Here is a 54,760-nt window from a genome sequence, read left to right on the forward strand (position 1 = left end):
TTTTATCCCAAGATGCGCAGGCTCCGCCTGCTGCGCCTTGCCACTCCCCATCCGGTAAACGCCGCAGGCCAGCCGCGCGGCGGGTTTTGCGCTGGCTAAATCCCGTCGGCTCCGGCCGGTCCGCCTGTCCGGACTTCCGTCCGGCAGCTCCTGTCAAATACCGCAATATTATTTACGGCTTCATTCTTGCTAGGGTGGAGGGAACCGTGTTCGGTCTGCCCGCCGACGCCATGAATTCCTCCGGGACGCAAGAGACGCAGGTGAAGTCGAGACTGTTGCCCCTTTTCGTGATCATCGGCGGTGCGCTGGGGCTTCTGATCGGCAGCTACAGCCCCGGCACAGCCCAGATCCTCAAGCCGTTCGGCGCGATTTACGTGCGGCTGATGGAAGTCGTCGTCCTGCCCTATCTGGTGTCGTCGCTGATCCTCGGTCTCGGACGCCTGTCGCCGGCCGAGGCGCTGACCCTGTTTCGCAAGAGCTGGCCGGTCTACCTGTTGCTCTGGGGCACGGCATTTGTGTGCCTCGGGATTGCCGCCGCCACCGTGCCGCTGGTCAGCAAGTCGACGCTGGTCGATTTTTCGCCGCAACTGCCCAGTGCCACGGGCGATGCCGAGGCCTTGATCGAGCTGCTCGTGCCCGACAACCTGTTTCAGGCGCTCAGCCAGGACTACATTCCCTCCGTGGTGCTCATGGGGGTCATTTTCGGCATCGCAATCCAGCACACGACCAAACCCACCACCCTGCTTGACGTGATGGCGACGATCCGCAATGCCTGTATTCGGGTCTGGGGCTGGATCGTGCTGCTTGCCCCGATCGGGGTCTGCGCGCTGTTTGCGCAAACGGTCGCGAGCTTCAGCCTGTCCGGCCTCGCCCCGTTCATGCTCTATGTCGCCGTTTTCGAGCCTCAGCGCGCTGGTGCTGACCTTCTGGACCCTTCCGATGCTGTTGACCGCCTTCGTGCCGCTCAGTTACCGGGAGATCCTGGCCGGTTTCCGCGAGGCCCTGGTGATTGCGGTCGTCACCTCCCTGTCGGTCGCGGCCCTGCCGCTGATCCAGGACGCGGTTCAGAAATTCACGGGCCGGATAAAGGCCGGGGAAACCGACTCACGGCAAACAACGGAAATCATCGAAACGTCCCTGTCGGTCAGCTACCCGCTCGCCCAGATCGGCAATTTCTTTATCCTCGTGTTCCTGTTTTATGCGGCCTATTACTATTACATCCCGCTCGACAGGCTGCAGATCCTCGAGATCCCGTTTGTCACCCTCCTGTCCGGTGTCGGCTCGCCAACCTCGTCGATCGGCGCGGTGACCTTCATGGCCGACTGGCTCGGCCTGCCCGGACGCACGACCGACCTCTATGTGGAAACCATGTCGATCACCCGCTATGCCCAGGTGATCACGTCCGTGGCCGCTTTCGGGTTCGTGACCACCATCGTTGTTTTCATGTTCTACGGGAAAGTCCGGTTCAATCCGCGAGCATTTGTCCTGACCCTTGCGGTGACGGCCGCCGCCTTTTCCGGCATATGGATGTTTGGCCGCTGGGGCGGCGATCACGTCGCGCTGCATTCGGCACCCACCTACATGACAGCCAGCCTGCCCCAGGCCGTTCAATCCTACAGCGACGCAAATCTTGCCTCCCCGCCACCGGTCGGAAATGACACGAAAAAGCACCCGGGCCAGACGGATCCGGACCCCGGTCCGAGGGGCTTGAAGTCGATCCAGCGCATCGAAACCACCGGCGTCTTGCGGGTGGGCGTAAACCCGAATGTCATGCCATTTTCCTACGAAAACGCCCGTGGCGAACTCATCGGGTTTGACCTCGAGATGATATACCGGTTCGCGCAAAGCATGGATGTCAAGCTCGTCTTCCGGACCTATGACTGGAAAACCCTTGTCGACGATCTCAAAGCAGGCAAGTTCGATATCGCAATCGGCGGGCTTTACATCACCGATGACCGCCTGGAAGATCTCGACGTCAGCCGGCCATATTTCGAGAGCCCGCTGGCATTGATTGTCAGAACCTCCCGGTTGCAGGACTTCCGGTCCCGAAGGTCAATCTCGAAACTCGACAACCCGACAATCGCCGTTTTCGATGACCCGGTCTTGATAAATCTCACCAGGCGCGAGTTTCCCAATGCGTCCTTGAAGATCGTGCAGAATTACGATCAACTTGAAAATTGGAGGGATGCCGATGCCGCAATCTGGACCTGGGAGCAGGCGCGGGCCCTGGCGATCTCCATGAAAGGCTATTCGGCCGTCGTCCCCTATTCGGTGGTTGTCCCGAGCGACAATGCCAACCGTTTTCTGTTCGCATATCTCATGCCGCCGGATTCGCCGGGGCTTTTGACATATTTCAACTATTGGCTGGACTTGTTGAAAGACAGCGGGGTTCTGGAGGACATGACCCGCCGCTGGATCAATCCCGCCTCGACCGGCCCGGCGGACTAGAGCGGATCCCGGCCATCCGGACCCGATTGATCGAGGCGCGCAGCCGCAAGAATTCCGGCAAGAATTCCGGCCTGCCGGAACCGCAGTGCCTATTCCTCGGGTTCGACGGTGAACTGCAACGGGTAGCCCAGACGCTGGGCTGCATCAATGGCCCGGGTGGCCTTGGTTTCGGCGGTGTCGCGCGGATAGATCGAAACGACACAGGCACCCTTTTGATGCGCGGTCATCATCACCTTTTCCGCCCCGGCGTTGTCGAGCCGGAACTCGCCCTTCAGCACCATCACCACAAAGTCCCGTGGTGTGAAGTCGTCATTCAACAGGATCACGCGGTAGAGCTTGGGCTTTTCCACCCGCGTCCGCAACCGCGGTTTAAGGTCTGTCTGGCTCATGGCTCTGTCCAATTCCAAACTCCGATGCACCGGCCGCACGCCGGATCTATCGGTCGATTTTTTTCACAAACGGCACCAAAACAGCCGCAAGGGCACTTCGGCGATTACTCGGGCCAGTACAATAACACACAAGACCACATGGGTCCCTCAGCAGCTCGCCCCGGGCCCCCTGGCAGTATTATTGCACTGCAAAAACCAAAAATCCAGAAGTCCGGCGCCGTAATATGGAACACCGATTCTCCTGGGTAGGCCGGTCTTGCCGCCAAACCGGCAAAAACGCAAGCCCGCTGCGGGGGCTTACCGTTCCCCGCAGCGGGCTTTTTGTCAGTACCGGCCATTTCATGCGCCGTGCCGGACAGGCTGGCAGGCACCCGAACTCAGTGAGCAGCCACCTGCCGCAAAAAACCGTCGATGCGATCGGCAAGCTCGCGGGTGGTATCGGCCACTTCCGACGAAGTCCGCGACACATCCGCCGCCGACCCCGAGGTGGCGTCGACGGCCCCCTTGACACTTGTCATGTTCTCGGTGATCTCGCGGGTTCCGGTGGCGACTTCCTGGATCGAACCGCTGATTTCCGCCGTTGCACTGCCTTGCTGGTCGAGGGCCTCGGTCATCGACGCAATGAAGGTGTTCACCCGCGTCATGATTTCCGCGATTTCCTCGATTGCCACCACGCTGTCGCTGGACGCCCCCTGGATAGCGGTGATCTGGGCGGAAATCTCTTCCGTCGCCTTGGAGGTCTGGTTGGCAAGCTCCTTGACTTCGGCAGCCACCACGGCAAATCCCCGGCCGGCCTCTCCGGCACGGGCCGCCTCGATGGTGGCGTTCAGCGCCAGCAAGTTGGTCTGTTCGGCCACATCCTGGATCAACTGAAGCACAGCTCCGATCTTCTGCGCGGACGCCGCAAGACTTGCGACCTGCTCGTTGGCCGAGGTCGCCTTGATGTTGGCTGACGCGACCACTTCGCTGGTTTCCGTCACCTGACGCGAGATTTCCGAGATCGAGGCCGAGAGCTGTTCGGAGGCAGAAGCGACTGTCTGAACATTCGCATAGGCCTCTTCCGTTGCAGCCGCGACCGACCCGGTCCGTTCCGTGGCATCCGCAAACAGATCCATCAGTCCGGAGGAGATCCGGGCCATGTCTTCATTGGACCGCTCCACGGGTTGCAGCAGCCGGCGCGTGTCATCACGGAAGGAATCGAGCAAACGCTCCAGACCAACCTGACGCTCGTGATCCTCGGCCATGCGCTCCTGCTGGTCGGCCTCCAGTTGTCGGTGCCGCTTGCAGGACTCGCGAAAGGTCTCGACATGGCGCGCCATCCGGCCAAGCACATCCGCCCTATCGGTGAAGGGAACCTCTGTTTCGCCCGTACCGGAGACAACGGCCGCCATGGCCGCTTCGAGCTTCGCGATGCGGCGGTTGCGGGGCATATTTGCGAAAACCGCAGCCAACCAGACAAGGACGGCTGCCCCGAGCGCAAGCGCCAGAGTTACGCCGCCAAATGCTGGCACGCGGTATGCAAATGCCAAAAAAGTGATCGCTGCAATCGCCAGAACCGGTCCGGTCCGCCTGAAGTCAACGGATTGCCAAAACGTCATCAGGGCCCCCTGTCAATTATTCCAGTTCAGTAATCACAGAGCATGCGAAAAAACTCTTAACTCCCAAGGGCAAATTCAGGGACAAATTGACATTTCCTGCAGTGAACCAGCGGGGCACGCCAGACGGCGGCCGGTCCACCCTCCTTGGCACCCCCGGACCAAATGAGCGTGCGGCCGCTTGCCGCCGTGCAGAAACAGCGATCTGACACGTGCAGTCTGGCGTATGGGGCAAACCAGACCAAAAAGCTGCGATCACAGGAGACATAAGAATGCCCTCTGCAATAGCCGCCCCCTTCACCCAAAGGAGTCTGGAGTTCTTCGCCGCCCTGTTTTTGAGCCTCATGGCGTTTTTTACTTCCGGTTCTGCTCTGGCTGATCTGAGAACCGCCTCCCGGTATGTCCCTTCAGCTGAACTCGTTGGCGAGGGCCGGATGACATTTCTCGGTTTCCGGGTGTTCGATGCCCGGTTGTTTGCGCCGGACGGAAGCTACAGCACCTCACGACCGTTTGCCTTGACGCTGACATATCTTCGCAATTTCAAGGGCGAGGCAATTGCCGAGGAATCTGCCAAGCAAATGCGCAAGCAGGGCATGCCGACGGGCGCGAAACTCGATGGCTGGACCCGGCAGATGCGCGCGATCTTCCCGGATGTGCGCCGCGGGCAGTCGATCACAGGCATCCGGACATCGCAAGGAACCACGAAATTCTACATCGACAGCCGCGGTATCGGATCGATCAAGGACCCCGAGTTCACGCGGCGCTTCTTTGCGATCTGGCTGGGACAGAACACCTTGAACCCGCGCTTGCGCGCCAAACTTGTCGGCGCAGGATCTTGAAGAGTACCGCATGAGCAATGCCGCAGACGGTGCACAATCTGCACCTGGACATTGTCCGGGGACACCCGTACATGAGCCCGGTCTCCTGAAAAACACGCAGCTTGCGCAATATGGCTTTATAGCGTTGCCGCTCGCCTTTGCAGGATTGCCGGTCTATCTCAACGCCCCGACATTCTACGCCACAAGTCTCGGTGTCTCTCTGACATCCCTCGGCATTGTCTTGCTGGCACTTCGCATCATCGATGCCGTTCAGGATCCGTTTATCGGTTCAATCAGCGACCATTATAGCGGAAAGCGAGCCTGGATCATTGTCATCGGCCTGTTGCTGCTCGGCGGCGGCTTCTGGATGATTTTCAATCCGGTTGCGACCGCGCCATTGGCCTGGCTCGCGGCCTCCGTCTTCATTTGCACGACCGGGTTCTCGGTTGTCACGATCAATCTGCAAGCGCTTGGCGGCATCTGGGCAACGACCACCCATGACAGGACCCGGATCACGACCTGGCGCGAAGGCTACGGGCTGATCGGGTTGCTTTTCGCAGCCATTGCCCCAACGCTTCTTGGCGCCAACGCGGCGCCCGAACATGCCTTCAAGCTGCTCAGTGTCTTCTATCTGCCCCTGCTTGCCATCGGCGGCGCGGCCCTGCTCTTATGGTTACGCACCGCACAGATCGCCCGCACGGCTGCGGGTCATTCCGGGGCGGGATGGCGGGACGTTCTCAGCAGTCCCTGGCGGCGGCAGTTCTTCGCGATTTCGCTCCTGAACACGTTTGCGAGCTCGATTCCTGCCGTTCTGGTGTTGTTTTTCATCCGGGACCGGCTGGACGCCGGGCATCTCACCGGCCTGTTCCTGCTGCTCTACTTCCTGTCCGGCGCAATCTCGATGGCGATCTGGCAAGTGCTGGCGCGCCACCTTGGCAAGGTCAGGGCATGGGCGCTTTCCATGGCGGTTGCGGTCGTGACCTTCATCTGGGCGGCTCTGCTCGGGCCCGGGGACATTGTCGCATATGCCGTGGTCTGCGTCCTGTCCGGCCTCGCTCTGGGCGCGGACCTGGCCGTCCCTCCCTCCATTCTGGCAGACCATATTGCGCAAACGCGGCGGCAGCCGGAAGCCTCACGCATGTTCGCCGTCATGACCCTGATTTCCAAGGCGGCCTTTGCGCTCGCAACCGGGCTTGCACTTCCCGCCCTCGGGCTGGTTGGTTATCATCCGGGTGAACCCATGACCCCGGCCCTCGGGATCTCCTTGAGCATTGTTTACGCCGTGGTTCCCTGCGTTCTGAAAGCGTTGACATTGGTCTGGGTGCTTGCGAAGGAAAGCGAACTCTCGCTCGACCGGGCGCAGCCACCGTTGCTTGAAAAACTGTAAGGCATTTGGGCATACGGAACCTGTTCGGAGCGCTTGATCCATGCACTTTCGACCCCCCAAAAAATTTCAAAAACCGGCTGAAGACCCGATCGCGGCGGCTCTGGAACAGGAGGTTCTTGCCGAAAAAGCCGGTACGCTGGCACGCCTGAACAAAAAGCTGGAAGCCGCCCTGGCAAACATACCGGCAGCAGACGAACAGGCTTCGGACGAGAGCAAGGCCTTGCGTGAACGCCACTTGCAAGTGGCTGGCGAAGCTTTGTGGTTTGTCCAGATCCAGCGGGAACTTTGCGGCCTGACCCGTCACCAGGCATTTTACGACCACATGGGTGTTCCGAAGGAAGTCCGCGTGAGACTGGGGCCCAACACCAGCCGCCATACCGGTTGACGCAATCGGGTCAGGGCTTTCGATAGCGCCGGACGAACGCGGCCATGGTATTGGTCAGACTGACCGCGACGCCCGCAAGATGCCGCTTTTGCCCGGAAGGAGAGGAACCAGCTGGACCGCGAGGATTGAACTCAATATCAATCCGCACCCGATCAATCCCGCAAGGCCGAGCCGTTCGCCAAGCAACAGAGCCCCGGCCAACGCCCCGAACAGGGCTTCCGATGACAACAGGATCGCCGCGTCGGTGGCTTGCGTCCACCGCTGGGCAACCGCCTGCAAGGTGAAGGCCAGACAACCGGACAGGACGCTGGTATAGAAAATCTCGAACCAGGCCGCCTGCAATCCGCTGACGGTGATGTCCTCAAACGCTGCCCCGGCGCCAAATCCGATCAAGCCCGTCAGCAGAAACTGGACAAATGCAATCGCAAGGGGACGCCCTGTCCTTGCTCCGGCCCGGCCGATCAATCCGACATGCAACGCCCAGAACACCGCGCAAACCAGCATGGCGCCGTCGCCCCAGTTCAGCGCACTCAGGCTGCCGCCGCCCAGAAGCCAGATTCCGGCCAGCGTCACACAAGCCGCAGGCAGCAAAATCGGATGCAACCGGTCCCTGAACACGGTCGCGCCCAAAAGAGGAACAAGCACCACATAGACAGCCGTCAGGAATGCAGCGTTTGTTACGCTGGTGACCACAATGCCCACCTGCTGAATTGCAATGCCGAAAAAGAAGATCACGCCGATGCCGGCAAACGACATCCAGTCCGCCGTTCCAAGCTTCGCGTCCGGACGCAAACGGTGTTCGCGAAGCGCAAAGGGTGCGATCACGAGCGCGGCAATCAGGAAACGGATGCCGGTAAATGTCAGCGGACCGACCGCGTCCATGGCGGTTGACTGGGCCACAAACGCCGATCCCCAGATTGCGGCAGCAAGAAGAAGCAGAAAGTTGGCGGAAAGACGAGACATGCCGCCCGCGTATCCGAGCACTCGCGCAATTGCAATCGGGAAAATGCGTCGTTTTAGCTACGCCGTCTTGCACCCTTCCAAGGCACTCGATTTTGACGTAACGTCACACCCAGTCAAAAACAGGAATTTTGAATTGGCGCAGGACAGCCAAAGGTATCGTCGGCAACTACGGGCACGGCCCGCTGGTCACACAGCGGTCTCGTCATCTCGTGCGCCCGGACACCTGACGCCTGACGGATCGCCTTGTGACTGGCAACGCTCCCCGCCAGCCTTGCAGGGAAAGCCGAGGCAGCCGCAATTCCACCGAAGCGGCCTTGCACAAGACACAGGAAATTTATCAGCGGCATCGGTCACAAGGGAGATATTCGACCCGCAGGTTGGTATTCACCTGTTTGCAAGCGCGCTGAAGCCAAACCAGGCATTCCGATAAATACGTGTTTTTTGGACACATCCGCCAAACAACAGCTTCTTCGTTCTGGAGAAGCCTTGAAATAGAAAATGCACAATGGTTTTTATGGCCGCCGATTCAACAAAGCTCGTCAACCGAGGCCTTGTGCCAACCGGCAAGGAAGTACCGGGACCCAAGAGTTCACGGTTCTCAAATCCCGCTGGCAAAGAGACCATTGAGCGCGGGCGCATATACAATCTGGGCGCAACATTGTTCAAGAAAACACTAAAGCCATTGAGCGTCGCCATTGGATTGTCGATCGTAACACCACTTGCCGCACCTTCCGAGTTTGCAGCGCCCGCGCAGGCGAGCATTCGCGTTGTACCGGAAGGCAACCGGTACGATTCACAGCCCAAAATCCCGTTTGCATCGGCACGCCGGACAGCTGCGCTGAAATCGTCCTATGATGCGAAGTTCGACCGGATTCTGGCAGTCTTGCGCCGGGACCGCAGATTGATGGCATCGATCAAGCGGGTTGCCCGGATCTACGGCATCGACCCGGTCCACATGATCGGCGCCATCGTCGGCGAACACACCTATAATTATGACAGTCTCGACAGCGCCCAGTCCTACTATGTGAAGGCCCTGTCCTATGCCGGCATTGACCTGACTTTCGACTACAACGGCGAACATGTTGAAGAGTTTGTCTTGCGGCCGCAATTCGAGCGCTGCCGTCAGGGCGGGCGCGCAAACTCGAGCAACCGGTTGTGGTCCTGCTATGAACGGGTGTGGGACAACAGCTTCAAGGGGCGGCGTGTGGACGGTGCTGCCTATCCGAAGAAAAGCTTCAACGAAACATTCTTCCAGCCGTTATTTGCCGGCCAGAGCTTTGGCCTGGGCCAGCTGAGCCCCCTCACCGTCCTGAAAATGACGGACCGGGTCGCACGCCAGAGCCGGAACCGGGCGCTGACCGCCTCTGACGAGAGTGCGGTCTACCGCGCGACCATGGACCCGGACATATCGCTGCACTACATGGCCGCGATCATTCAGGACGCGATCGAAGCTTATCGTTCTGTCGGCAAAGTCGATATCTCGAACAATCCCGGCCTGACCGCCACTCTCTACAATTTGGGCGACCCCTGGCGGCGTGCGGCGAAGTATCGCCGGGGCGCCCAGACCTGGCCCCGTGAGAACTATTATGGCTGGCTGGTCAATAACCGTATCGATGACATCAGGTCACTGCTTTAGGTGGCAACGGCTTTCCCGGCGGCTCATTCGTACCAGCAGCGCTTGGTCATTTCCGTGGTTTTCCGGCCGGTCTTGCGGTCAGTCACTTCCAGTGGAAGGTCCTTGCAAACCTTGACGCGCACCATGAACGGGGAATTGGCCCCCACGACCTGGGGCCCGCCGTTTGCGGCATCGCGCTGGATCTGTTTGCTGATAGCGAGGCGATCAAAAAAGTCGGTCGCCTCTGCGTCGGTGATGGAAACGGCTCCGAAGAGCCCGAATGAAAGCGCTAGCGTACTTGCAAACCGTATCATGGGCCGGTTCTCCTCCTGATCATGTGACAGGATATGAGACCGCGTGACCTTTGCGAAAGGCCCCTCACCGGCTTGTGACGGTCAAAAATGCCGCTGCGTCTTCACCCCCTCCGGCCTCACGAAGTCAGAAACGGGTTGGTTGCCCGTTCATGCCCGAAAGTGGACGCCGGCCCGTGACCCGGAACAAAAGAGACATCATCTCCCAAAGGCAACAGCTTGTCGCGGATCGACGCGATCAGTGTTTCATGATTGCCGCCCGGCAAATCGGTCCGGCCAACCGACCCGGCAAACAGAACGTCGCCTGAAAACGCGATGCGTAGTTCCCTGTCAAAAAAGACGATATGCCCAGGTGCATGGCCCGGGCAATGAAGAACATCGAACGTGCGGCCTGCAAATTCGATCGTGTCGCCGTCCGAGAGCCAGAGATCTGGCTCCACCGGGCGCACATCCGCCAATCCGAATTGCCGTGCCTGATCCGCAACCCGCTCGATCAGCGGCCGGTCGTCCTTATGCGGGCCTTCCACACGTACACCGAGTTTTTCGGCAAGATCCGCCGCCCCGCCGACATGGTCGATATGTCCGTGGGTCAACACGATCTTTTCGACCTGGACACTGTTTTCCTGAATGGCCTGCGCAATCGTTTCCACATCACCACCCGGGTCAATGACCGCTCCACGGCCTGTCTTCGGGTCCCAGACCAGCGAACAATTCTGCTGGAACGGCGTAACCGGGATAATCAGGATCTTGATCGGAGGCTCCCCTCCTGTTTGGCCCCCCTGGCTGGACGAGGCAGTCTGATCGGACATTTTCTGGCGTCTCCGAAATGCAGCCGCCCGGCCGGACTGGCGGCAAATTGTGATACTTGGGCAAAGCGCCGGTTAATGCAGAATTAATGTGACGGGCCGCTTCACCTTCCCAGCCGCATCTCGTACAAGAAGAAGCGGCCCGTGAACAGGGCGTCACCGACTAGCGGGTACTGACACAACAATGAAGTTGCACTTCCATCGCCTCATTCTTGCTGCCGGACTGCTTCTGGCGAGTTTCGGGACATCATCTGCCGAGCCGCTCAGAACGCCGCCAAGTTTCGAGAAATGGTCCGTAAACTGCGGAAATTCCGGAATGTGTTATGCCTCCGCGTTCGTGCGGGATCAGGCGACATGGGTTGATATCCGCATTATCCGGGACTGGCGGGCCGGTGCCGAAGCCCTGGTCCGGTTGACCACAAATGCGCCCTTGGCGGCGGAAGGCACCATCAAGCTGTCAGTCGATGGCCGGGAAATCGATGCCTTTCCGGTCGAGCAACTGCGGGAAATCCAGTCAACAATCGTGGCGCCTCCCGGATTTCGGCCGATCGGCGGCGAAGGCTTCTGGGTCCCGGTCGGACCTGCCACCAGAGCGCTGGTCTCGGCCATGCGGGCCGGCAATGTGTTGACCGTCAGCCTGCCGGCCACGCCGGACCCCGTGACGATCAAGGTTCCCCTTCAGGGAAGCCGCGCCGCCCTGAGGTGGATCGACGAGCGGCAATTGCGCTCCGGCACCCAGTCCGCGCTGGTCAATCCGGGCGAAGCACCGGCCGAGGATGCCCCGCATGCCGTACCGGTGCTGGCACCTGACACATTGCCGCCGGCCGTCCAGAAAATCTGGGATGCCAACAGGTTTTGTTCCGACATTGATCCGGCGATTTTTGCAAGTCTTGATGCGGTCGCCGCCCCTCTTGAAGACAAGTCAACGCTTTATCTTCTGCCTTGCGGCGCCCCCAGCGCCTATAACACGCCCTATGTCGCGATCCTGGGAACTCCGGACGGAAAGGCCCGCCAGCTCTATGTCTCGCGCATGGCCGAGAAGGGCCCGATTGCATCCGACCTGATCTACAACGCCCGCTGGTTTCCGGTTGAAAAACAGATGCACGGTTTCTTCAAGGGCTCGGGTTTGGGCGAATGCGGCATCTGGGACCGGTGGGTCTGGACAGGCAGCAACTTCGTATTGACCGAAGAAGCCAGCCGCCAAACCTGTGATGGTACTGACGTTTCGTTAGACACGTGGGGGACCACCTGGCCTGCCGCTGCGTCAAAAGAATAGCGTTTTGGCCAAGGAATTTCTTGCGAATTTCATAATTGCGCCTTTATGATACTGAGACAGCGGACTGGATCGGGCTGCGCAACCTTTGCATCAACCCAATCCTGTGTTGTTGGCGAGCACGTTTGAAACCGTGTTTGGAGGAGCGTCTTGCGGGTAAAAGCGCAAGGATTTTAAGGGTAAGTGCCTTGAAGCGGTGGCACGAAATTAAGGTGATCCAGTAATGCACGATGGCGATTCGGACCGTCGTTCGCGTGGTCGGCGCGGCGGCAAACGCGAGTTTGGCGGTCCGCAAGACTTCGGCAGCGATTTTGGCGGCGGTGATTTTGGCGGCGGATATTCCGGCGGCTATGACGGTGGATACGGCGGCGGCCGAGACGGTGGGCACGGCGACAGCCGTGGAGGACACGGAGGCGGTGACCGCGGTGGTTACAACTCCGGTGGTGATCGCGGCGGATACCGCGGCGGTCGCGATGGCGGCGGTGGCTACGGCGGTGGCCGGAGCGGCGGTTATGGCGGCGGGCGCGAAGGCGGCGGTGGCTATGGCGGTGGCCGTGACGGCGGCGGTGGCTACGGCGGCGGCCGAAGCGGCGGTTATGGCGGCGGGCGCGACGGCGGCGGCGGCTATGGCGGTGGTCGTGAGGGCGGCGGTGGCTATGGCGGTGGTCGTGACGGCGGCGGCTATGGCGGCGCTCGTGAAGGCGGCGGCTACGGTGGCGGCCGGCAGGACCGGGCTCCGGTGGAGCGCGGGCCGCGTCAGTCCGGCACCGTGAAGTTTTTCAAGGGAGACAAGGGGTTCGGCTTCATCACACCGGATGAAGGTGAATCCGACGTGTTCGTGCATATTTCCGCAGTCGAGCGGTCAGGCATGACTTCCCTGGAAAGCGGCCAGCGGATCTCGTTCGAAACCGAACCCGACCGCCGTGGCAAGGGACCCAAAGCGGTCAACCTGCAAGCTATTGACGGGGAAGAAGCTCCGGCGGACACCGCCGAAGCGGACTAATCCCGGTCCAACGCCTGATAGCCGGCGTTTCAAGCAACCTGTGGAGCTTCGGGACATGTTCCCGAAGCTCTCCGGGATGCAAGGCTTTACGAACATCCTTGCCGATTGCGCAGACCTGACGACGCACTGGCCCTGGTCCGGGTGCGCGCCGTGACTTCCATCCATCCGGATTTCCGTTTCATGTCCGAAATATCCATCCGCCCCGTCAAACCGGGCGACCTTCCCCGTTTGCTCATTCTGAACAACAACGCGGTCCCCGCTGTAAATGCCCTTGAAATTGAAGACCTCGAAAAGCTCATTGCAGCGTCCCTGACCTGCGTTGTCGCGCTAGACGGAGAGAAACCGGTCGGATTCCTGTTGTGCTTGCCTGAAGGCCGAGGATACCAGAGCCCGAACTATCAGTGGCTAAGCGACCGCTATGACGCTTTTGCCTATACCGACCGGATCTGCGTCGATCCGGCCATGCAGGGGCGCCGGATCGGTGAAAAACTGTATCAGGCCTTGTTCGGCCATCCAGGCTTGGGCATACGGCCCTTTGTTTGTGAAGTGAATGAACGCCCGCCCAACCCGGGATCCTTGCGCTTCCATCAAAGGCTCGGATTTGTCGAGGCCGGACGTGCCGATCACGGTGACAAGGCGGTCGTGTTTCTGTACAGGGAGCCCGACAGCCAGCGGAGCATGCCCTCTTGAACTACCGTCACGCCTACCACGCCGGGAACATCGGCGATGTCCTGAAACATGCCGTCATTGCGCGGATCATTGTGTATCTCCAGCGCAAGGACAAGCCGTTCCGCATCCTCGACACCCATTCGGGCATCGGTCTTTACGATTTGACCTCGGACGAGACCCAACGAACCGGCGAATGGCAACGCGGCATCGGCAAGGTGCTCGCCAGACCCATGCCGGAGGATGTGGCGGGGATCCTCACCCCCTGGCTGGAGGCCGTCCGGGCGCAGAATGACGGTGGACCGGACCTGAGATACTACCCCGGATCTCCCATGCTTGCCCGACACCTCGCGCGCAAGATCGACCGGCTGACCCTGACCGAATTGCACCCGCAGGATTTTCAGACGCTGTCGGAGCGGTTCGCAGGCGACTATCAGGTCAGGACCATCCACCTTGATGGCTGGCTCGCCCTAAACAGTTTCCTGCCGCCAAAGGAAAAGCGCGGACTGGTGGTGATCGACCCGGCCTTCGAGGTAACCGACGAGTTCGACCGGATGACCCAGGTAGTCTCAAAGGCATGGAAGAAGTGGCCAGGCGGGATTTATGCCCTTTGGTATCCTTTGAAGGACCGGCAGGCGATCAAGCGGATGTATGCTGATCTCGACACGGCCGGTGTCAGAAATGTCCTGCAGGTGGAGCTTGCTGCAGGCGAAAGCACCAAAACCTCCGCGATGCTCGGCTCAGGCCTTGCGATCATCAACCCGCCCTACACCTTGGCCGAAGAACTAAAGACGATTTTGCCATGGCTCGCCGAGACTTTGCAGGCCGGAAAAGGCAGTGGGTGGGCATTAGAGCAACGCATTCCGGAATAAAATGACGGAAAGGCCGGAAATTCTCCGAACAGCTTGACGTTGCGGCCCCTCTCGCCCATCGTCAGACTGTTTTGACAGTCATGGAGTCGGCTTCGTGAAATTCTTGCGTCTTCTTCCGGTCTCACTGATCGCTGCCACCCTCAGCCTGCCCGCCCTTGCGGATGAAGACCGGGTTTACTTCTCGCTCGGCAAACCTCAGCCCCCGGCCTGCGACAGCAACTCGGCCAAATCGGCTGTCGCCCGCCACTTTACCCGGGCCTACGCCAACTACTACGAGGGCCGAACCATCACCGCGCTCTATGACGTGAGAGAAGAACCGATACGCCCCGGCACGGAAACGAATGTTCCGCGGCGCTATTGCAGCGGCAAGGCCACGGTCAGCGACGGCAACACCTATCCGATCTACTACATGCTGACCGAATATGGCGGCTTTCTGGGTTTCGGCTGGAATGTCGAGGCTTGCATCAATGCCCTCGACAAGTGGCGGATCAATGACGGTGATTGCCGTGGTGTAAAGCCCTACGACACCTGGCGCTTCAACTGAGGATGATCCTGAGCTGATGCGAGCCCCTCTGGCCCGTCTGGCGCACCGCGTTTGTGCAGCCACCGCGCTTGCGGTGACCGGCGCAATTTTGACCAGCCTCACTTTGTCCGGACCGGCAGACGCGGAAGACGTGTCCGGCCAGTTCGACTATTACGTTCTGGCCTTGTCCTGGTCACCAAGCTTCTGCCAGGAGAAAGGCGACACGGCAGACCCCTTGCAATGCGATGCCGTCCGGCCGCACCGGTTCATCGTTCATGGGCTCTGGCCGCAATATGACGAAGGCTGGCCGGATTACTGCCGCGCCCGGTTTGGCGCCCCGAACCGGTCCGAGGTCGACGGCATACTCGACATCATGCCGAGCCGCAGTCTGGCGCTGCACCAGTGGAACAAGCACGGCACATGCAGCGGCCTGTCGCCTGGGGCCTATTTCGACCTGACACGGGCGGCCTTCGAGCGGGTCACGATTCCCGACGCCTTCCGGCAAACGGTCAAAACCAGCAGAAACAGCCCGGAGTCGGTTGAAAAGGCCTTCCGGCTGGCCAATCCCGGCCTCAGCAATAAGGCCATGGCCGTAACCTGCTCAAATGGCACTTTCAGGGAGGTCCGGATTTGCCTCGACCGGGATCTCGGGTTCCGCGACTGCCCGTCCGTCGACAGCAGGGCATGCCGCGCGTCCCGGGTGACCGTCCCCTATCCCGGCTAACCGCTTTCACCTGCCACACATCAACATTTCTGGAGTTCGTTCATGCTTGTCCTGCGCTCGTCGCTGCCCTCCCCGTTCGGGAGAAAAGTCAAGATCGCCGCCGCGGTTCTGGGTCTGAAGGACCGGATCAGGATGGAAGAAGCCCACACAGCAGATCCCTCCGACAACCTGCGGCAGCAAAATCCGCTGGGCAAGATCCCGGCCCTGATCCTCGAAGACGGCACGGTGCTCTATGACAGCCGGGTCATTTCCGAATATCTGGATCATCTGGCCGGAGGCAATCGCATCCTCCCGGAAGGCGATGCAAGGTTTGCCGCCTTGCGCAATCAGGCGCTTGCCGACGGAATGATGGATGCGGGCATCCTTCTGGTCTATGAAAAACGCTTCAAGCCGCTTGAATACCGGTTTGCGGACTGGCAGGCCTATCAGACAGAAAAGATCACCCGCGCACTCGCCGCCCTCGAACAAGCCCCGCCTGCTGAAGTGACGTCGGAGGCCGATCTCGATGTCGGCACCATCGCCATTGCCTGCGCGCTCGGCTATCTCGACATGCGCTTTGCCGGGGAGTGGCGCAAGGACCACCCCGGACTGGTTGCCTGGCTGGACGCTTTCGAGGCCGCGGTTCCGGTTTTCGCTGAGACCAAAACCCCCGCGGCCCCGGTGCCCGAGAACGATCCGGCTCCCTTGCGATAACGGCAAGACCGGTCAGGCCGGGATGGCATGCATCATGCGTGTTCGTAAACGCGCCTGTCATCCCGGCCAAGCGCAGCGATGAGCCGGGATCGGGGCGGCACCGGACCCATGTGTTGGTGCCCTTCTCGAAAATGCGCCCAATACGCAAAACGCCTCAGCCCGAACCAAGCGGCTTGCCGCGGCGGCGCAGGTGACGCAGGAGGCGGCGGCCGGAGGTGAGCGACTGGCCGAAATCCTTCTGGGCTGCAAGCAGCGCCGGAATAACCAGAACGACCATGAACAGGCCGATGCCCAGACCATAGGCCAGGGTCACTACGGTCGGCTTGAGGAACTGGGCCTGACGGCTGCTTTCAAACAACAGGGGGGCAAGGCCGAACACGGTCGTCGCCGTGGTCAGCGTCACCGCCCGCAAGCGGTCAGACACCCCGTTGATGATTGCCTGCCGGAGCGGCAGACGCTTGGCATATTCATCGACCGTCGTCACCATGACGATGGAATCATTGATGATGATCCCCGACATGCCGATGAAACCGATGACCGAGAACATGCTGAGCGGGATGGCATGCAGATAGTGCCCGAACACCATACCGATAAAGCCGAAGGGAATGATCGCCATGATCACCAGAGGCCGGGTCCAACTCTCGAAAATCCAGCACAGCACCAGATAGATCGCGACCAGACAGACCGCAAAGCCGAGCATCGCATCGGACAGGAAGTCGCGCTCCTGTTCGGCCAGCCCCGTCAGCTGGCTTTCGACATTGTATCTGGCCGCCAGATCCGGCAGGAGCTCGTTCTGAAGCACGGTCATGGCCCGGTTGATGACCGCAGGATCCTCGATGATGTCACCGCTGACCCGCAAGGTTCTCAGACCGTTTTCGCGCCTGACCGAGGCAAAGCCGTAACTGCTGTCGAGTTCCACAATCTCGCTCAAAGGCACATAGGTGCCGGATGGTGAACGCAGGCGGGTGTCATAGACAAAGACCGCCTGTGTTTCTTCTTCCGGCAGACTGACCTTCAGGGTTGCTGTCCGGCGCCCGATCGGAAATTGCGTGACTTCGATGCCTTCCAGACGCTGCCTGAGGGCTTCGGCCACATCCGATGTCTTGAAGCCGAGCGCTTCGCCGCGTGGTGTCAACCGCAGCAGGATTTCCGGCTTGTCGAAGGCAAGCGTGTCCTCCAGCGCGCTGACGCCTTCCAGGGCTGCAAGGGATTGCTTCAGGTCTTCCGCCGCCGCCTTGAGTGTTTCGGTGGAGCCGCCCGACAGGCGCACATCAATGGCATCGCCCCCGGGGCCTGACCGCTCGCCGCGCACGGCCAGCGTTTCCAGAAGCGGGCCGGTGCGGATTTCCTTGCGCCAGTCGCCGATAAAGCGCGATGCGGAATAGGGCCGCAAATCCGGATCGATCAGTTCGATGGAGAGCCCGCCGAGCTGGTCGACATCCTTGGAATCAGCCCCCTGCAGTCCCCGGCCCGCCGTCGCACCGACCGTTGCAAGGGCAAAGTCCACCGGAGCGGCACCATATCGTTCGGCATAACGGGCATCGACAACATCCAGCGCACGCTCCATCTCCGCGATCATCGCCTTGGTATCTGCACGTGTCGCCCCGGGCATCATGGCGATATTGGCGGAAATCACGCCCCGTTCCGGCGCGTTGAAAAACCGCCAGCGGACCGTTCCGTCCTGAAACAGGCTGATGGCGACCAGAAGCAGCATGATTGCAACGCTCAGAACCGCATAACGCGTGCTGATGACGCCTGCCACGATCCGCCGGAACACGCGGTCGCGGAACCAGACAAAACCCCGGTTGAAAACCCTGTTGGGCGCGTCGTACCAGCGCGGTTTCCTGTTCGCCTCCAGAGCATGGCGCATGTGCGCAGGCAGGATCAGGAAAGATTCGATCAGACTGGCGATCAGGACAACGGACACGGTGAACGGAATATCCGCAATCAGCGTGCCGAACCGCCCGCCGATAAAGACCAGACCGGTAAAAGCGATCAAGGTCGTCAGGGCTGCACTGAACACCGGCGCTGTCATCCGCCGCGCGGCAAGGCTCGCCGCCTCTGAAGGGGAATATCCCTTGCGCGCAAGCGAATCCGCGTGTTCTCCGACGACAATGGCGTCATCAACCACGATCCCGAGGCAGATGATCAGCGCAAACAGCGAAATCATGTTCAGCGTCAGGCCGAACAGATACATCATGCCGATGGTCGCAGCCATCGCGACCGGAATACCGGCCGCCACCCAGAAGGCCGTCCGGGAATTGAGAAACAGGAACAGAAACGCCAGAACAAGGCCGAGGCCGAACAGCCCGTTTTCGATCAGGATGTTCAAACGGTCAATGATGTTTTGCGACCGGGTCTGGGTCAGCTTGACGACAACACCTTGCGGCAGGGTCTTTTGCATCTCCGCAACGATTTCCTCGACCTTGCGCTGAATGGAGATCGTGTCGCCATTCGCACTGCGGTCGACGCGCAAGACAACAGCGGGCTGTCCCTTGTGATAATAGGCGCGGCCGCTTTCCACACCCTCGGTTTCAATGCTTGCGACGGAACGCAGGTCCAGCTTGTCGCCCTGTGCGGTCTGGCGCAGCACCACCTCGCCGAACTCGGTTTCCGACCGCCGTTCAGCACCCGTGCGCAGCCGTGCCCCGCCCCCGGCCAGATCTCCGGCCGGCGTGGTGTCGATCTCGCCCTCCAGAACATCGGCGATTTCGCGCAAGGTCAGACCATGGCGGACCAGCATGTCCTCGCCGACACTGACCCGGATAATCGGGTCGGCCGCTCCAAGGATGGTTACCCGCGTCACGCCCTTGCGGAAAAAGTCTGTCTGGAGGTCTTCGGCAAACCGTGCAAGCTGGTCGATATCGACCGGACCATAAAGCACGACATTGGTGACCCGGTCCCGATAGACGCTGCGTGTGACTTCCGGTTCCTCGATCCCCGACGGCAGCTCGGACCGGACCGAATCCACGGCAGCCTTCACCTCGTCGGTGGCCTGCCCCATGTCCCAGCCGTCCTCGAACTCCAGCTCGATTTCCGCCTGTCCCTCACGCGCGACAGACGTCGCTTCGTCGACGCCGTTGATGGCAAGCAGGCGCGGCCCGAGGATTTCGACAACGGCCCGGTCCAGATCATCCGGTCCGGCTCCGGGCCACGCGACCCGCACATCGACCTGTTCCCGCACGAAATCGGGAAAATACTGGGTCCGGATCTGCAGGCTTGCCGCAATCCCGCCAAGCAGCATGATCGCCAGAAGCAGGTTGGCGGCCGTGCGGTGCCGGACCATGTAATCCAGAAACGAAGCAAAGGGTTGACCGCCGGGAGACCGCATGGAAAGTCCTCCTAGCCGCGCTTGCCGGACACGCGCTCAAGGCGCTCGATCATCTGCTTGGGGACCATCGGCTCGGCAAGCGTCGCGGCCATCAGGGCCTTGCGGTCTTCGGGCAGATCGGTTGCGGCCAGCATGGCCAGCAAAGTGCTGCGCTGATCGTCCGTCAGCTCGACCATGTCCGGACGGACGGCCGCCGTCAGCACGCCACCGTCTGTCTGTGCTGTCCCGGGCATACCGGGTTTCTCAGGCGTTTCGGGTGCAACCTGTCTCGGTGCGACCTTCAATCCTGTTCCCAAATGCGGCAGGCGCTCCTGAATATAAGCCGTGCCAAAGGGCACATCCGCCACGATCAACTCGTCGCCCAGACGTCTCAGGATCCGCGCCCGGATTTCCTCCAGCCGATTGTCGTCACCGAGGACGAGCATACGGCCGTCCTCAAGGGCTGCAGACGCCGGAACGCGGGCCACATTGCTCATTTCCGGTTCTTCAAGGCGCACGGTCACGAAGTCTCCGGGACGCAGGATCGTGTCCGGCCCGACATCAATGGCGGCAAATACCGTCCGCCCGCCCTGCCCTTCTTCGACAACGGCGGCAGCCCGGTCGAGATGACCGGACATTTCAATGCTCCGCTCCCCCAGCTCCAGATCGATCGTCAGCGGAACTTCGGTCAAACGGCCCCGATCATCGAGAAACCGGGCGAACTCGCGCGTCGAAAGCGTAAACCGTGCTTCCAGAGCGGTCGGATCGATCAATTGCGCCAGGGTCTCGGACGGATTGACATGACGGCCAAGTGTGGCATCGACCTGATCGAGATAGCCGTCATAGGGCACCGTGATGGACGTCTCCGCAAGCAGGCGCTGCGCGTCCTTGACCGCAATCTCCGCCCGTTTGACGCTGACATCCATCCGCTCCACCCGCCGGCGGGCGGTCACCACGGACTGCAGCCGGTTGCTCAAGGATTGTTCCAGAGAGGCCACACCCAGTTCTTCGGATTCGACCTGAACCATGGTCGAATAGCCCTTTTCCTTCAGCGCCTTCTGACGCTCCAGCGATTGCTTGCGCAAATCCAGCTGACGGCGGGCTGCGGTAAGTTCCTGTTCGGCGGCGACGATGGCTTCTTCCGCCTCCGCCTTTTGCGCCTGCGCATCCGACAGGGCGGCTTCGGCATCAAGAAGCTGAAACTCGGCGTCGGCCGGATCGATCCTGAGCAGCAAGTCACCCTTGGCGACCGCCGCCCCGTCGCGGAACTTGCGCGCAATGTCGACAATCCGGCCTTCGGAACTGGCGCGGATCTGCAAGGTGCGCCAGCTTTCAATGGTGCCGTAAGCGGTGGTGACCGGCGACGTTGTTTCCGGCTGGAAGACGCCAACGTTGACGGAATAGCTGCGCTCGCCCACAGGCTGTGACCGGCGCGCTGTTTCACTCTCCCCGGCGCTCGTAACGCGATAAATGCCATAGCCGAGCGAGGCTGCAATCACGGCAGCCATCAGCAGGCCGGCAAGGCCACGCAACAAGAAACGCATCCACCACTCCTCATGACCAATCGGGCCGTTTCCCTTTCCGGGCGGCCTTTGGCGCGTCTTCCAGCATCACCGGAGAACCAGCACCATGAACAACTATTACCAGATCATCGGGAAAGATGCCGAAAAGGTTGTAACAGCCTGTAACAAAACACAATGCCGGGCCCGGCGGGACAACACATGGCAAGCCGTCCTGCTTAACGACTGCCAACCGGCTAAAACAATCCGGCCAACTCCGGTATCGGCTGTTTCAGCCCGGCGCTCTCAATGCCCGGACCACGCTCCGGATATGGACCCAGCTAGAACTTGTAGCTGAGACCAAACCGCACAACGCTGGTATCCAGCTGGCTGGAATAGCGATTGTCGTTCAAGGTGAAGCTCTCGCGGCCGAAATCCTGATAGAGATACTCGACCCGCCCGACGATATTGTTTGTCACCGCCGTTTCCAGACCGCCGCCCAAGGTCCATCCCACGGCCGTGGTGCTGTCCTTGTCGCCATCGGCGGCGACTTCCAGGCCCGCAATCGCAACACCTCCGGTTCCATAGAGCAGAAACCGGTCAAAGGCATAGCCCAACCGGCCCCGGAAGCTGGCATTCCAATCAGACGATGACCGGACCGAAACGCCATTTATGGTTCGGCTGCTGTCCAGATTGGAAAACTGGACGTCGGCCTCGAGACCGGCGACGGCATTCGGCGTAATCATGTAATTGTAACCGGCATGTGCGCCGCCGACATAGCTGCGCTGAAAGCGGTCGAAATCTCCGAAGCCACTGGCGAAATTGTTGAACGTCCCCCAGGCAATGCCGGAATTGCCACCGACGTAAAAGCCGCTCCAGTCGTAGATCCGCGTGACCTCTTCGATCACCTCCACATCGACGATCACCGGCAGGTCGGCTGACAGGGCAGGGAAAAGACCGCCCGAACTGATCAGGGCCGATGCTGCAACGCCTGCAATAGAACCATATTTCATACCGATACACCCATACACGTTTGGCTTGCTCACCAGCATGTTCCACTTGATCGCCAGGCGTGCTGGCCGCCGAGCCGCTCAGCGTGCCACTGCTCCGCATCGCAAGAGTGCAGCCCCTGACCTTCACCAGCCGCTGACACCGAAACCAGCCGCACAGATTTGATCATTACAGTTACATCACCTTACGGCAGGATTAAAGCGGGCGAAGGATTTCGCAGTTCAAATTTTCGATATGACCTTAACGGCCTTCGCGAAATTGCAGGGATATGTCGTTGCCGGACAGGACCGGGTGAATTCAGACGCGAAGTGCACCACTATGCAAGCTGCCGGAAGCGCCCAACCGGTGCTGCAAGGGAGAGCGGCGCCGTCTGCTTTTCCCAATGGCCCGGCGTTTTCAAGCAAACTAAAAAGGGTCCGGCGGAACACCGCCGGACCCCATCGCTCGAACGTTTCTGACAATCAGAACTTGTAGGACAGACCGAACCGGACAAGGTTGGAGTCCAGGTCGCTGGAATAGCGGTTGCCGTTCAAGGTAAAGCTTTCGCTTCCCAGATCCTGATAACCGTACTCCATGCGGGCCGTGATGTTCTGGGTCACCGCACCTTCGACACCGGCACCCAGCGTCCAGCCGAGCGCTGTCGTGCTGCCTTCGTCGCCATCGGCCTTTACCTTCAGGTCCGCAATGGCCAGACCGCCGGCACCATAGACCATGAAGCGGTCAAAGGCGTAACCGACACGGCCACGCAGGCTGGAGTTCCAGTCCGACGAGGACTTCACGCTGACGCCATTGAGGTTCTTCGTGCTGTTCATGTCCGTAAACTGGAAATCACCTTCCAGACCCGTGACGATGTTCGGTGTGATCTGCAGATTGTAACCGGCGTGGCCACCACCTTGAACACCGTTCGCAAAGCGATCAAAATCACCGGAACCAGAGGCATAATTATCGAAATTGCCCCATCCCCAGCCGAGATTGCCACCGACGTAAAAGCCGGTCCAGTCGAAGCCGCGTGCCGGTTCGACAGGAGCTTCATAGACCTCGACCGGTTCAGCCGGCAACGCGAGATCGGCAGCCAGTGCGGGCGCATTCGCCCCCGCAAGGGTCGCCGCAGCAAGGCCTGCAAACGCAAAACGCTTCATTCGGGTACTCCAAAAATACATTGTTCAAGAAACATGCGAGCCCACATGGAAGAAGGCTCACAAGCTCCCCCATCGAGTCATATGCGCCGGGTTTGTGGCGGATCGGGTCAGGCAATGTGGAGATTTGATGACATTTTCTTTTCCGAATTCTGACCCCCGGTTTACAAGGGGTACATGAAACAGGGCACGGATTGAGGGAATGACTGAGGTTGCGGCCCGCTTCCCCCAGCCCAATCTATGCCCTATAAGGCGCCCGGCAGTGTGTTTCACCGCCTGTTGGTCACCAATCAAGAAATTCACCTCTGGCCCCACCGGATTCAGTTAATGCTGTTTGACTATCTCAGCCTCGCAGGCGGTCTTGTTGTTTTGATTATTGCGGGGGATGTACTCGTCAGAGGGTCGGTTGGCGTGGCGCAAAAGCTGGGCGTCCCGAATCTTGTGATCGGCCTGACCATTGTCGCCTTCGGAACATCGGCACCCGAGTTGTTCATCTCGCTTCAAGCTGCGCTTGAGGGCTCCGGCGGGATCGCCATCGGCAACGTGGTCGGATCCAACATTGCCAATGTTCTGCTGGTGCTCGGGCTGCCGGCCCTGATTGCGACCACCGCCTGCGGCGAGGATGGCGCCACCCGAACAGCGCTGTTCATGGTCGGCGTCAGCTGTATCTTCATTGTGCTTCTGTTCTTCTCCCCCATGTCGTTGCTTGCCGCCGTGATCCTCCTGACGCTTCTGGCGGTCTATCTGGGCGGCAATGCGATCGTGGCCACAAGACATCGCAGGGAAAACAAGGCCGCAGGTACAAACGGCAATGGCACCGAAGGGGACGAGCTTCTGGAAGACGTGGATAGTGTTCCGGAGAATACCTGGGTTGCGGTGCTCTATATCATCATCGGTATCATCGGATTGCCGCTCGGCGCACATTTTACCATCACCGGTGCAACCTCCGTGGCGCTCGATTGGGGTGTCAGTGACGCTGTGATCGCGCTGACCGTGATTGCTCTGGGCACATCCTTGCCGGAACTGGCGACAACGGTCATGGCCGCCATCCGCCAGCACGGAGCCGTCGCCATCGGCAATGTGATCGGGTCCAACATCTTCAACCTGCTCGCCATCATCGGCATCACGACGGCCGTCGTTCCGGTACATGTGCCGGAGGAAATCCTGTACTTCGATATCTGGGTGATGCTGGGCTGCGCCTTTCTGCTGGTTGCGCTGGCCGGTTTCCGGGTCAATCTCAACCGGTACTCCGGCGCAGTCCTGACGCTGCTTTATCTGGGCTATATCTATTGGGTTTATGCGATGAGCTTTTCGGCCTGACCATCGCGATCCATTGTCATTGGCAGATGGGCGTCAACCTTGGTGGACGTCCGTTGGGCAGTGACATTTCGAGTTTTACGGCAAGGCATTCTGCGCTTACATCTTCTCCATGTCCGAAAACCAAGACACCCAGCCTGAAACCACCGGCGACGCATCCGGCACACCTGTTACCAAAGGCGTCGAAGTGATCGCCGATCAGGTCAAGCGCCTGCCTTTGGGACCCGGCGTCTACCGCATGCTCGATGAAAAGGGCGATGTGCTTTACGTCGGCAAGGCGCGCAGCCTGAAAAAGCGCGTCACCAGCTACACGAGGCTTCAGGGTCAGTCCAACCGGATCATGCGGATGATCCTGTCGACGGCGGCGATGGAATTCGTCGTCACAAGGACAGAAACCGAAGCACTGCTGCTGGAAGCCAATCTGATCAAGCGCCTTCGGCCGCGCTTCAACGTGCTTTTGCGCGATGACAAGTCGTTCCCGTATATCCTGGTGACCGGTGACCATGCGTCTCCTGCAATCACCAAGCATCGCGGCGCGCGCAAGCGCAAGGGCGACTATTTCGGCCCCTTTGCCTCTGCAGGCGCCGTCGACCGGACGATCAACGCGCTGCAGAAGGCATTCCTGATCCGGACCTGCACCGACAGCTATTTCGAAAACCGTTCCCGCCCTTGCCTGCTGTTTCAGATCAAGCGGTGTGCCGGTCCCTGCACGGACGAAATCGCACCGGAGGACTATCAGGGGCTGGTCTCCGAAGCCAAGGCGTTCCTGTCCGGGCGCAGCCAGCTGGTAAAGGAAGAGCTCGCCCGGCAAATGGAAACGGCCTCCGAGCAGCTGGAATTCGAGCGCGCGGCGATCTACCGGGACCGGCTGTCAGCACTCTCCCACGTCCAGTCGCACCAGGGTATCAATCCGCAGACCATCGAGGAAGCGGATGTGTTTGCCATTCATCAGGAAGGCGGCCAGAGCTGCGTTCAGGTGTTCTTTTTCAGGACCGGGCAGAACTGGGGCAACCGCGCCTATTTCCCGAAGGCCGACAAGTCCCTGACCGAGCCGGATGTGCTGGCGAGCTTCCTGACCCAGTTCTATGACGACAAGCCCGCCCCGCGACAAATCCTGCTGTCACATCCGATTGAGGAACAGGACCTCCTGTCCGAGGCCCTGAGCGAACGCATGACCCGCAAGGTCGAGGTGCTGCGGCCCCAGCGCGGAGAAAAGCGCGAACTGGTCGACCATGCCCTGACCAATGCCCGGGAAGCCCTTGGACGCCGGCTCGCCGAGACCTCCAGCCAGGCACGGCTCCTGCAAGGAGTTGCCGAGGCATTCGACCTTGCAGCTCCCCCCCGCCGGGTCGAGGTCTATGACAACTCCCACATCATGGGCACCAATGCGGTCGGCGGCATGATCGTTGCCGGGGGCGAGGGGTTTGCCAAGGGTCAGTACCGCAAGTTCAATATCAAGTCGGAAGATCTGGTCCCGGGCGACGACTACGGCATGATGCGCGAAGTTCTGACGCGCCGGTTCTCTCGGCTTCTCAAGGAACATGAGCGCACCGGAACGGCTGCGGCACCGGACGCGCAGGAAGCCGCGGATGTGTCAACTGCAGAAGAGTTGGAAATACCCACGTCAGCCGATGAAATGCCGGCATGGCCGGATCTGGTTCTGATCGACGGCGGTCTTGGACAGCTCAATGCCGCCCGTGAAACCTTGCAAGAACTGGGCATCACGGATGTGCCGCTGGTCGGCATTGCCAAGGGCCCGGACCGGGATGCAGGCCGGGAAAAATTCTTCATTCCCGGACGCGATGCGTTCATGCTGCCGGAACGCGATCCGGTGCTCTATTTTGTACAGCGCCTGCGCGACGAGGCCCACCGTTTCGCCATCGGCTCACACCGCGCACGACGCAAGAAAGACATCACCAAAAACCCGCTCGACGACATCCCAGGCGTCGGACCGACCCGCAAACGCGCCTTGCTCAGGCATTTCGGCACCGCGAAGGCCGTGTCTAAGGCCGGACTTGATGACCTGATTGCCGTTCCCGGCATCTCCGAAGCGGTGGCAAAAGTTGTCTACAATCACTTCCATGAATAGCCGCTTGCCCTCGGCAGAGATGGACAACGCACTGCAATAATCCCCGCCAAAAATACGTGGTTTGTTGGCGAACGCACGCTGGTCCCTTATGGATCAGCAAACCCATGTTCTTTCCCGTTTCGGCAAGCACCCCCCATGGCAAAGCTCTATTTCAACTACTCATCCATGAATGCCGGCAAGTCGACCGTCTTGCTTCAGGCCGCCTACAACTACGAAGAACGGGGCATGACCACCCGTCTGCTCACAGCCGCCATCGATGACCGGGCGGGTCAGGGCGTGATCGCATCCCGGATCGGGTTGAATGCCAGGGCCGATATCTTCTCTTCCCAGACAGACCTCTTCGCGCATGTCAAAGCCCTGAAAAAGGACGCAGCGCTCGACGCTGTCTTCGTCGACGAGGCCCAGTTCCTCACCGAGCCGCAGGTCTGGCAATTGGCGCAGGTTGCAGACGACCTGAAAATCCCGGTCATGTGCTTCGGACTGCGGACGGACTTTCAGGGCAAGCTGTTTCCAGGGAGTGCTGCGCTGCTCGCACTTGCCGACACCTTGCGCGAAATCAAGACCATCTGCTGGTGCGGCAAGAAGGCCACCATGGTCGCCCGCCTCGACGCAAATGGGTCGATCCTCGAAGAGGGCGATCAGGTCGTGATTGGCGGTGAAGACACCTACGTCTCCCTGTGCCGCAAGCACTGGTTTGCGCGGCAGTTGCAATAGCCCCGCCTCTGGACCTTTGCGCAAGGGCCCGTTAGACAAACGGCAAAACCATGTGTTTCAGTCCGGCCACGGGCTTAGGACCTGATCCCGGTCCGCCCGCTACAGTCGCCGGAAAGCCGAATGATCGAAGGGTCCGATGAACAAACAACAGGTAGAAGCCCTCGCCAATCAAGCTCTGGCCCATCAGCATGCCGGGCGGATCGATATGGCGCTCAACATGTTCGCCGATGTTCTGCAGATGGATCCGAACCATCCCCAGGCCAACTTCTCCATGGGGATTGCCGCCTATCAGTCCGGCAAGATCGGCATCGCCATTGGCCATCTGGAAAAAGCCGCCAGGAAGGTCAAGAAGAACCCGATGATTCACCAACTGCTCGGGTTGGCCCTTCTCAACACCAACGACTTGCCGGCTGCCATCGAATCCCTGCGCAAGGCCGTTACCCTTGCCCCCAAGAATGCCGATTTGCAGGCCCAGCTCGGGGACGCCTACCGGCAGACCCGAAAAGCCGCCCTGTCGCGGGCGTGCTATGAACGCGCCCTGGCCATCGACCCGAAAAACGGCTACGCCCTGATCGGGCTCGGTCAGCTCGAAATTTCCGTCGGCAATATCGAGGCCGGTCAGGACGTGTTCCGGAAGGCGATTACCGCCGGTCAGCACCTGCCGACGGCATTCTATCGCCTCGCCCTTGCCAATCGTGCAAATGAAAAAACAACGAGCCGCCCGGAAGAACTCGACCGGATCGAGGAGCTGATCCGCGAAAACCGGCAACCGCATCCGGTCGAAATGGCAACCCTGCACTGGGCTGCGGGCAAGTTTTACGAGGATATGGGCGCAGCGAAAGAATCGGCTGCTCACAACCAGTCGGCCCGTGACCTGACCTATGCCCCGTTCGACATGGGCGCATACCGGGAGCGGATCGCCTTTTTGAGAGAAACCTTTACCAGGGACTTCTTCGAAGAACGCAAGGACGTGGCCACCGCCTCGGACCGGCCGGTTTTCGTCTTCGGCCTGCCCCGGTCCGGCACAACACTGGTTGAACAGATTTACGCACGCCATCCAATGGTCGCCAGCGGCGGCGAGCTGACCAGCTTCCGGAACATTCAGGAACAGCTCGGCTTGAAAAATGCACCGAGCGCGGCTTTGCAGGGCCGGTTGCTTGCATTGTCTGCAAAGGACTTCAAGCGCTTCGCCGCGTCTTATCTGCGCGATCTGGACGCAGTCGACAAACGCAGCCGCCGGGTCACCGACAAGCTGCCGCACAACTTCGAAATGCTGTGGTTGATGACCCTGCTGTTTCCTCAGGCAACATACATCCATTGCGTCCGCAATCCGGCCGACACATGCATGTCACTTCTCTCTCATGCTCTGTCGCCCGCCCACAATTATGCCCGCTCCCCCGGAGACGTTGCCGAATACTACCGGATTTACGCCGGCCTGATGGCGCACTGGCATGAAGCCTGCCCGGTTGCCATCCGGGATCAATCCTACGAGAAACTGGTCTTTGAACAGGAGCCGGAGAGCCGCGCGCTGGTCGAAACGGCCGGTCTGGACTGGGATCCCGCCTGCCTGGAGTTCTACAAGGGAGATGCGCCTGTCACGACCTTCTCCGATACACAGGTGCGCCGCCCGATCTTCACATCCTCGATCGGACGCTGGAAATCACACACCGAATCCCTGCCCGAACTTTTCGAGAAACTCGGACCGCTGGCACCGGACCCCAATCTTGAAGACCCGCGTGCCTACACCATCTATGAGTGAGGCGCCGGGCATATAAACCCGGCCGCCCGCGAAGACAGTCAGGTATGTGATTCCCGTTCGGATTTTCTGCGCTCCCGGTCTCTTGTCCTTTTCGGCGGGAGACCGCTTTTGATAGGGCGCAGTCCAAACAATCTGAAAATGGCAGAATGGCTCTCACAGCACTCTTGACGTGCCATTGCCCGTTATTGCGCCTGCGCCCTCCGGCTTACGGTTTTTAGGCGTCCGCAAGACAATGACGAGGCCATGCCCCAGGCTTGTTCGCGATCAGATCTGTTTTCAATTGATCAATGCATTTGGGTGATTGTCTCATGGGTACGATACTTCTGACCGGTTTTGGAGCATATGCGAACACACCGCTCAACCCGGCGGGCGTGGTGGCGGATATGCTGGATGGAACCAAAGTTGCCGGGCACACAATTGTGTCCCGCATCCTGCCGGCCGAATATTTCGGATGTATTGAAGCCGCGAAAAAGAGCGTGTCGGAGACGGGCGCGGACTGCATCATCATGATGGGAGACTATCCCGGCCGCGCCATGCTGACAGTGGAACGGATTGCCCAAAACCTCAATGATTGTACCCGTTATGGCGTCAAGGACAATGCCGGGGTTGCACTGGAGGGCCAGTTGACCAATCCGGATGGTCCCGTTGCCTACTGGTCCACGGTCCCCGTCCGGGCAATGGTCAAGTTCATGCGTGAGGCTGGCGTGCCAGCCGATATCTCGGATGCCCCCGGAACGCTATGCTGCAATCACCTGTTCTACGGAATGCTGGACCATGCCGCGCAGAACAAGCTGCCCTTGCGTGCCGGATGGATTCACCTGCCTACCTTGCCGGAAGTCGCCGCGCGTCCCGAAAACATCGGGGTCCCCAGCATGCATGCCGAAACAGCGGCAAAAGGCGTGACGGCAGCCATCGAAGCCGTGATCGAGCATCCCGAAGACATCATTGAAACCAGTCCGTCCCGCCTTCAGATCTGAATGACGAAAACGGAAGACATCCTCCCCCGTGGCGGGACATTGACAGGCCCGGGGTGGCATGGTTGTTCTCGGACACCTACGTGAGTGGACAAGCGTTCGATGATTGCCGAAAGACAGGCATGACGGCCCCGCCAGTCCCGCGTCCCGGCACAACGACGATGCAAGAGAAGAAAGAATGATAGGCAAACTTTTCAAGAACCTGTTCGGTGGGGACAAGACCCCGTCCGAGCCCCCCGCCGGCAAGGGATTGCCCCCGGTACAACACGGCAGTTTCCTGATCATTCCCGAACCAAGACAACATAACGGCCAATGGCAAGTGGCCGGACGGATCGAAAAACAATCGGGGGATGAAGTGAAATCCCATACTTTCATTCGCGCCGATACCCTTGGCTCCGCTGAAGAAGCAGGCGCCCATATGGTCCGCAAGGCACAAATGATGATCGACCAGCAAGGCGACAGCATCTTCAGCTGATCACACATGGAGAAAACGGATGAGCACCATCCTTCTGACCGGATTTGAAGCCTACGGCAACACGCCAATCAATCCCGCGGAATTGGTCGCGCGGAAACTGGACGGTGCGGATGTCATGGGACATCGCGTGATTTCACGGGTGGTGCCGAACTCGTTTTTCATCTGTATCGACGCGGTGAAACAGGCGATCGAGGAGACCGGTGCCGATACCATCGTGATGATGGGTGAATATGGCGGACGGTCGATGGTCACCGTGGAACGCCTCGCCCAGAACCTCAACGACGCCACCCGATACGGCCTGACCGACAATGAAGGCAAGGCGCTTCAGGATGTGCTGACCAATCCGGACGGTCCCGCCGCCTATCGGACGAACCTGCCGATCCGTGCGATGGTCAAGGCGATGCGCGACGCCGGCATTCCAGCAGATATCTCCGATGCGGACGGCACCTTTTGTTGCAATCACCTGTTCTACGGCATCCTCGATCATATTGCCCAGAACCGGTTGCCCCTGCGCGCGGGCTGGATACACTTGCCCTTTCTCCCAGAAGTCGCGGCGCTCGACGCGAATCTCGGCGCGCCGAGCATGTCGGTGGAAACGGCAGCAAAAGGCGTGATGGTCGGGCTGCAAGCCGTCATGACCCACCCCTTCGACAGCCATGAAGCGGTTCATTCCCGGCTGCAAATCTAACCTGCACCCGGCAAAAGATGTGGGTTCCCGCCGACCCCTGACAGCCGTTTCGGGCCGCTCCACGGCCGCCTGCCGGTCGGGCTGTTGTGCGTTATCCGGGAACGGAGCGTTCACATCGCTTGTCTCGAGAGCGGAGAACGAATAGATTCAAACGGTTACAACCTTGCGCATTGACACGGTCAAATGGTCATGGTTGTTTCCGCTGGTTTCTCCTAGCTTGGCTATAAACCCATGAAGCGTAGTGTCGTATTCAGTCTGCCGAACCTTTTGACATACGGGCGGATCGCAGCCGTTCCAGCGGTTGCTGCCTGTTTTTATTTTCCCGGTACGACACCGCGCTGGATTGCGCTGGCAATCTTCATAATCGCCGCCGTGACCGATTTTTTTGACGGCTATCTGGCACGCGCCTGGCAGCAGCAATCGGCCCTGGGCCGCATGCTTGATCCGATCGCGGACAAGTTGCTTGTGTCCGTCAGCCTGTTGATGCTGGCAGCGGCCGGCGATATCGGCGGCTGGTCACTGGTTGCCGCGATCATCATCTTGTGCCGGGAAATCCTGGTGTCGGGTCTGCGGGAATTCCTGGCCGAGCTTCAGGTCAGTGTACCGGTGACAAAGATGGCCAAGTGGAAAACCACGGTTCAGTTGATCGCGATCGCGCTCTTGCTCGCCGGCCCTGCGGGGCAGACCCTTTGGTCCGGGACCCAGCTCACGGGCCTGACGGCGCTTTGGATCGCAGCCATCCTCACGCTATATACCGGTTACGACTATTTCCGCGCCGGGATCGGGCATCTGATCGAAAACTGACCGGACCCGCCACACCGCGCAGACAAGGATCCAAGAGACCATGAAAATCCGTTATTTTGCCTGGGTTCGTGAAAGGGTCGGGCTGGACGAAGAAACGATTGCCGTTCCGCCGGGTGTCGGCACAGTCCAGGACCTGATCGCGCACCTGAAGACGCTGGACGACAACCATGCCCATGCGTTTGAAGACGAAAGCGTCATCCGCGTGGCGGTCGATCAGATCCATGTCGAACCGCAAGCGCCCCTGGAAAATGCCGGTGAAGTCGCCTTTTTCCCGCCAATGACGGGAGGCTGACATGAGCGTCGTGCCGACCGTGCGCGTCCAGGCAGATGATTTTGATGCAAAGGCCGAAATCGACCGTCTGACCCAAGGCCGGATGGATATAGGGGCGGTGGTCACGTTTTCCGGCTTGTGCCGCGATGAAGGCGGGCGCCTGTCCGCCCTCGAACTGGAACATTATCCCGGTATGGCGGAAACGGAAATCCTGCGCATAGCCAGACAGGCAACCGCGCGGTGGCCTCTGACCGGTCTGACGGTCATCCACCGCCATGGCAAGATCCGGCCCGGCGGCAATATCGTTCTTGTGGCCGCAGCCTCGGCACACCGGCAAGCCGCGTTCGAGGCAGCGGACTTCCTGATGGATTTTCTCAAGACCCGGGCACCTTTCTGGAAAAAGGAACACCTGCGCGGCGACACACCCAGTGGATGGGTCGAAGCCAAAACCGCAGACGATCGGGCTGCCGAGCGGTGGAGCCACAGCTAGCCAAGGGACGATCCCCGCCCCTTTCCTTACCGTCCTATCCAGACGACCCGAGGCGTTCAGAGCCTGCTTCACTCGCTTCCGCCCTGTTCACGAACAAACAGGCAAAAGACGGGCAACACTTGTCGCCCGCGTCTTCAGATTGAATATATTATACCTATGATACAATGGCCGATGGACACGCATCCTTGCGGCTGCAACAGGATCAATTATGCGCGAAGACAATACGCATGCAGGGCGTCAGGACATGCCGCAGGACGACACTTTCGGCAGTCAACCGGTATCCAGCGGCACTTCATCGCAAGCCGGCAGCCATCCCGGCATGCATTTTGTGGAGTTCGTTGCCATGATGGCCGCGCTGATGGCTTTGAACGCCCTTGCGATGGACACCATGCTGCCGGCACTTCCCGATATCGGTCATGCCCTCAACATCATGAATGAGAATGACCATCAAAATGTTCTGATTGCCTATCTGATCGGGTTTGGCGGCGCACAACTGTTTTACGGTCCGGTATCGGATGCGTTCGGACGTCGGCATATATTGCTGGCAGGTCTGGCCCTTTATGCTTTGGCAAGCGTCGCGGCGCTGGTGTCTCATACGCAGGACCAACTGTTTTTCGCGCGTTTCCTGCAAGGGGTCGGCTGTGCGGCCACCCGCGTCATAGCAACCTCGGTGATCCGGGATTGTTATTCCGGCCGGCAGATGGGACGGGTCATGTCCCTGGTGATGATGGTGTTCATGGTCGTGCCCGTGCTCGCACCATCGATCGGCCAGGCCGTCATACTGGTGGCCGACTGGCGCTGGATCTTTACGTTCCTGATGGGTGCGGGCGTCATCATGCTGGTCTGGTGCTGGTTCCGTCTTCCGGAGACCCTGCCTAAAAAGCGCCGGCAACCGCTTGATTTGCGCGCAATCACCCATGCCTACATGACGACACTGCGGACCCGCAGCAGCCTTGGCTACATGTTCGCCCTGACCTTTGTCTTTGGCGGCCTGTTCTCGTTCCTGACCATGTCCCAGCAGATTTTCGTTCAGGTCTATGGTCTTGGGGTCTGGTTTCCGATTGTCTTTGCAAGCGTGGCCATCGCCATGGCGGCCGCCTCATTCACCAACTCCACCCTGGTCGAGGCCATTGGCATGCGCCGTCTGTCCCATGGCGCCATTTTCGTCTTTATCACGCTGGGGGCGATCCTGTTGGCATTGTCGCTGACCGGCAGCGTCAATTTCTGGCTGTTCATCCTGATGACCGGTGTCGTGATGGCGAGCTTCGGCTTCCTCGGGGCGAATTTCAATGCCATGGCCATGGAACCGCTCGGACAGATTGCCGGGACCGCCTCCTCAGTCATCGGATCGGTATCCACACTTGGCGGCGCAGTGCTCGGTTACATCATGGGCCAGCTTTTCAACGGCACGATCATGCCCCTGGCACTTGCCTTTACCCTGTACGGCTTGGGCGCTCTTGTCGCGATCCTTTATGCCGAAGGCGGCAGATTGTTTCACACCTACAACGCGTGAATGACAAAAAAAGCGGCGGGTCTGACCCGCCGCCATAAAGTGTTCGATCATGCGATTGCCGGCCAGTCAGCCTGCTGCAGCCTTCAGCTCGGCGGATGTTCCGGCGCGCACCTCCGCATCATAGTCGCTCATCAGCAGCTTCGTAATCTCGCCAACCGCGAAGTTGTGCGGTCCGATTTCCGAAACCGGCGTCACTTCCGCAGCTGTCCCTGTCAGGAAGCACTGTTCAAACCCATCGAGTTCGTCGGGCATGATCACACGCTCGATCACTTCGAGCCCCCGGCGCTTGGCCAGATCGATTATGGTCCGGCGGGTGATCCCGTCGAGGAAGCAATCCGGCTTCGGTGTGTGGATCTTGCCGTCCTTGATGAAAAAGACATTGGCACCGGTCGCCTCAGCCACCCGTCCGCGCCAGTCCAGCATCAGCGCATCCGCATAGCCCTTGCGTTCCGCCTCATGCTTGGAAATGGTGCAGATCATGTAAAGGCCGGCAGCCTTGGCCTTGTAAGGCGCGGTCGCCGGATCCGGCCGCTTGTAGGGCGCCATGTCGAGCCGGATGCCCTTGAGGCGCTGTTCCGGATCGAAGTAGCTCGGCCATTCCCAAGCCGCAATCGCCAGATGGATCGTGTTCTTTTGCGCCGAAATGCCCATCATTTCGCTGCCACGCCAGGCGACCGGCCGGATATAGGCGTCAACCAGGTTCATCCGCTTCAAAACGGCATCCTTCGTGGCATTGACCTCGGCTTCGGACCAGGGAATGTCGAAACCGAGCGTCCGGGCAGATTCGAACAGGCGCGCGGTGTGTTCTTCCGACTTGAAGATCCGGCCGCCATAGGCCCGCTCGCCCTCGAACACGCTGCTCGCATAGTGCAATCCGTGGCTCAGCACATGAAGCTTTGCCTCGCTCCAGGGCACAAACTCCCCATCATACCAGATTTCACCATCAAGCTGATCAAAGGGCAGACCTGCCATTGTTATTCTCCATGCCGTTCACGGCCGACTTTCGGCAATTCTGTGGTCAAGGAACTCACGGGCGCATCGCCACCTGACGTTAGCCATTCAGGTATTGAAATTTTGCACGTCCGCCAAACTCCCGGTATCTTCCGCCATACGAAAGGAACGGGCGGATTCGATGGCAGGAATTGCATAATTTCGCGCCAATCCGTTCAATCATTTCGTTAAAGGCATTCGTTAGGTAACAATCGACCGAAAATAAGTCAATATGGCTGACATAAATTTCACGAATACACGCTCCAGGGGTCCCGAAGTGAATGCCACGGCAGACGAATCCATGACATCCACCGCCGAGAATCACGACTTGCCCGCCCCCCCCTACGACCTGATCGAACTGTTGTTTTTTGCCTATCGGGATTTTACATCAGATCCCGATGACGTTCTCACACAGTATGATTTCGGCCGGGCGCACCACCGGGTGCTTCATTTTGTCGACCGGAATCCGGACATCATGGTGACGGATCTTCTTGCGATCCTCAGGATCACAAAACAGAGCCTCGGCAGGGTCCTGAAACAACTTGTGGATGAGGACTTCATCGAGCAGCGCCCCGGGGCCAATGACCGGCGCCAACGGCTGTTGAGAACAACGGAAAAGGGACAGGCTCTTGCGCTGCGTCTGGCGGAACTGCAAACACGGCGCTTGAACGCGGCCTTGGCAGGATTGTCTCATCAGGAACAGGCGGCAGCGCGCAAATTCCTGTTTCAAATGATTGATTCAGACGTTCGGCCTGATGTCGCCAAATTGCTGAAGAGTAGTGATCCGAATCTCGCAGCTGGCGGCCCGCCTGCTGATGGACTGATTGATCTGGAGAAAGACTGATGCCGCCGGTACCGGAGGACAATGCCCCCCATATCCTGCTGATCGACGATGACCGGCGCATCCGGGATCTCTTGTCCCGGGTGCTGAGCGAAAACGGCTATCGGGTGAGCGTTGCCGCAAGCGCAGCGGAAGCCCGCACCTGCATGAGCGGGCTCACCTTCGACCTCCTGATCCTCGACATCATGATGCCGGGCGAGACCGGTCTGGAACTGGCAAAGGATCTGCGCGCGCAGTCTGATATCCCGATCCTGATGCTGACCGCCCGTTCGGAGGCCGCGGACCGCATTGCCGGTCTCGAGGTTGGTGCCGATGACTATCTGTCAAAGCCGTTCGAACCGCGGGAACTCATGCTCCGCCTGTCGGCAATCCTGCGCCGGGGCGGGCCGAAACAAAAGGAATTCGTCGAGGAGATCCGGTTCGGCCCGTTTGTCTACAATGCATCCCGCGCGGAACTGAAGAACGGAACATCGCTGGTCCGGTTGACCGATCGCGAGAAGCAGATCCTGTCCATTTTCGCAGAACAACCCGGCGCCACCGTCCCGCGGCACAAGATTGTCGGCGATGAAAGCGGTCTTGGCGAACGGACCGTCGACGTCCAGATCAACCGGCTCCGGCGCAAGATCGAAGTCGATCCCGCCAATCCGGTCTATCTGCAAACGGTCCGCGGGATCGGCTACCGCCTTGCCTGTGATTGATATGTCCGAATTCCCGATAAACGCCCCCGGGGCAGGGTCATGGTAAGCCTGAACCACATTTTCTCCAGACGCCGGATGCCCTATCCGGTGCGTCAGGTTGCGCGCGCCTACCGGAGTGTTTCGCGGTTTCTATACGCTGTCATGCCGAAAGGGCTCTACACAAGGGCCCTTCTGATCATCGTCATTCCGATATTGATCCTGCAGTCGGTGCTTGTGGTCGTTTTCATGGACCGGCATTACGAGCTCGTCTCCCGGCGCATGTCGGAGGCCGTTGTACGGGACATTGCGGCAATCGTTTATGTCCTTCAGAACTATCCGCAAGACCAGGATTTTGATAAAATTCAATCGCTGGCCTCCGATACGCTCGGCTTGAGCGTTGCGGTGCTCCCGCGTGAACCTCTGCCTCCGCCTGCCCCCAAACCCTATTTCGATGTCATTGATCGTGTCCTCAGCCGGGAAATCAGCGAGCTGATCGGCAAGCCTTTCTGGATTGATACGGTCGGAAACTCGCGCTATGTCGAAATCCGCATCCAGCTCCCCAACAATATCTTGCGCGTCTATGCAAGGCGCGGCCAGACTTTTGCGTCGAACTCCCATATCTTCCTGGTCTGGATGTTCTCCACGTCGTTGGTGCTGATTCTGATCGCGATGCTCTTCCTGCGCAACCAGATCCGGCCAATCGTGCGGCTGGCCGATGCTGCGGAAGCCTTCGGCAAGGGGCGTCCGGCCACCGGCTATCGCGCAAGCGGCGCGCGGGAGGTCCGCCGGGCCGGACATGCGTTCATCGAAATGCGCCGCCGGATCGAACGGCAGATGGATCAGCGGACCACCATGCTCGCAAGCGTCAGCCATGACCTGCGCACGATCCTCACCCGCCTCAAGCTGCAAGTCTCCCTTCTCGGGGAAAGCAACGAAAACGATGCCATGCGCAAGGACATCGACGAAATGGCAACCATGCTTGAGGACTATCTGGCCTTTGCACGTGGGGACGGCGACGAAGACGTCCAGTTGACCGATCTGGCCCTGTTGTTTGAGGAACTGGAAGAAGAAGCCGAAATTTCCGGCCGTCCCCTTGAGGTGTCGTTTGCGGGAGAGCCAAGGGTCAACCTGCGCCGTTTGGCAATCAAGCGCTGTTTGACCAACCTCGTGACCAACGCGGGCCGCTATGCGGACAAAGTGGTTCTCACCGGGGTCAACCAGAACAATTGGCTGACGATCACGGTCGATGACAACGGTCCGGGGATCCCGGCAGATCAGCGGGAGATCGCGACACGGGCCTTCCAGCGGCTCGACAGTGCCCGCAACCAGGACCATTCCGGCAGCGGGCTGGGATTGTCGATTGCAAGGGACACCGCGCGCTCCCACGGCGGTGAACTGTTTCTGGAAGAAAGTCCCCTTGGCGGCTTGCGCGCCCGGATCAGGATCCCGAGCTAGAAGGGCCCCGGTCAAACGAAGCCAAATCGCCGGACCCGCTTTAGTAAAGTCGTCCGCCGACCGGAACGTCCCGTTCGGGCGCCAAAAGAACCACGCCCCCCTCGCCATCGGGCACACCAAGCGTCAGAACTTCGGACATCACCGGACCGATCTGACGCTTTGGGAAATTGACGACGGCCATCACCAGTCTCCCCTTCAGCGTTTCCGGCGTGTAATGCTTGGTGATCTGGGCCGAGGTCTTCTTGATCCCGATCTCGGGTCCGAAATCGATCCTCAACTTGTAGGCCGGTTTGCGTGCTTGCGGAAACTCCTCCGCCTCGACAATCTTGCCGACACGGACATCCACTTTCATAAAGTCATCAAAGCTGATCTGATCGCTCACCGGCTTGCCTTCCTTGCCGCCACCTTGTCAGCTCAGTCGCTGGGCAAGGCACCTGCACATGTCCCCATTTCAAAAGGGGAACACCATGCCGTTGGAGGATAACGGATGCAATAGCCTACCCAACATGACAGGAATCAAGTCGCGGCAGACGCCTCGCCTTCGTCAGGCCGCACGGTTTCGCCGGATCGATCCGCATCGGTTTGATCGCGGCGCCGGCGGGCTTTGCGGCATCGTGACCTGGACCGGAGGCGGCCAGCCATCTTCAAGACCCCTTCCAGACGGTTCAGGCGTTTCATCCAGCCGACGCCGTCATCAAGTTCCTTGTCGAGCCGCGCCATGGTTTTCGGCATGCCTTCGTCGGCTTCGTCAAGCCACGTCTCAAGCACGTTCGCATAGGCCCGGGCGACGCCTTGCGCCACAATCCGTTTCTTGAGGCCATGCAGCTCGATCCCGGCGGCTGTAAGCATCCACTGCTGCGACCGCACTGCAATCCGGTTGAACTCCAATGCAAGAACGGGGTCATGCTTTGCCGCCTTGTAAAGAGCCCGCACCGCCTCCCTGTGTGGCGCCAAGTGGTCGATCCGGGTCATCAGAATATCAAACAGGCGGTCGCGCGATGGCTGGTCGGCCATATCGTCATCGCGCTCGTCAAGCACAATGCAATCGATCTGTTCGGCAAAGGCTGCCACCAGAGCGGATTTCGAGCCAAAGCTCTCGCGCAAGGCCGACATCTTGACACCCGCGGCCTCGGCAACCTGTGGCATTGTAACCGGATCGAACCCTTGATCGGCAATGAGTTCCAGAAAGGTCTTCACGATTTTCTGACGCGCCTTGGCTGTCGCCATGTTCACCTCCATCACTGACCAGAACATAGGTGCAGGCGAACGGATCGGAAAGACGCTTTTGTGGCCCCGCCGCTCCGTTCCCGTTCTCCGCCAATAGTCTTTGCTGCCGCGCAAGTCAGCGCTTGAAGGCCTTATGCGTCCCGGGCCAGTTCGCGAGCCCGGCGGACGGCAGCCGATACGGCATGTGACATGAGCGGCTTCAAGCCATTGTCCGCCATAAGGACTTCGAGGGCGGCAGCTGTCGTTCCGTTTGGCGAAGTTACATTCTTGCGCAAGACCGACGGATGATCCGGCGACTGATGCATCAGCTCACCCGCACCGGTCACGGTTGCGATTGCCAGCTCCTGTGCCGTTTCGGGCGGCAATCCGGCATCCACGCCCGCTGCCGCCAGACATTCCGCCATCCAGAAAACATAGGCTGGCCCGGACCCGCTTACACCGGTCACGAAGTCGATCTGATCTTCGTTTTCGAGCCAGACCACCTTTCCGACCGCCGACAGAAGCCGGTCAACGGTGTCCCTTTGCAGCTTCGTTACCCTGGAATTGGCATAAACGGCGGTAATCCCGCGACCAACCATTGCCGGTGTGTTCGGCATGGCGCGCGCAGCAGGAACATCGCCGAAGGCTGCTGTTATCTTCGACAGCGGAGAACCGGCTGCGACCGACAGAACCAGCGTATCTTCCTCAACCAGGCCAGTCAGGGACGGCAGAACCGCGTCCATCATCTGCGGCTTGACAGCCAGCAAGAGAAGGGACGGTTTCAGGTTTTCGTCAGGCTGTGCGACGTGCCGGATACCATGGCGTGCCAGGAGGCCGGCCATGTCCTCCGACAAATGCGGATCAGAAACGACAATGGCAGAAGGATCGAGCCCTTCCGCCATCCATCCGGCCAACATGGCCCCGCCCATCTTTCCCGCGCCAACGAGAACAAACGGCCGCTCTTTTGAAAAAATCATGCTTCTCCCACAGTCTCGAACAATGCCGTATTGATGGCTTCATCCGCACTGTTACCGGCCCAGACAACAAACTGGAAGGCCTGATAGTAGCGTTCACAGCTCTCAAGAGCATTGGAGAGCATTGCCTCGATCTGCGCCGAGTTGGCCTGGGCACCGCCTGCGAGAACAAGCGACTGGCGGAACATGACCACGCCTTCCTTGTGCCAGAGATCGAAGTGTCCCATCCAAAGCTGCTCATTCGCGAGCGAAAGAAGCCGGATCACTTCCAACTTGCGCGGATCGCTCACCTTCAGATCGAACGCGCATGCAAGGTGCAGCGACTCCACTTCCTCCATCCAGGAGAACGAGACATGATATTCACACCAGGATCCGGAAACCGAAATGGTAATTTCATCGTCAGCCGATCTCTCGAACAGCCAATCGTTCAGCGAAGCCACAGTCTCGATTGTATCGACGGGATTTTCTGGTCGCTCGAATTCGAACTCGATGAGGCTCATAAGGCACTCTCCCTTTCGAGCCGGAAGCGCGAGAGCCCGATTGGAAACCGGGCGCTGGCCGCCGGATATGTCCCAAGCCGGTGGAGCATCCCGGCCACTTCCCGCAGCTCGATCATGCTCCAATACGAATCCCTGTCAAGATTCAGTATATCTTCAGCATAGATTTAATATCTGACTATGCAAGCCACCCTGCGTCTGAAAAATTGTGGACGAATTCAAGTAACGCTAGGGCACATATCGCAAAATTGTCACAATCCTTCAGCGAAACTCGAAATATCCGTCAATTTTCACTGGATTCATCCGTAGTTTTTTTAGCCCGCCCCCCGGATTTCTTGGATTCCAGTGCGTCAATTCGCGCCTCAAGCTCGTCAATTCGATCAAGGGCACGAACCGCCATATCCTTGACAACATCATATTCTTCGCGCGTCACAAGATCCATATCGGACATGAAGCGTTCGGCTTGTGCACGAAAGGCGGTCTCCACCTCACGCCGGGCACCTTGCGCGACACCGGCGGCATCGGTCATGAGTTTTGCAAAGTCATCAAGCAAACGGTTTGGGCCCTGCGCCATCGGAAGCTCCTTTTTTGATTTCCCCTGCAAAGACACGTATGGGGGTTTGGAATGAACTTCAAGCTTGAACGGTTACTCGCTCACACCTTGACGTTCGATCCCGGCCGGGGCAAGCGTTGCCTCGAAAACTCCCATTGCCGCGCCGCCGGCACATAGTCCCGAAGGTATCAGAGCTTGCCGCTTCTCGTCCTGCCCTTCCCCGCCATCAGTCCGGTGATCATCGAAGTTGGCCCGTTTGCCCTGCGCTGGTATGCGCTGGCCTATATTGCCGGAATCCTGCTCGCCTGGCGCTACATGCGCAGACTGGTGATCAACGACAGGCTTTGGGGTGCGCAGTCCCGGCCTACACCGCTTGATATCGACGACTTTGTTGTCTGGGGGACACTCGGCATCATTCTGGGCGGGCGTCTCGGCTATGTCCTGTTTTACAATCCGGCCTATTATCTCGCCTATCCCGGCGAAGCGATTGCATTGTGGTCAGGCGGCATGTCTTTCCATGGCGGGTTTGCCGGCACGGTCATTGCCATGTTCCTGTTTGCCCGGCGAAGGGGCCTGTCGCTCTGGACCCTGTTCGATCTTGCTGGTTGCGCCGCGCCGATAGGATTGTTCTTCGGGCGGATTGCAAACTTCATCAATGGCGAACTCTGGGGCCGTCCCACCGACGTTCCATGGGCCGTCGTCTTCCCCGGAGCCGGTCCGGAGCCGCGCCATCCCAGCCAGCTTTACGAAGCCGCCCTGGAAGGCATTCTGCTGTTTGTGATCCTGCGCCTCGTCAGTCACAAGTACCAGATGCTGCAAAAGCCGGGCTTCATTGCCGGTGCATTCGCATTCGGGTATGGCATCGCCCGAACATTTGTCGAGTTCTATCGTGTGCCCGATGCCCAGATCGGATATCTCGGTGGCTTCCTGACCATGGGCATGCTGCTGTCGATCCCTATGATCCTGATCGGCCTCGGCGTCATGATCTGGGCGGCCCGCAAGACGCCTGACGCGTCATGATCGAAGCCCCGTTGAAAGAGCGTTTGCGCGCCCGGATCGCAGCCACGGGCCCTATCACCGTTGCCGACTATATGGCGAGTTGCCTCGGCGATCCGCGAGACGGATACTACACCACCCGGGAGCCGTTCGGGACCGGAGGCGATTTCATAACCGCTCCGGAAGTCAGCCAGATGTTTGGCGAACTGATCGGCGCGTTCATGCTTCAGGCCTATGAACACGCGGGAAGACCGAAAGACTTTCTGCTGGTGGAACTTGGCCCCGGCCGCGGCACCCTGATGGCCGACCTCTTGCGGACAGCCCGCCTTCAGCCGGATTTTGTCGCAAATGCCCGCCTGTGCATGGTCGAGACGAGCGCACGGCTGCGCGCCAAACAGGGCGAAACGCTGAAAGACGGCCCGCTGGTGCCCGAATTTTTCGACAAGGTCGCCGATCTGCCGGACTGGCCCCTGTTTCTGGTTGCCAACGAGTTCCTTGACGCATTGCCGATCCATCAATTCGTCAAGACCGGCACGGAATGGCGGGAACGGATGGTGGGGCTCGATGCTGATGGCGAACTCGCCTTTGGTGTCGGCACGACCACCTTGCCTGGTGACCAACTACCGCCGGAAAATGCAAGGATACCGGCTGGCGCGATCCTCGAAACCCAGCCTGCATCCAACGCGGTTGCCGAGGAAATCGGTGCGCGCCTGAAAGCCCGAGGCGGCTGCGCCCTCTTCATCGACTATGGCTACTTGAAAACGGCTGCCGGTGACACTTTGCAGGCCCTCTACAAACAAAAACCGGACCCGGTGCTCGCCCACCCGGGAAACGCGGACCTGACGGCGCATGTGAACTTCGAAGCCCTGGCGAAAGCCGCCGGACATGGCGGGGCAACGGCCCTACCGCCCCTCACACAAGGTGAATTCCTGGTACGGCTCGGCCTTCTGGAACGCGCAGGACGCCTTGGCTCGGGCAAGTCTCACAGCGAACAGGAACAGATACGCGACGCTGTCGAACGGCTCGCCGCGCCCGATCAGATGGGAGACCTTTTCAAGGTTTTGGCGCTCACAGGTGATGAAGCCCCCCTGATCCCGTTTGACAGCCCGCCCTTGTAAGGCCAAGGATCGTTTCCAACACATTTTGCATGAGGCTTTCATGATCGTTTCCGACGCCCTCGCCGCACCGGGTATCCGGCACGGTTTCTTCACCCGAAATGGCGGTGTGTCCGAAGGCATCTATGAAAGCCTCAATATCGGTCTCGGCTCGCAGGACACCCGTGCACATGTCCTTGAAAACCGGAGCCGGATCGCAGGCGAACTGGGCGTCGTGCCGAACCGATTGGTCTCTCCCTATCAGAAACACACATCGGTTGCTCTGACGGTAAGCGGCCCATGGCAGGATGGATCGGACCGTACGGCAGACGCACTGGTGACAAGAGAACCCGGTCTCGCTCTCGGTATTTCGACTGCGGATTGCGGACCGGTTCTGTTTTGCGATTCCAAAGCCGGTGTGATCGGTGCTGCTCATTCAGGTTGGAAGGGCGCTTTTGGCGGCATTCTGGAAAATACCATTGCGGCCATGGAGGAACTTGGCGCGGACCGCGCCAACATCACGGCCACCCTCGGCCCGACAATTTCACAGGATTCTTATGAGGTCGGACCTGAATTCCGGCAGAGGTTTGTCGACACATCTGAAGAAAACGCAGTCTATTTCAAGCCGTCAAACAAGGCCGGGCACGCGATGTTTGATCTTCCGGGCTACATCGTCTCCCGGCTCAAGGCCGCAGGCTGCGGCAGCGTCGAAAATCTGGCACTGTGCACCTATCAGGACGAAGCCCGGTTCTTCTCCTATCGCCGAACCACCCATCGCCAGGAACCGGATTACGGCCGGTTGATGTCTGCAATCGTGATCGAGGCGGGTTGAACATGGCACTTCATTTCGACAGCACAGAATTTGAAACCCGCTTTGACCGCCTGAAGAAGCGCATGGCGGAGCAGAAGCTTGATGCCATGCTGCTGTTCGCGCAGGAAAGCATGTACTGGCTGACCGGCTATGACACGTTCGGCTTCTGCTTCTTCCAGTGTCTCGTCGTCACGGCGGACGGCAAGATGGTGCTTCTCACCCGCTCTGCCGACGAGCGCCAGGCAAGTCACACGTCGAACATTACGGACGTCCGGGTTTGGGTGGATCGCGGCGAAGCGAGCCCGGTCAAGCAGCTCAAGGACCTGTTATTCGACATGGATCTGCTCGGCTCGCGGCTGGGCATCGAATATGACACCCACGGAATGACCGGCAAGATCGGCATCGAAATTCTTGAAACCCTGAACAGCTTTGCGGACCTGAGTGACGAGTCCCGTCTGATCCCGATGCTGCGCGCACTCAAGAGCCCCGCCGAGATCACCTATATCCGCAAGGCGGCCGAGCTCGGCGACGATGCCTATGACGCCGCCCTCGCCGAAATCCGCCCCGGTGCCGACGAAGGCCGGATTCTCGCGGCCATGCAAAATGTCATCTTCGAAGGCGGTGGTGACTATCCGGGCAACGAGTTCATCATCGGCTCGGGCCGGGACGCGCTGTTGTGCCGCCACAAGTCCGGCCGCCGCCAGCTGTCGGAAACCGACCAGATCACGCTCGAATGGGCCGGGGTCTATCGTCACTATCACGCCGCATTGATGCGCACCGTCATTGTCGGACGCCCCACCGCACGGCACGAGGAAATGTATCATGCCGCCCGCGAGGCCCTTGCCGCAGTCGAAAAAACGCTCTCTCCCGGCCACACGTTTGGTGACATCTTTGATGCCCATGCAGCAGCCCTCGACGCGCGGCAAATGATGCCGCACAGGCTGAACGCCTGCGGCTATTCTCTCGGCGCCCGCTTCACGCCAAGCTGGATGGATCCGCCAATGGCCTACAAGGGCAACCCGGCGAAGGTGGAGCCGAACATGACCATTTTCGTTCACATGATCCTGATGGACTCGCAGTCAGAAACGGCAATGACCCTCGGCCAGACCTATCTGACCGGCGGCAGCGCTCCCGAATGTCTTTCCCGGCTGCCTCTCGACCTGCCGGTCAAGTCGGGATAAAGGTTCCAACCAAGACGTGCAGCGCCGATTCCGCAAGAATCGGCCTGCTGGAATAGACCGCTGACCCAGGCCCGCCAATGCCCGTTTCGACCGTACTCAAAAGTGTTTTCCCGCGCATTCTGGCGCTTGCCCTTCTGGCGGTCCTCGCCGCTTGCCAGTCGTCGCCCCCCCCGGCGTCGGGAGGTTCAGTGGCCACAACCGCCCCGCCCCGTCATGTTGACACCAGCAAGGTCAGCTTTGCCTTCGAACCCCTGACCGGCATTCCGGGCAACCTTGCCGATCAATTGTCGGAAAGTATCGGCAACGAAGCCAGCAAACAGGGGCTGACGCTGGTCCGCCGGGTGGGAGCGGAATCCACCTACCGGGTCAACGGCTATCTGTCAGCGGCCGGCGACCCGTCTGAGACCGTTGTATTTTATGTGTTTGACGTCGTTGACAATTCCGGCCGCCGGGTCAATCGCATTTCCGGATCCGAAAGGATCTCGGGCACTTCCGGAGACCCGTGGCAGGCCGTGAGCTCGACGGATCTGGAACGGATCGCGAATCGCGTTGTGGTACGGTTGGAGGCATGGCTCAACCGCCGCTAAGTGGTTTGCCGTCGCAACAGAGGACGATTGTCATCTTTTTGCAAAAAAGGTGACAATCCTGCCAATCAGCCGGTTGTCGATTGGGTGCGCTGTTGCTACAACGCCGCCGCCATCCGGGGGTTCCTCCCGGACCGAATATGTCAGGGACCAGATCGAGGCACATCCGCAGCCAATAGCGGGACCTCCTCGGCGTCGCACCAAAAGGACTTGCGGCTCATGAAGATCGTGGCGGGCAACTCAAACCGTGCCCTTGCTGAAGAAATATCCTCTTACCTGGACGTTCCTCTGGCGAAGTGCCAGGTCCGGCGCTTTGCCGACCAGGAAATCTTTGTCGAAATCCAGGAAAACGTGCGCGGCGAGGACGTATTTGTCGTTCAGCCGACAAGCTACCCCGCCAACGACCATCTCATGGAGCTGTTGATCATTATTGATGCGCTCCGCCGGTCCTCGGCACGGCGCATCACCGCCGTGATCCCCTATTTCGGCTATGCCCGGCAGGATCGCCGCGCCTCCGGCCGAACACCGATTTCCGCCAAGCTGGTGGCCAATCTCATCACCGAAGCTGGTGCCGACCGCGTCTTGACCCTGGATCTCCACGCCGGACAGATCCAGGGTTTTTTCGATATTCCGACCGACAACCTGTTTGCCGCGCCGGTCATGACCCGCGACATCAAGGAGCGTTATGCGACCGGAAATGTCATGGTCGTCTCTCCCGATGTCGGCGGCGTGGTCCGCGCCCGCGCACTTGCCAAGCGCATCGAGGCTCCGCTTTCCATCGTCGACAAGCGCCGCGACAAGCCTGGAGAGTCGGAGGTCATGAACATCATCGGCGAAGTCAATGGCTACGACTGTATCCTGGTTGACGACATCGTCGACAGTGGCGGCACGCTTTGCAATGCCGCCGAGGCCTTGCTGGCAAAGGGTGCAAAGTCGGTGACTGCCTACATCACCCACGGCGTTCTGTCCGGCGGTGCGGTTGCCCGCGTGACCTCGTCAAAGCTGAAGGAACTGGTGATCACCAACTCCATCGAGCCGACCGCCGCCATCACCGCCGCCTCCAACATCCGCGCCATCTCGATTGCACCGCTCTTGGGCGAAGCAATCAACCGGACGGCTCTGGAGAAGTCGGTTTCCAGCCTGTTCATCTGAACCGGCTGAAGGATGCGATAGTCTTGCGGGGGCGGCGGGCAAACAGTCCGGCGCCCTTTTTTTAAGCCAAATATTTTCAAGGCAAAGATTGCATGACGATTTCAGGACAACTTCTCCAGCTTTTTACCGGCAAGCCGGAGCATCTGTGGAACGGTAAACCCATGTCGGCAATCCGCAAGCTCGCAACTTCGGCGGAGCTGCATACCGGACTGACAGGACTTGAAGGCGATCAGCAAGCAGACCTCACCGTTCACGGCGGCCCCGACAAGGCACTTCACCTCTACCCTTCCGAACACCTTGCAGGCTGGCGCGGGGAATTTCCGGAAAAGGCCGATGTATTTCAACCAGGCGGCTTTGGCGAGAACCTCTCGACCACAGGTCTGACCGAGGAAAACACCTGCATCGGAGATGTTTTCAGCATCGGAACCGCGCGCATCCAGATCTCCCAAGGCCGTCAACCCTGCTGGAAACTGAATATGCATACCGGCATTGATGCCATGGCGCCCCGGTTTCAGCGGACCGCCAAAACCGGATGGTACTTTCGTGTGCTTGAAGAAGGCTGGATCAAGGCTGGCGATGACATCAACCTGCTGGAGCGCATTCGCCCGGACTGGCCGATGAAACGGTTGATCGAGGCCCGGTTCAACCCGAAACTGGATCCCCGCATGGCGGCCGAACTGGCTGATCTGGAGGTCCTTGCAGACAATTGGCGGGCCGCCTTCTTGAAAAAATGCGACACGGGCTTTCGAGAGGACACAAACAGGCGCCTGAAAGGCAGCTAATCCGCCCTTCCGTTGCTTGCACTCGCTGTGGAGTTCCGGTATACACCCGCTTGCGCCTGCACCCCTGGAGGAGGCGCATGTGGACCGATCCCGAACAACTCAGATCGCTTTCGACACGGTGGTTCGCCGGTCCGTTATTCTACACCTTAGGAGTTTTGCCATGGCTACCAGCTATGAGCTGAAGGCGTCGGCACGGGACCGGGTGGGCAAGGGGGCCGCACGGGCACTGCGTCGCGAAGGCCTTCTCCCCGCCGTGATTTACGGTGACAAGCAACCTGCCCTGCCGATCGCCGTGCCGGTCAAGGAAACCACTCTGACCCTGCACAAGGGCGGCTTCCTGACTCACATCGGCACCATCGAAGTGGACGGCAAGAAGCATCAGGTTATTGCCAAGGACTACCAGTTGCATCCGGTCCGCGATGACGTTGTGCATGTCGACTTCCTGCGCGTGTCCGCAAACACCACGCTGACCGTCGAGATCCCGGTTCACTTCCTCAACGAAGAAACCTGCCCGGGCATCAAGAAGGGTGCAGTTTTGAACATCGTTCGTCACACCGTCGAACTGATTGTTCCGGCCAACGCCATTCCGGAAGCCCTTGAAATCGACCTGGCGACTGCTCAGCCGGGCGATGCCCTCAAGATCTCCAACGTCAACCTTCCGTCCAACTGCCAGCCGACGATCACCGACCGTGACTTCACGATCGCAACGATCGCTGCTCCGGCCGGCATGAAGGAAGCTGACGACGAAGAAGCAGAAGGCGAAGCCGAGGCTTGATTGCCCGCTTGACCCTTTGACGATTTCCAGGAGGGACGGTTCTGCCGTCCCTCTTGTGTGTTTCGGGCCTGCTGCGGTATCAAGCGGGCAGACGGCGTGGCCCATCCATTCAAGACAGGTTCAAGGCGGAGGACGCGATGCGATTGATCGTCGGACTGGGCAACCCGGGGGCGAAATACGAACGCAACCGCCATAATATCGGCTTTCTGGCCGTAGACGAAATCCATCGCCAGCATCCATCATTTGCACCGTGGCGGTCCCGGTTCCAGGGACAGGTGTCAGAAGGCCAGATCGGGTCCGAAAAGATCCTTCTGATCAAACCGTCGACCTACATGAACGAATCCGGCCGCGCGGTTGGGGAAACCCTGCGCTTTTACAAGCTCGCTCCCGAAGACGTTCTGGTTATCTATGACGAGCTGGACTTGCCGCCTTCGAAATTCCGCATGAAAAAGGGTGGCGGCCATGGCGGACATAACGGCCTGCGCTCCATCTCCGCGCATATTGGCGAGGACTACCGGCGCCTGCGGCTTGGCATCGGACATCCCGGCGACAAGCGGCTGGTGTCAAATTATGTGCTTGGCGACTTTGCAAAGGCCGACAAGGACTGGCTGGAACCGCTGCTGGATGAAATTGCCCGCAACGCCGATCTTCTGGCCGAAGCCAAGGACAGTCAGTTCGCCAACAAGATGACATTGGCGCTGGAACCGGAAAAGGCCCAACGCAACGGCAAGAAGGCGGACAAGCCTGCAAAAGACACTGCGTCACAGTCTCCGTCTCAGGCGCAGTCCCATACCCCCTCTCCGCCCCGGTCACCCGCCAAACCGAAAGGCCAGAGCCATATCCGGCAGGCCCGGCAGGCCAAACCTGCCAAGCTTCCAACATCCGGACCGATGGCCGACATGCTCAAGAAGCTGTTCGGCAATGAACAGGACTAGACAATTTAAACAATTGCAAGAATTTGAACCTCTTGGTTCCTGAATAGAATTTCCTCAACTTGAAAACACTCCATAAGTGCTTTGACAAAGCATGAAATCGCCAGAAGAATGTGACCATAACCGTAAAAATTGCATTTGCAGTGATTGCGCGTCACCTGCCCGGCTTCTGGGAGAATTTCCATGCTTCATCATTCATTGACGGATCAACAGCAAAAAGCTGCCAAGAGCGAACTTCAAAAGATCTTTATACTGTCCAAGGATGGGATTGCGGTCGACGTCTTCTCCAAGGGCATCGACAGCGTTTGGCACGAAATGCTCGACACCCCGGACGCATATGCGGACTTCTGCCTGTCTGCCTGTGGCGCAGTCGTTGGTCATCAGCCCTCTGCTGGGTCTGGAAGTGTCAGTTTCATTGAAAGCTACGAACGCCGCTGGGGCAAACTGCCAGACATCTGGTTCACCACCTCTGACGGCAGTCTGGATGCCTCCCTGAAGCGCGAATATGACCTTTTCGGCACCGTCCACGCATCCTGGAACTGTACCCCCACTCATGCCTGCATGGATATGGTGCGCAAGGAAAAGCAAGGCCCGCCCAAACTCGATTGGGAAAAGCAGCGTCAGGATCCCAAAGACACTCCTTGCAACGACGGTCCCGCGCCGACCACGACAAAACAATAATCCCGGGCAACGCTCTTCGTATTGGAAGGGACGTACATGCTTAAAACTGCCGTTTTGAAAAAGACTGCCGACGCGTCTTCCGACCGGTCTATGGATTGGAGAACCAGCTTCGCAGATCTCCTGTCACCGTCAGGCAGATGGGACATCTCGGAACGTGTTGTGGACGATCTGCCAATTGTCATCATTGATGATGCGTTGAAACAGCCCGAGGCCTTGCGAGACTTCGCGCTTGGGCTTGATTACGGCATTTTGCAACACGCCCGCGAGTATCGCAATTATCCGGGTGAACGGGCCATTGTGAGCATCGAACCAAAGGCCTTGCGCACACGCATCCTGAAAGCCTATCCGTTCCACAAGCAATCGCGCCTCAATCCGGCGCTGGAATTTCGCAGGGAAGCCGCAATCTTCACGAGGATCCTTCCCTCGGCGCTCAAGGCTCTGCATCCAAGACAAAAAGCACCGCACCTCGATATCGGGACAATGCTTGTGGGGCTCTTGCACCTTACCCCGCCCGGAGACGAACCGGGCGCCACAGGCTTTTACAGGCACAAGCAGACCGGTCTGGCATTCATGCCGAACTGTCCCGACGAAGACCTGGCGCGCTGTTGCACGGACCTCGGCTACTCGCCTTACGACGCACACGGATACATGGCCTTCCGGAAACACCTGATCTACGACCAGCTCGGCTCCTATGCCCACCAGCTACAGGGGACCGGCATTGACCGGTCAAATGATGTTTGGGAGCTGGTGCACACCATTCCGGGCCGCTTCAACCGCCTTGTGGTCTTCCCGGCCAACCTGTTTCACAGCCCGGTCTTCTTTACCGGCAGCCACAACAGGCCCCGCCTGACCATGAACATGAACTTCGACCCCATTTGAGGAGACCTCTCATGAACGCCAGTCAGCTTGCTGCAAGTCTCATCAGACGCGGAGGCCGGACGGTCATCGCCGCCGCGCACCAGCTCGAAGACGAAGAGTTTTTCGAAACGGCAAAAACCGGCCCATCCATGGCCTGGACGCTGCTCCACCTGTGCGGCCAGCTCGAATGGGCGGTTCAACAAACAACGGGTGCGAAATCGCGCGCGGATGTCGACCTCCTGGAACGCTTCAAGGGGGAGGACACGCTGGAGCAAGCTGCCGAATTGCGTGGAATCATGCCCGAGCGCCTGGAAATCGTCGCCATGTACGAACAAAGCCTTGAACGGGCGCTTGGCACGCTGGAAAGCCACGGCAGCAAGTGGGAGACGGACCCGCAAAGCGAGAGCGTAAAGCAGGCCTTCGCCACAACCGGCGAAATCTGGCAAACAGTCTCCTGGCATGCGTTCTGGCACCTCGGGCAACTGTCTGCCACGCAACCGGCTCTTGGCGGCTCCCGCTATACCCAACCCGGTGGATTCCTCGGTCAATTGTGCTGATGGACCGGAGACCGCAGCCGGCCCACAGAACAAACGCCATGACATCCGGTGAACGCTGGGCGGTTGGTCACCCCGGCCCGTCCCCCGGTACCATACAACAGCGCTTCAATCGCTATGCGCTCGCTGTGGCGCGTGGCTATTGCCCCTATCTTTTGCCGTCGATCCGCCAGCACACCTGCATGGCGACCTGCTACCGGCTGACGGCGGCTTCTTGCGCCGATCTTCAGGAAGAAGCCTTCTGGCATTGTGTCTTTCACGCGGAGCAATTGCGCGTGCAGATGGCACACACATCTGCTGCGGAGCACCCGGCCCTTTGCGAAAATGTGATCTTTGAATTGCCGGATTCCCTGACGCCCGCGCCCGGCAAGCGTGGACTGGAGTGGTGCCACTGGCTCTTGAAGCTGAACTATACCCAAACCGGCATCATGGCAGGCGAATTCTGGCCCCAGGAAACAGAACGGGACCGGCGCTCAAGGCCAATTCCCGTGCCCGAACACTTTTTCATCTCGCTGCGGCCAGCCATCAAGGACAAGGATGCCCGCTTTTTTTCCTTGTCGCCGCGCCAGTTGGCGGAATTTCACGCCGGTCATCCAAGCCATCCGACATTGCTGGAAGCCTTTGGCTGTCCGCAAAACCGCAAGGATCAGCCACCGCACCGGCCCGACCCGTATTATCGCAGGCTGATCGGTTTTGCCGAGGATGAACTTGCCCGGACGATCCAGACAATTGAGGCCAGCCAGATTGGCAGAACCGGCTCCTGAAACCTCACCCGAAAGCATTGCGAGCGCGCTTCTGAGAGCACTCGGCGGCGCTCCTGCGCATATTCTGGATATTGGCGCAGGAGACTGCCGGATCGCCGGAATGCTCGCGGCCGCAGGACACAGGGTGACCGCAGTCGACCAAATGCCGGTCCGGACATGCCCGCCGAATGTGACATTCATCAGGACCGACATCCGCACCCCCGTGAGCAGTTGGCAGCCGCAGATGCCCGTCGATGCGCTGTTTTGCCGTCATGTCTTGCATTACTTTACCTTGGACTGGGCACGCGATCACCTGCTTGCGCCCTTCCTCGCAGCCCCCGGCTCATTGCCGGTCATTGCCCTAGAAGCCTTTTCCTGCTGTCCGGACCCGCCGTTTTCCACCCGTTTTCCATCCTATTGGCAAGGACAACACTTCCAGGCCCTCTTTCCGCAAACCCACACCAGCCGGTGCTGGGAAGCGACGTTCGAGGGAGTGGATGCGGACGGGTTCGACCGAACCTTCCGGACCAGCCGCTGCATTGCCCAGCCTTGCGTGGCAAATCTCTCCGCCAACCAGTGATCCGGCCAATGATATGGCTTGTGGCCCGGCCCGTGCCCCGCAATGATGCTGCAAAGAGGCCGAACGCCCTGGTCTTGACCTTGACCGCCCCCTCGGGCATTTAGCGCGGCAACAGTTTCCGTTCCCAACCGAAAGCGACCTCCCATGGGATTTCAGTGCGGCATTGTCGGACTGCCGAATGTCGGCAAGTCGACACTTTTCAACGCGCTCACCAAGACGGCAGCGGCCCAGGCCGCCAACTATCCGTTCTGCACCATCGAACCGAACACCGGCGAAGTGGCGGTTCCCGATCCCCGTCTGGATGCCATTCGCAAGATCGCAGGCTCCAAGGAAGTGATCCCGACCCGCATCACGTTTGTGGACATTGCCGGCCTCGTGCGCGGCGCGTCCAAGGGCGAAGGCCTCGGCAACCAGTTCCTTGCCAACATCCGCGAAGTTGATGCCATCGTGCATGTGTTGCGCTGTTTCGAAGACGGCGACATCACCCACGTGGAAGGCACCGTCGACCCGATTGCCGACGCCGACACGGTCGAGACCGAGCTGATGGTCGCCGACATGGAAAGCCTCGAGCGCCGGATTGCGCCGCTTAAGAAAAAGGCCAACAGCGGCGACAAGGAAGCCAAGGCGGTCATTCCGATCATGGAAGCTGCCCTTGCCCTCTTGCAGGACGGAAAACCGGCGCGCAGGCTTGACCTGTCCGACCCGGAAGAACGCAAGATCCTTGAGGGGCTCAACCTGCTCACCTCAAAGCCGGTGCTTTACGTTTGCAACGTCGACGAAGGCTCGGCTGCAACCGGCAATTCACTGTCTGAAAAGGTCGCGGCACAGGCTGCACAGGAAGGTGCCGGTTGCGTGGTGATCTCTGCTGCCATCGAAGCGGAAATCTCCCAGCTCGACAAGGAAGAGCAAGCCGATTTTCTGGAAACCATCGGTCTTGAGGAACCCGGCCTCGACCGGCTGATCCGCGCCGGTTATGAGCTGCTTGGCCTGATCACCTATTTCACCGCAGGCCCGAAGGAAACCCGTGCCTGGACGATTACCGAGGGCACGAAAGCCCCGGGCGCTGCCGGTGTGATCCACACCGATTTCGAACGCGGCTTCATCCGCGCCCAGACCATCGCCTATGACGACTATGTCTCCCTCGGCGGCGAAACTGCCGCCAAGGAGGCTGGAAAGTCCCGCGACGAGGGCAAGGAATACATCGTCAAGGACGGCGATGTGCTGCTGTTCAAGTTCAATACCTGAACCAAAACAATCGACCTCATGCACGGCCCGGACAATTCAGAAGTGAGGTGCAACATCGTTTTCTTGTGTGGCAACAAG

56 protein-coding genes and 1 pseudogene are annotated in these 54,760 nt (G+C 59.6%); 42 read left to right on the top strand and 15 right to left on the bottom strand.

What is annotated here, in order from left to right:
• Positions 1-230 precede the first annotated feature (230 nt).
• Together E1297_RS51315 and E1297_RS50365 are read left to right on the top strand one after the other, a co-directional pair.
• Positions 231-836: pseudogene (locus E1297_RS51315) on the top strand (cation:dicarboxylase symporter family transporter); the annotation flags it as partial.
• 49 nt (positions 837-885) lie between these two features.
• Complete coding sequence (locus E1297_RS50365) at positions 886-2,448, top strand: ABC transporter substrate-binding protein (RefSeq protein WP_155141196.1); 1,563 nt, start codon at positions 886-888, stop codon at positions 2,446-2,448.
• Between the two features lie 89 nt (positions 2,449-2,537).
• Here the strand turns inward: E1297_RS50365 and clpS are convergent, their stop codons facing one another.
• Together clpS and E1297_RS19175 are read right to left on the bottom strand one after the other, a co-directional pair.
• Positions 2,538-2,837, bottom strand: a complete 300-nt coding sequence (gene clpS, locus E1297_RS19170) for an ATP-dependent Clp protease adapter ClpS (protein WP_155141198.1) — start codon at positions 2,835-2,837, stop codon at positions 2,538-2,540.
• A 377-nt stretch (positions 2,838-3,214) separates the two neighbouring features.
• The gene (locus E1297_RS19175; RefSeq protein ID WP_155141200.1) at positions 3,215-4,435 is read right to left on the bottom strand and encodes a methyl-accepting chemotaxis protein; all 1,221 of its coding nucleotides are present in this window, start codon (positions 4,433-4,435) and stop codon (positions 3,215-3,217) included.
• A gap of 269 nt (positions 4,436-4,704) precedes the next feature.
• Here E1297_RS19175 and E1297_RS19180 point away from each other — a divergent pair, with 269 nt between their 5' ends.
• The 3 genes from E1297_RS19180 to E1297_RS19190 are packed head-to-tail and all read left to right on the top strand — an operon-like array spanning position 4,705 to position 7,022.
• Entirely contained in the window at positions 4,705-5,271 is a 567-nt protein-coding gene (locus E1297_RS19180; protein ID WP_209015866.1) for a chalcone isomerase family protein, read from the top strand.
• Between the two features lie 10 nt (positions 5,272-5,281).
• Positions 5,282-6,637: an MFS transporter gene (locus E1297_RS19185; protein WP_155141202.1), complete on the top strand. Its 1,356-nt coding sequence runs from the start codon at positions 5,282-5,284 to the stop codon at positions 6,635-6,637.
• A 40-nt stretch (positions 6,638-6,677) separates the two neighbouring features.
• A complete protein-coding gene (locus E1297_RS19190; protein ID WP_155141204.1) occupies positions 6,678-7,022 on the top strand; it encodes a DUF6665 family protein in 345 nt (114 codons plus the stop codon).
• A gap of 54 nt (positions 7,023-7,076) precedes the next feature.
• On the opposite strand, the gene E1297_RS19195 is transcribed toward E1297_RS19190, so the two are convergent.
• Entirely contained in the window at positions 7,077-7,985 is a 909-nt protein-coding gene (locus E1297_RS19195; protein WP_155141206.1) for a DMT family transporter, read from the bottom strand.
• A gap of 505 nt (positions 7,986-8,490) precedes the next feature.
• On the opposite strand from E1297_RS19195, the gene E1297_RS19200 reads away from it, so the two are divergent.
• Entirely contained in the window at positions 8,491-9,621 is a 1,131-nt protein-coding gene (locus tag E1297_RS19200; protein ID WP_244327816.1) for a DUF1402 family protein, read from the top strand.
• Positions 9,622-9,644: 23 nt separating this feature from the next.
• Here the strand turns inward: E1297_RS19200 and E1297_RS19205 are convergent, their stop codons facing one another.
• Entirely contained in the window at positions 9,645-9,914 is a 270-nt protein-coding gene (locus E1297_RS19205) for a hypothetical protein (protein ID WP_155141208.1), read from the bottom strand.
• 116 nt (positions 9,915-10,030) lie between these two features.
• On the bottom strand, positions 10,031-10,720 hold the full coding sequence (locus E1297_RS19210; RefSeq protein WP_155141210.1) for an MBL fold metallo-hydrolase: 690 nt from the start codon (positions 10,718-10,720) through the stop codon (positions 10,031-10,033).
• 181 nt (positions 10,721-10,901) lie between these two features.
• Here E1297_RS19210 and E1297_RS19215 point away from each other — a divergent pair, with 181 nt between their 5' ends.
• The 7 genes from E1297_RS19215 (at position 10,902) to E1297_RS19245 (ending at position 16,471) form a co-directional block, all read left to right on the top strand.
• The gene (locus tag E1297_RS19215; RefSeq protein WP_155141212.1) at positions 10,902-11,993 is read left to right on the top strand and encodes a DUF1176 domain-containing protein; all 1,092 of its coding nucleotides are present in this window, start codon (positions 10,902-10,904) and stop codon (positions 11,991-11,993) included.
• Between the two features lie 220 nt (positions 11,994-12,213).
• On the top strand, positions 12,214-12,993 hold the full coding sequence (locus E1297_RS50960; protein WP_155141214.1) for a cold-shock protein: 780 nt from the start codon (positions 12,214-12,216) through the stop codon (positions 12,991-12,993).
• A 180-nt stretch (positions 12,994-13,173) separates the two neighbouring features.
• Positions 13,174-13,683: a GNAT family N-acetyltransferase gene (locus E1297_RS19225; protein WP_155141216.1), complete on the top strand. Its 510-nt coding sequence runs from the start codon at positions 13,174-13,176 to the stop codon at positions 13,681-13,683.
• Complete coding sequence (locus tag E1297_RS19230; RefSeq protein WP_155141218.1) at positions 13,680-14,531, top strand: 23S rRNA (adenine(2030)-N(6))-methyltransferase RlmJ; 852 nt, start codon at positions 13,680-13,682, stop codon at positions 14,529-14,531. Before E1297_RS19225 ends, E1297_RS19230 begins: the two co-directional genes overlap by 4 nt.
• Before the next feature lie 94 nt (positions 14,532-14,625).
• Positions 14,626-15,075, top strand: coding sequence for a hypothetical protein (locus E1297_RS19235; RefSeq protein WP_209015867.1), 450 nt, complete (start codon positions 14,626-14,628; stop codon positions 15,073-15,075).
• 16 nt (positions 15,076-15,091) lie between these two features.
• Complete coding sequence (locus E1297_RS19240; RefSeq protein ID WP_155141219.1) at positions 15,092-15,778, top strand: ribonuclease T2; 687 nt, start codon at positions 15,092-15,094, stop codon at positions 15,776-15,778.
• Between the two features lie 42 nt (positions 15,779-15,820).
• Positions 15,821-16,471 (top strand): glutathione S-transferase family protein, encoded by a 651-nt coding sequence (locus tag E1297_RS19245; RefSeq protein WP_155141235.1) that lies wholly within the window; start codon positions 15,821-15,823, stop codon positions 16,469-16,471.
• Positions 16,472-16,625: 154 nt separating this feature from the next.
• Here the strand turns inward: E1297_RS19245 and E1297_RS19250 are convergent, their stop codons facing one another.
• The 4 genes from E1297_RS19250 to E1297_RS19265 all read right to left on the bottom strand — a co-directional run bounded on the left by E1297_RS19250 (position 16,626) and on the right by E1297_RS19265 (position 23,430).
• Positions 16,626-19,802 (bottom strand): efflux RND transporter permease subunit, encoded by a 3,177-nt coding sequence (locus E1297_RS19250; protein ID WP_155141238.1) that lies wholly within the window; start codon positions 19,800-19,802, stop codon positions 16,626-16,628.
• 11 nt (positions 19,803-19,813) lie between these two features.
• On the bottom strand, positions 19,814-21,325 hold the full coding sequence (locus E1297_RS19255) for an efflux RND transporter periplasmic adaptor subunit (RefSeq protein ID WP_155141240.1): 1,512 nt from the start codon (positions 21,323-21,325) through the stop codon (positions 19,814-19,816).
• A gap of 296 nt (positions 21,326-21,621) precedes the next feature.
• Positions 21,622-22,293 (bottom strand): outer membrane protein, encoded by a 672-nt coding sequence (locus E1297_RS19260; RefSeq protein ID WP_155141243.1) that lies wholly within the window; start codon positions 22,291-22,293, stop codon positions 21,622-21,624.
• Positions 22,294-22,752: 459 nt separating this feature from the next.
• Positions 22,753-23,430 (bottom strand): outer membrane protein, encoded by a 678-nt coding sequence (locus E1297_RS19265; RefSeq protein WP_155141245.1) that lies wholly within the window; start codon positions 23,428-23,430, stop codon positions 22,753-22,755.
• Positions 23,431-23,754: 324 nt separating this feature from the next.
• Here E1297_RS19265 and E1297_RS19270 point away from each other — a divergent pair, with 324 nt between their 5' ends.
• The 11 genes from E1297_RS19270 to E1297_RS19320 all read left to right on the top strand — a co-directional run bounded on the left by E1297_RS19270 (position 23,755) and on the right by E1297_RS19320 (position 34,521).
• Positions 23,755-24,747: a calcium/sodium antiporter gene (locus E1297_RS19270; protein ID WP_155141247.1), complete on the top strand. Its 993-nt coding sequence runs from the start codon at positions 23,755-23,757 to the stop codon at positions 24,745-24,747.
• 109 nt (positions 24,748-24,856) lie between these two features.
• Positions 24,857-26,833, top strand: coding sequence for an excinuclease ABC subunit UvrC (uvrC, locus tag E1297_RS19275; protein WP_155141249.1), 1,977 nt, complete (start codon positions 24,857-24,859; stop codon positions 26,831-26,833).
• A 135-nt stretch (positions 26,834-26,968) separates the two neighbouring features.
• Complete coding sequence (locus E1297_RS19280; protein ID WP_155141251.1) at positions 26,969-27,547, top strand: thymidine kinase; 579 nt, start codon at positions 26,969-26,971, stop codon at positions 27,545-27,547.
• 136 nt (positions 27,548-27,683) lie between these two features.
• Positions 27,684-29,306 (top strand): sulfotransferase, encoded by a 1,623-nt coding sequence (locus E1297_RS19285; protein WP_155141253.1) that lies wholly within the window; start codon positions 27,684-27,686, stop codon positions 29,304-29,306.
• A 308-nt stretch (positions 29,307-29,614) separates the two neighbouring features.
• Positions 29,615-30,283: a pyroglutamyl-peptidase I gene (gene pcp, locus E1297_RS19290; protein WP_155141255.1), complete on the top strand. Its 669-nt coding sequence runs from the start codon at positions 29,615-29,617 to the stop codon at positions 30,281-30,283.
• 175 nt (positions 30,284-30,458) lie between these two features.
• The gene (locus E1297_RS19295) at positions 30,459-30,755 is read left to right on the top strand and encodes an HlyU family transcriptional regulator (protein ID WP_155141257.1); all 297 of its coding nucleotides are present in this window, start codon (positions 30,459-30,461) and stop codon (positions 30,753-30,755) included.
• 19 nt (positions 30,756-30,774) lie between these two features.
• The gene (pcp, locus tag E1297_RS19300) at positions 30,775-31,443 is read left to right on the top strand and encodes a pyroglutamyl-peptidase I (protein ID WP_155141259.1); all 669 of its coding nucleotides are present in this window, start codon (positions 30,775-30,777) and stop codon (positions 31,441-31,443) included.
• Between the two features lie 231 nt (positions 31,444-31,674).
• Entirely contained in the window at positions 31,675-32,247 is a 573-nt protein-coding gene (gene pgsA, locus E1297_RS19305; RefSeq protein ID WP_155141261.1) for a CDP-diacylglycerol--glycerol-3-phosphate 3-phosphatidyltransferase, read from the top strand.
• 40 nt (positions 32,248-32,287) lie between these two features.
• On the top strand, positions 32,288-32,539 hold the full coding sequence (gene moaD / locus E1297_RS19310; protein WP_155141263.1) for a molybdopterin converting factor subunit 1: 252 nt from the start codon (positions 32,288-32,290) through the stop codon (positions 32,537-32,539).
• Position 32,540: 1 nt separating this feature from the next.
• Positions 32,541-33,008: a molybdenum cofactor biosynthesis protein MoaE gene (locus E1297_RS19315; RefSeq protein WP_155141266.1), complete on the top strand. Its 468-nt coding sequence runs from the start codon at positions 32,541-32,543 to the stop codon at positions 33,006-33,008.
• A 208-nt stretch (positions 33,009-33,216) separates the two neighbouring features.
• Positions 33,217-34,521, top strand: a complete 1,305-nt coding sequence (locus E1297_RS19320) for a multidrug effflux MFS transporter (protein ID WP_244327817.1) — start codon at positions 33,217-33,219, stop codon at positions 34,519-34,521.
• 66 nt (positions 34,522-34,587) lie between these two features.
• On the opposite strand, the gene E1297_RS19325 is transcribed toward E1297_RS19320, so the two are convergent.
• On the bottom strand, positions 34,588-35,493 hold the full coding sequence (locus E1297_RS19325) for a branched-chain amino acid aminotransferase (protein ID WP_155141268.1): 906 nt from the start codon (positions 35,491-35,493) through the stop codon (positions 34,588-34,590).
• A gap of 319 nt (positions 35,494-35,812) precedes the next feature.
• On the opposite strand from E1297_RS19325, the gene E1297_RS19330 reads away from it, so the two are divergent.
• From E1297_RS19330 to E1297_RS19340, 3 genes are read left to right on the top strand one after another with little or no spacing between them, the layout of a single operon-like run.
• Positions 35,813-36,355 (top strand): MarR family winged helix-turn-helix transcriptional regulator, encoded by a 543-nt coding sequence (locus E1297_RS19330; RefSeq protein WP_155141270.1) that lies wholly within the window; start codon positions 35,813-35,815, stop codon positions 36,353-36,355.
• Positions 36,355-37,050: a response regulator gene (locus tag E1297_RS19335; RefSeq protein WP_155141272.1), complete on the top strand. Its 696-nt coding sequence runs from the start codon at positions 36,355-36,357 to the stop codon at positions 37,048-37,050. Before E1297_RS19330 ends, E1297_RS19335 begins: the two co-directional genes overlap by 1 nt.
• Positions 37,051-37,089: 39 nt before the next feature.
• Positions 37,090-38,484, top strand: coding sequence for an ATP-binding protein (locus E1297_RS19340; protein WP_155141274.1), 1,395 nt, complete (start codon positions 37,090-37,092; stop codon positions 38,482-38,484).
• Between the two features lie 40 nt (positions 38,485-38,524).
• Here E1297_RS19340 and E1297_RS19345 read toward each other — a convergent pair whose 3' ends face one another.
• The 5 genes from E1297_RS19345 to E1297_RS19365 form a co-directional block, all read right to left on the bottom strand.
• A complete protein-coding gene (locus E1297_RS19345; protein ID WP_368669617.1) occupies positions 38,525-38,866 on the bottom strand; it encodes a tRNA-binding protein in 342 nt (113 codons plus the stop codon).
• Positions 38,867-39,000: 134 nt separating this feature from the next.
• The gene (locus tag E1297_RS19350) at positions 39,001-39,711 is read right to left on the bottom strand and encodes a TetR/AcrR family transcriptional regulator (RefSeq protein WP_155141276.1); all 711 of its coding nucleotides are present in this window, start codon (positions 39,709-39,711) and stop codon (positions 39,001-39,003) included.
• 131 nt (positions 39,712-39,842) lie between these two features.
• Entirely contained in the window at positions 39,843-40,667 is an 825-nt protein-coding gene (gene proC / locus E1297_RS19355) for a pyrroline-5-carboxylate reductase (protein WP_155141278.1), read from the bottom strand.
• Positions 40,664-41,164 (bottom strand): YbjN domain-containing protein, encoded by a 501-nt coding sequence (locus tag E1297_RS19360; RefSeq protein WP_155141280.1) that lies wholly within the window; start codon positions 41,162-41,164, stop codon positions 40,664-40,666. Before E1297_RS19360 ends, proC begins: the two co-directional genes overlap by 4 nt.
• 280 nt (positions 41,165-41,444) lie before the next feature.
• Positions 41,445-41,735 (bottom strand): accessory factor UbiK family protein, encoded by a 291-nt coding sequence (locus E1297_RS19365; protein ID WP_155141282.1) that lies wholly within the window; start codon positions 41,733-41,735, stop codon positions 41,445-41,447.
• A 174-nt stretch (positions 41,736-41,909) separates the two neighbouring features.
• Between E1297_RS19365 and lgt the strand changes: the two genes are divergently transcribed.
• The 15 genes from lgt to ychF all read left to right on the top strand — a co-directional run bounded on the left by lgt (position 41,910) and on the right by ychF (position 54,682).
• Positions 41,910-42,734: a prolipoprotein diacylglyceryl transferase gene (gene lgt, locus E1297_RS19370; RefSeq protein ID WP_155141283.1), complete on the top strand. Its 825-nt coding sequence runs from the start codon at positions 41,910-41,912 to the stop codon at positions 42,732-42,734.
• The gene (locus tag E1297_RS19375; protein WP_155141285.1) at positions 42,731-43,828 is read left to right on the top strand and encodes a class I SAM-dependent methyltransferase; all 1,098 of its coding nucleotides are present in this window, start codon (positions 42,731-42,733) and stop codon (positions 43,826-43,828) included. The genes lgt and E1297_RS19375 overlap by 4 nt, the downstream gene beginning before the upstream one ends.
• A 40-nt stretch (positions 43,829-43,868) precedes the next feature.
• On the top strand, positions 43,869-44,636 hold the full coding sequence (pgeF, locus tag E1297_RS19380; protein WP_155141287.1) for a peptidoglycan editing factor PgeF: 768 nt from the start codon (positions 43,869-43,871) through the stop codon (positions 44,634-44,636).
• Between the two features lie 2 nt (positions 44,637-44,638).
• A complete protein-coding gene (locus E1297_RS19385) occupies positions 44,639-45,796 on the top strand; it encodes a Xaa-Pro peptidase family protein (protein ID WP_155141289.1) in 1,158 nt (385 codons plus the stop codon).
• A 188-nt stretch (positions 45,797-45,984) separates the two neighbouring features.
• Complete coding sequence (locus E1297_RS19390) at positions 45,985-46,383, top strand: hypothetical protein (protein ID WP_209015869.1); 399 nt, start codon at positions 45,985-45,987, stop codon at positions 46,381-46,383.
• Positions 46,384-46,599: 216 nt separating this feature from the next.
• The gene (locus E1297_RS19395) at positions 46,600-47,532 is read left to right on the top strand and encodes a ribose-phosphate pyrophosphokinase (protein ID WP_155141292.1); all 933 of its coding nucleotides are present in this window, start codon (positions 46,600-46,602) and stop codon (positions 47,530-47,532) included.
• A 92-nt stretch (positions 47,533-47,624) separates the two neighbouring features.
• Positions 47,625-48,314 carry an MOSC domain-containing protein gene (locus tag E1297_RS19400; protein WP_155141294.1) on the top strand — a complete coding sequence of 230 codons (690 nt, stop codon included), beginning with the start codon at positions 47,625-47,627 and terminating at the stop codon, positions 48,312-48,314.
• A gap of 160 nt (positions 48,315-48,474) precedes the next feature.
• Positions 48,475-49,089: a 50S ribosomal protein L25/general stress protein Ctc gene (locus tag E1297_RS19405; protein ID WP_155141297.1), complete on the top strand. Its 615-nt coding sequence runs from the start codon at positions 48,475-48,477 to the stop codon at positions 49,087-49,089.
• A gap of 137 nt (positions 49,090-49,226) precedes the next feature.
• The gene (gene pth, locus E1297_RS19410; protein ID WP_155141299.1) at positions 49,227-50,024 is read left to right on the top strand and encodes an aminoacyl-tRNA hydrolase; all 798 of its coding nucleotides are present in this window, start codon (positions 49,227-49,229) and stop codon (positions 50,022-50,024) included.
• A 180-nt stretch (positions 50,025-50,204) separates the two neighbouring features.
• Positions 50,205-50,702, top strand: coding sequence for a hypothetical protein (locus E1297_RS19415; RefSeq protein WP_155141301.1), 498 nt, complete (start codon positions 50,205-50,207; stop codon positions 50,700-50,702).
• 36 nt (positions 50,703-50,738) lie between these two features.
• Positions 50,739-51,581 carry a DUF6445 family protein gene (locus E1297_RS19420; protein WP_155141303.1) on the top strand — a complete coding sequence of 281 codons (843 nt, stop codon included), beginning with the start codon at positions 50,739-50,741 and terminating at the stop codon, positions 51,579-51,581.
• Positions 51,582-51,592: 11 nt separating this feature from the next.
• Positions 51,593-52,117: a hypothetical protein gene (locus E1297_RS19425; RefSeq protein ID WP_155141305.1), complete on the top strand. Its 525-nt coding sequence runs from the start codon at positions 51,593-51,595 to the stop codon at positions 52,115-52,117.
• A 38-nt stretch (positions 52,118-52,155) separates the two neighbouring features.
• Positions 52,156-52,878, top strand: a complete 723-nt coding sequence (locus E1297_RS19430; RefSeq protein WP_155141307.1) for a hypothetical protein — start codon at positions 52,156-52,158, stop codon at positions 52,876-52,878.
• On the top strand, positions 52,859-53,437 hold the full coding sequence (locus tag E1297_RS19435) for a trans-aconitate 2-methyltransferase (protein ID WP_155141309.1): 579 nt from the start codon (positions 52,859-52,861) through the stop codon (positions 53,435-53,437). Before E1297_RS19430 ends, E1297_RS19435 begins: the two co-directional genes overlap by 20 nt.
• Positions 53,438-53,581: 144 nt before the next feature.
• Entirely contained in the window at positions 53,582-54,682 is a 1,101-nt protein-coding gene (gene ychF, locus E1297_RS19440; protein ID WP_155141311.1) for a redox-regulated ATPase YchF, read from the top strand.
• Positions 54,683-54,760: the final 78 nt, after the last annotated feature.

This window comes from Roseibium sp. RKSG952 (assembly GCF_009711355.1).

What these genes read in the sequence shown, in the direction of transcription:
- E1297_RS50365 (WP_155141196.1), top strand. Translation starts at nt 886, where the DNA reads ATGTCGCCGTTTTCGAGCCTCAGCGCGCTGGTGCTGACCTTCTGGACC.
- clpS (WP_155141198.1), bottom strand. Translation starts at nt 2,837, where the DNA reads ATGAGCCAGACAGACCTTAAACCGCGGTTGCGGACGCGGGTGGAAAAG.
- E1297_RS19175 (WP_155141200.1), bottom strand. Translation starts at nt 4,435, where the DNA reads ATGACGTTTTGGCAATCCGTTGACTTCAGGCGGACCGGACCGGTTCTG.
- E1297_RS19180 (WP_209015866.1), top strand. Translation starts at nt 4,705, where the DNA reads ATGCCCTCTGCAATAGCCGCCCCCTTCACCCAAAGGAGTCTGGAGTTC.
- E1297_RS19185 (WP_155141202.1), top strand. Translation starts at nt 5,282, where the DNA reads ATGAGCAATGCCGCAGACGGTGCACAATCTGCACCTGGACATTGTCCG.
- E1297_RS19190 (WP_155141204.1), top strand. Translation starts at nt 6,678, where the DNA reads ATGCACTTTCGACCCCCCAAAAAATTTCAAAAACCGGCTGAAGACCCG.
- E1297_RS19195 (WP_155141206.1), bottom strand. Translation starts at nt 7,985, where the DNA reads ATGTCTCGTCTTTCCGCCAACTTTCTGCTTCTTCTTGCTGCCGCAATC.
- E1297_RS19200 (WP_244327816.1), top strand. Translation starts at nt 8,491, where the DNA reads ATGGTTTTTATGGCCGCCGATTCAACAAAGCTCGTCAACCGAGGCCTT.
- E1297_RS19205 (WP_155141208.1), bottom strand. Translation starts at nt 9,914, where the DNA reads ATGATACGGTTTGCAAGTACGCTAGCGCTTTCATTCGGGCTCTTCGGA.
- E1297_RS19210 (WP_155141210.1), bottom strand. Translation starts at nt 10,720, where the DNA reads ATGTCCGATCAGACTGCCTCGTCCAGCCAGGGGGGCCAAACAGGAGGG.
- E1297_RS19215 (WP_155141212.1), top strand. Translation starts at nt 10,902, where the DNA reads ATGAAGTTGCACTTCCATCGCCTCATTCTTGCTGCCGGACTGCTTCTG.
- E1297_RS50960 (WP_155141214.1), top strand. Translation starts at nt 12,214, where the DNA reads ATGCACGATGGCGATTCGGACCGTCGTTCGCGTGGTCGGCGCGGCGGC.
- E1297_RS19225 (WP_155141216.1), top strand. Translation starts at nt 13,174, where the DNA reads ATGTCCGAAATATCCATCCGCCCCGTCAAACCGGGCGACCTTCCCCGT.
- E1297_RS19240 (WP_155141219.1), top strand. Translation starts at nt 15,092, where the DNA reads ATGCGAGCCCCTCTGGCCCGTCTGGCGCACCGCGTTTGTGCAGCCACC.
- E1297_RS19245 (WP_155141235.1), top strand. Translation starts at nt 15,821, where the DNA reads ATGCTTGTCCTGCGCTCGTCGCTGCCCTCCCCGTTCGGGAGAAAAGTC.
- E1297_RS19250 (WP_155141238.1), bottom strand. Translation starts at nt 19,802, where the DNA reads ATGCGGTCTCCCGGCGGTCAACCCTTTGCTTCGTTTCTGGATTACATG.
- E1297_RS19255 (WP_155141240.1), bottom strand. Translation starts at nt 21,325, where the DNA reads ATGCGTTTCTTGTTGCGTGGCCTTGCCGGCCTGCTGATGGCTGCCGTG.
- E1297_RS19260 (WP_155141243.1), bottom strand. Translation starts at nt 22,293, where the DNA reads ATGAAATATGGTTCTATTGCAGGCGTTGCAGCATCGGCCCTGATCAGT.
- E1297_RS19265 (WP_155141245.1), bottom strand. Translation starts at nt 23,430, where the DNA reads ATGAAGCGTTTTGCGTTTGCAGGCCTTGCTGCGGCGACCCTTGCGGGG.
- E1297_RS19270 (WP_155141247.1), top strand. Translation starts at nt 23,755, where the DNA reads ATGCTGTTTGACTATCTCAGCCTCGCAGGCGGTCTTGTTGTTTTGATT.
- uvrC (WP_155141249.1), top strand. Translation starts at nt 24,857, where the DNA reads ATGTCCGAAAACCAAGACACCCAGCCTGAAACCACCGGCGACGCATCC.
- E1297_RS19280 (WP_155141251.1), top strand. Translation starts at nt 26,969, where the DNA reads ATGGCAAAGCTCTATTTCAACTACTCATCCATGAATGCCGGCAAGTCG.
- E1297_RS19285 (WP_155141253.1), top strand. Translation starts at nt 27,684, where the DNA reads ATGAACAAACAACAGGTAGAAGCCCTCGCCAATCAAGCTCTGGCCCAT.
- pcp (WP_155141255.1), top strand. Translation starts at nt 29,615, where the DNA reads ATGGGTACGATACTTCTGACCGGTTTTGGAGCATATGCGAACACACCG.
- E1297_RS19295 (WP_155141257.1), top strand. Translation starts at nt 30,459, where the DNA reads ATGATAGGCAAACTTTTCAAGAACCTGTTCGGTGGGGACAAGACCCCG.
- pcp (WP_155141259.1), top strand. Translation starts at nt 30,775, where the DNA reads ATGAGCACCATCCTTCTGACCGGATTTGAAGCCTACGGCAACACGCCA.
- pgsA (WP_155141261.1), top strand. Translation starts at nt 31,675, where the DNA reads ATGAAGCGTAGTGTCGTATTCAGTCTGCCGAACCTTTTGACATACGGG.
- moaD (WP_155141263.1), top strand. Translation starts at nt 32,288, where the DNA reads ATGAAAATCCGTTATTTTGCCTGGGTTCGTGAAAGGGTCGGGCTGGAC.
- E1297_RS19315 (WP_155141266.1), top strand. Translation starts at nt 32,541, where the DNA reads ATGAGCGTCGTGCCGACCGTGCGCGTCCAGGCAGATGATTTTGATGCA.
- E1297_RS19320 (WP_244327817.1), top strand. Translation starts at nt 33,217, where the DNA reads ATGCGCGAAGACAATACGCATGCAGGGCGTCAGGACATGCCGCAGGAC.
- E1297_RS19325 (WP_155141268.1), bottom strand. Translation starts at nt 35,493, where the DNA reads ATGGCAGGTCTGCCCTTTGATCAGCTTGATGGTGAAATCTGGTATGAT.
- E1297_RS19330 (WP_155141270.1), top strand. Translation starts at nt 35,813, where the DNA reads ATGACATCCACCGCCGAGAATCACGACTTGCCCGCCCCCCCCTACGAC.
- E1297_RS19335 (WP_155141272.1), top strand. Translation starts at nt 36,355, where the DNA reads ATGCCGCCGGTACCGGAGGACAATGCCCCCCATATCCTGCTGATCGAC.
- E1297_RS19340 (WP_155141274.1), top strand. Translation starts at nt 37,090, where the DNA reads ATGGTAAGCCTGAACCACATTTTCTCCAGACGCCGGATGCCCTATCCG.
- E1297_RS19350 (WP_155141276.1), bottom strand. Translation starts at nt 39,711, where the DNA reads ATGGCGACAGCCAAGGCGCGTCAGAAAATCGTGAAGACCTTTCTGGAA.
- proC (WP_155141278.1), bottom strand. Translation starts at nt 40,667, where the DNA reads ATGATTTTTTCAAAAGAGCGGCCGTTTGTTCTCGTTGGCGCGGGAAAG.
- E1297_RS19360 (WP_155141280.1), bottom strand. Translation starts at nt 41,164, where the DNA reads ATGAGCCTCATCGAGTTCGAATTCGAGCGACCAGAAAATCCCGTCGAT.
- E1297_RS19365 (WP_155141282.1), bottom strand. Translation starts at nt 41,735, where the DNA reads ATGGCGCAGGGCCCAAACCGTTTGCTTGATGACTTTGCAAAACTCATG.
- E1297_RS19375 (WP_155141285.1), top strand. Translation starts at nt 42,731, where the DNA reads ATGATCGAAGCCCCGTTGAAAGAGCGTTTGCGCGCCCGGATCGCAGCC.
- pgeF (WP_155141287.1), top strand. Translation starts at nt 43,869, where the DNA reads ATGATCGTTTCCGACGCCCTCGCCGCACCGGGTATCCGGCACGGTTTC.
- E1297_RS19385 (WP_155141289.1), top strand. Translation starts at nt 44,639, where the DNA reads ATGGCACTTCATTTCGACAGCACAGAATTTGAAACCCGCTTTGACCGC.
- E1297_RS19395 (WP_155141292.1), top strand. Translation starts at nt 46,600, where the DNA reads ATGAAGATCGTGGCGGGCAACTCAAACCGTGCCCTTGCTGAAGAAATA.
- E1297_RS19400 (WP_155141294.1), top strand. Translation starts at nt 47,625, where the DNA reads ATGACGATTTCAGGACAACTTCTCCAGCTTTTTACCGGCAAGCCGGAG.
- E1297_RS19405 (WP_155141297.1), top strand. Translation starts at nt 48,475, where the DNA reads ATGGCTACCAGCTATGAGCTGAAGGCGTCGGCACGGGACCGGGTGGGC.
- pth (WP_155141299.1), top strand. Translation starts at nt 49,227, where the DNA reads ATGCGATTGATCGTCGGACTGGGCAACCCGGGGGCGAAATACGAACGC.
- E1297_RS19415 (WP_155141301.1), top strand. Translation starts at nt 50,205, where the DNA reads ATGCTTCATCATTCATTGACGGATCAACAGCAAAAAGCTGCCAAGAGC.
- E1297_RS19420 (WP_155141303.1), top strand. Translation starts at nt 50,739, where the DNA reads ATGCTTAAAACTGCCGTTTTGAAAAAGACTGCCGACGCGTCTTCCGAC.
- E1297_RS19425 (WP_155141305.1), top strand. Translation starts at nt 51,593, where the DNA reads ATGAACGCCAGTCAGCTTGCTGCAAGTCTCATCAGACGCGGAGGCCGG.
- E1297_RS19430 (WP_155141307.1), top strand. Translation starts at nt 52,156, where the DNA reads ATGACATCCGGTGAACGCTGGGCGGTTGGTCACCCCGGCCCGTCCCCC.
- ychF (WP_155141311.1), top strand. Translation starts at nt 53,582, where the DNA reads ATGGGATTTCAGTGCGGCATTGTCGGACTGCCGAATGTCGGCAAGTCG.